At 51.0% G+C, this 42003-nt stretch carries 36 protein-coding genes and 1 pseudogene; 19 read left to right on the top strand and 18 right to left on the bottom strand.

Annotated elements, in window-relative coordinates; genetic code table 11:
• Positions 1–1639: 1639 nt before the first annotated feature.
• Both KCG43_RS20100 and KCG43_RS20095 read right to left on the bottom strand, forming a co-directional pair.
• Positions 1640–2089 (bottom strand): DUF3850 domain-containing protein, encoded by a 450-nt coding sequence (locus tag KCG43_RS20100; RefSeq protein WP_192014366.1) that lies wholly within the window; start codon positions 2087–2089, stop codon positions 1640–1642.
• Positions 2086–2304, bottom strand: a complete 219-nt coding sequence (locus tag KCG43_RS20095; RefSeq protein ID WP_218387185.1) for a hypothetical protein — start codon at positions 2302–2304, stop codon at positions 2086–2088. Before KCG43_RS20095 ends, KCG43_RS20100 begins: the two co-directional genes overlap by 4 nt.
• Before the next feature lie 167 nt (positions 2305–2471).
• Here KCG43_RS20095 and KCG43_RS20090 point away from each other — a divergent pair, with 167 nt between their 5' ends.
• The 4 genes from KCG43_RS20090 (at position 2472) to KCG43_RS20075 (ending at position 6502) form a co-directional block, all read left to right on the top strand.
• On the top strand, positions 2472–3161 hold the full coding sequence (locus KCG43_RS20090; RefSeq protein WP_218387184.1) for a helix-turn-helix domain-containing protein: 690 nt from the start codon (positions 2472–2474) through the stop codon (positions 3159–3161).
• A gap of 333 nt (positions 3162–3494) precedes the next feature.
• Positions 3495–4289: a nicotianamine synthase family protein gene (locus KCG43_RS20085; RefSeq protein ID WP_218387182.1), complete on the top strand. Its 795-nt coding sequence runs from the start codon at positions 3495–3497 to the stop codon at positions 4287–4289.
• Entirely contained in the window at positions 4279–5613 is a 1335-nt protein-coding gene (locus tag KCG43_RS20080; protein WP_218387180.1) for an opine metallophore biosynthesis dehydrogenase, read from the top strand. Before KCG43_RS20085 ends, KCG43_RS20080 begins: the two co-directional genes overlap by 11 nt.
• Positions 5606–6502 carry a DMT family transporter gene (locus tag KCG43_RS20075; RefSeq protein WP_218387177.1) on the top strand — a complete coding sequence of 299 codons (897 nt, stop codon included), beginning with the start codon at positions 5606–5608 and terminating at the stop codon, positions 6500–6502. The genes KCG43_RS20080 and KCG43_RS20075 overlap by 8 nt, the downstream gene beginning before the upstream one ends.
• 76 nt (positions 6503–6578) lie before the next feature.
• Here KCG43_RS20075 and KCG43_RS20070 read toward each other — a convergent pair whose 3' ends face one another.
• Both KCG43_RS20070 and KCG43_RS20065 read right to left on the bottom strand, forming a co-directional pair.
• Entirely contained in the window at positions 6579–7022 is a 444-nt protein-coding gene (locus KCG43_RS20070) for a GFA family protein (RefSeq protein ID WP_192014380.1), read from the bottom strand.
• 41 nt (positions 7023–7063) lie between these two features.
• Entirely contained in the window at positions 7064–8641 is a 1578-nt protein-coding gene (locus KCG43_RS20065) for an ATP-binding cassette domain-containing protein (protein ID WP_218387175.1), read from the bottom strand.
• A 196-nt stretch (positions 8642–8837) separates the two neighbouring features.
• On the opposite strand from KCG43_RS20065, the gene KCG43_RS20060 reads away from it, so the two are divergent.
• Positions 8838–9047, top strand: a complete 210-nt coding sequence (locus KCG43_RS20060) for a hypothetical protein (RefSeq protein ID WP_218387173.1) — start codon at positions 8838–8840, stop codon at positions 9045–9047.
• The gene (gene lhgO, locus KCG43_RS20055) at positions 9040–10281 is read left to right on the top strand and encodes an L-2-hydroxyglutarate oxidase (RefSeq protein WP_218387171.1); all 1242 of its coding nucleotides are present in this window, start codon (positions 9040–9042) and stop codon (positions 10279–10281) included. The genes KCG43_RS20060 and lhgO overlap by 8 nt, the downstream gene beginning before the upstream one ends.
• Positions 10282–10845: 564 nt before the next feature.
• On the opposite strand, the gene KCG43_RS20050 is transcribed toward lhgO, so the two are convergent.
• The 6 genes from KCG43_RS20050 to KCG43_RS20025 all read right to left on the bottom strand — a co-directional run bounded on the left by KCG43_RS20050 (position 10846) and on the right by KCG43_RS20025 (position 17998).
• The gene (locus KCG43_RS20050) at positions 10846–11091 is read right to left on the bottom strand and encodes a hypothetical protein (RefSeq protein ID WP_218387168.1); all 246 of its coding nucleotides are present in this window, start codon (positions 11089–11091) and stop codon (positions 10846–10848) included.
• A 791-nt stretch (positions 11092–11882) separates the two neighbouring features.
• Positions 11883–12761 carry a 6-carboxytetrahydropterin synthase gene (locus KCG43_RS20045; protein WP_192014388.1) on the bottom strand — a complete coding sequence of 293 codons (879 nt, stop codon included), beginning with the start codon at positions 12759–12761 and terminating at the stop codon, positions 11883–11885.
• 123 nt (positions 12762–12884) lie between these two features.
• Complete coding sequence (locus KCG43_RS20040) at positions 12885–13610, bottom strand: outer membrane beta-barrel protein (RefSeq protein WP_192014390.1); 726 nt, start codon at positions 13608–13610, stop codon at positions 12885–12887.
• Positions 13611–13743: 133 nt separating this feature from the next.
• Complete coding sequence (locus KCG43_RS20035) at positions 13744–14124, bottom strand: STAS/SEC14 domain-containing protein (protein ID WP_192014392.1); 381 nt, start codon at positions 14122–14124, stop codon at positions 13744–13746.
• Between the two features lie 154 nt (positions 14125–14278).
• Positions 14279–15832, bottom strand: coding sequence for a long-chain fatty acid--CoA ligase (locus KCG43_RS20030; protein ID WP_218387166.1), 1554 nt, complete (start codon positions 15830–15832; stop codon positions 14279–14281).
• Between the two features lie 147 nt (positions 15833–15979).
• Complete coding sequence (locus tag KCG43_RS20025) at positions 15980–17998, bottom strand: alkaline phosphatase D family protein (protein ID WP_218387164.1); 2019 nt, start codon at positions 17996–17998, stop codon at positions 15980–15982.
• A gap of 290 nt (positions 17999–18288) precedes the next feature.
• Between KCG43_RS20025 and KCG43_RS20020 the strand changes: the two genes are divergently transcribed.
• Together KCG43_RS20020 and KCG43_RS20015 are read left to right on the top strand one after the other, a co-directional pair.
• The gene (locus tag KCG43_RS20020) at positions 18289–19206 is read left to right on the top strand and encodes an AraC family transcriptional regulator (protein WP_218387162.1); all 918 of its coding nucleotides are present in this window, start codon (positions 18289–18291) and stop codon (positions 19204–19206) included.
• 116 nt (positions 19207–19322) lie between these two features.
• Positions 19323–21446 (top strand): TonB-dependent siderophore receptor, encoded by a 2124-nt coding sequence (locus KCG43_RS20015; protein WP_218387159.1) that lies wholly within the window; start codon positions 19323–19325, stop codon positions 21444–21446.
• A gap of 124 nt (positions 21447–21570) precedes the next feature.
• Here KCG43_RS20015 and KCG43_RS20010 read toward each other — a convergent pair whose 3' ends face one another.
• The 3 genes from KCG43_RS20010 to KCG43_RS20000 all read right to left on the bottom strand — a co-directional run bounded on the left by KCG43_RS20010 (position 21571) and on the right by KCG43_RS20000 (position 24662).
• A complete protein-coding gene (locus KCG43_RS20010) occupies positions 21571–23100 on the bottom strand; it encodes a tripartite tricarboxylate transporter permease (protein ID WP_192014403.1) in 1530 nt (509 codons plus the stop codon).
• A 2-nt stretch (positions 23101–23102) separates the two neighbouring features.
• On the bottom strand, positions 23103–23576 hold the full coding sequence (locus KCG43_RS20005) for a tripartite tricarboxylate transporter TctB family protein (RefSeq protein WP_218387157.1): 474 nt from the start codon (positions 23574–23576) through the stop codon (positions 23103–23105).
• Positions 23577–23681: 105 nt separating this feature from the next.
• On the bottom strand, positions 23682–24662 hold the full coding sequence (locus tag KCG43_RS20000; RefSeq protein WP_192014407.1) for a tripartite tricarboxylate transporter substrate binding protein: 981 nt from the start codon (positions 24660–24662) through the stop codon (positions 23682–23684).
• A 268-nt stretch (positions 24663–24930) separates the two neighbouring features.
• Here KCG43_RS20000 and KCG43_RS19995 point away from each other — a divergent pair, with 268 nt between their 5' ends.
• Positions 24931–26592 (top strand): sensor histidine kinase, encoded by a 1662-nt coding sequence (locus KCG43_RS19995; protein ID WP_225445006.1) that lies wholly within the window; start codon positions 24931–24933, stop codon positions 26590–26592.
• Complete coding sequence (locus KCG43_RS19990) at positions 26589–27299, top strand: response regulator (protein ID WP_218387155.1); 711 nt, start codon at positions 26589–26591, stop codon at positions 27297–27299. The genes KCG43_RS19995 and KCG43_RS19990 overlap by 4 nt, the downstream gene beginning before the upstream one ends.
• Positions 27300–27354: 55 nt before the next feature.
• Here the strand turns inward: KCG43_RS19990 and KCG43_RS19985 are convergent, their stop codons facing one another.
• Positions 27355–28107: an SDR family oxidoreductase gene (locus tag KCG43_RS19985; RefSeq protein ID WP_192014411.1), complete on the bottom strand. Its 753-nt coding sequence runs from the start codon at positions 28105–28107 to the stop codon at positions 27355–27357.
• 359 nt (positions 28108–28466) lie between these two features.
• Between KCG43_RS19985 and KCG43_RS19980 the strand changes: the two genes are divergently transcribed.
• From KCG43_RS19980 to arsJ, 9 genes are all read left to right on the top strand, one after another.
• Positions 28467–28865, top strand: a complete 399-nt coding sequence (locus KCG43_RS19980) for a hypothetical protein (RefSeq protein WP_218387153.1) — start codon at positions 28467–28469, stop codon at positions 28863–28865.
• 35 nt (positions 28866–28900) lie between these two features.
• Positions 28901–29392 (top strand): copper chaperone PCu(A)C, encoded by a 492-nt coding sequence (locus tag KCG43_RS19975; RefSeq protein WP_218387151.1) that lies wholly within the window; start codon positions 28901–28903, stop codon positions 29390–29392.
• 335 nt (positions 29393–29727) lie between these two features.
• Positions 29728–30768, top strand: coding sequence for an OmpA family protein (locus KCG43_RS19970; protein ID WP_218387150.1), 1041 nt, complete (start codon positions 29728–29730; stop codon positions 30766–30768).
• On the top strand, positions 30765–33098 hold the full coding sequence (locus tag KCG43_RS19965; RefSeq protein WP_218387149.1) for an Ig-like domain-containing protein: 2334 nt from the start codon (positions 30765–30767) through the stop codon (positions 33096–33098). Before KCG43_RS19970 ends, KCG43_RS19965 begins: the two co-directional genes overlap by 4 nt.
• Before the next feature lie 623 nt (positions 33099–33721).
• Positions 33722–36061, top strand: a complete 2340-nt coding sequence (locus tag KCG43_RS19960) for an Ig-like domain-containing protein (protein ID WP_218387148.1) — start codon at positions 33722–33724, stop codon at positions 36059–36061.
• A gap of 193 nt (positions 36062–36254) precedes the next feature.
• Positions 36255–36596 carry a helix-turn-helix transcriptional regulator gene (locus KCG43_RS19955; protein WP_192014425.1) on the top strand — a complete coding sequence of 114 codons (342 nt, stop codon included), beginning with the start codon at positions 36255–36257 and terminating at the stop codon, positions 36594–36596.
• Between the two features lie 17 nt (positions 36597–36613).
• Entirely contained in the window at positions 36614–37615 is a 1002-nt protein-coding gene (locus tag KCG43_RS19950; protein WP_218387147.1) for an ArsJ-associated glyceraldehyde-3-phosphate dehydrogenase, read from the top strand.
• Between the two features lie 13 nt (positions 37616–37628).
• Positions 37629–38126 carry a cyclin-dependent kinase inhibitor 3 family protein gene (locus KCG43_RS19945; RefSeq protein WP_218387146.1) on the top strand — a complete coding sequence of 166 codons (498 nt, stop codon included), beginning with the start codon at positions 37629–37631 and terminating at the stop codon, positions 38124–38126.
• A gap of 81 nt (positions 38127–38207) precedes the next feature.
• Entirely contained in the window at positions 38208–39443 is a 1236-nt protein-coding gene (arsJ, locus tag KCG43_RS19940; RefSeq protein ID WP_192014431.1) for an organoarsenical effux MFS transporter ArsJ, read from the top strand.
• Positions 39444–39472: 29 nt separating this feature from the next.
• Here the strand turns inward: arsJ and KCG43_RS19935 are convergent.
• The 4 genes and pseudogenes from KCG43_RS19935 to KCG43_RS19920 form a co-directional block, all read right to left on the bottom strand.
• Positions 39473–39568: pseudogene (locus KCG43_RS19935) on the bottom strand (sulfurtransferase); the annotation flags it as partial.
• Positions 39569–39622: 54 nt separating this feature from the next.
• Positions 39623–40270: a hypothetical protein gene (locus KCG43_RS19930; protein WP_255558113.1), complete on the bottom strand. Its 648-nt coding sequence runs from the start codon at positions 40268–40270 to the stop codon at positions 39623–39625.
• A gap of 44 nt (positions 40271–40314) precedes the next feature.
• Positions 40315–40953: a hypothetical protein gene (locus tag KCG43_RS19925; RefSeq protein ID WP_218387145.1), complete on the bottom strand. Its 639-nt coding sequence runs from the start codon at positions 40951–40953 to the stop codon at positions 40315–40317.
• Positions 40919–42003: DUF2235 domain-containing protein (locus KCG43_RS19920; RefSeq protein ID WP_218387143.1), on the bottom strand; the 1085-nt coding region annotated here is incomplete at its 5' end. The genes KCG43_RS19925 and KCG43_RS19920, both read right to left, overlap by 35 nt.

Below are 42003 nucleotides of genomic sequence, written 5' to 3'. Positions count from 1 at the left end.
AGCACTTGCTAGTTAATAACCGGATAACCGCCGCTTGTCAGACATCATAGAGCTGTGGTTTCAACTACATGAAAAGAAGCTCAGTTCTGGAGAAAATCAGTGCACGCATGCTGACAGTGTCAGCAACATTGCTGAAAATCCGTAAATCACCAAATAAGATCTCCAGCTCTTCTACGGCCATTACAACCGAACTCACGGAATAGATTACCGCCTGCGCGGTAATGACGGGCCGGATGGATTTTCTTAGCTAAAGTGATCGACAAACCCAGGGAAAAATTCAGGACGAATTTTCAGGTTGTCGGCGCCGGGAGCGCCTACAACCGACCCGGACCACACTAAAGAACAACAAAGAGTATCTGGCGCGCGAACTCAGATGCCAAATAAACCACCAGACTCAAGCGCGACATACAAGCTAAACTTCAGACATTGCGCTCGCTGCATGGATTCCCGCCTGCGCGGGAATGACGGTAATATATTGAATCATAAATAATTTAACTGGGTTTCTGGCTGTACTTTTAAAGCAGAAATGAGAAGTTTGATGCTTGCCTCTCCCCCAGGGGAAAAATTCAGGACGAATTTTTAGGTTGTCGGCGCCGGGAGCGCCTACAACTGACCCGGACCACACCAAAGAACTACAAGGGGCTTTCTGGGTACTCTTTGCCCCAACAAAGAGTACCTGGCGCGCGAACTCAGATGCCCAAGTGAACCACCAAACTCAAGCGCGACATCCTTCCAGATTCAGACAGAACAACGAACAACCGAACTCACGGAATGGATTACCGCCTGCGCGGTAATGACGGGCCGGATGTATTTTCTGAGCGAAAGTGATCGCCAAACCCAGGGAAAAATTCAGGACGAATTTTTAGGTTGTCGGCGCCGGGAGCGCCTACAACCGGCCCGGACCACGCCAAAGAACAACAAGGGGCTTTCTGGGTACTCTTTGCCCCAACAAAGAGTACCTGGCGCGCATCGCACAATGCCAAGTGAACCACCAAACTCAAGCGCGACATACAAGCTAAACCTCAAAAATTGCGCTCGCCACATGGATTCCCGCCTGCGCGGGAATGACGGTAATATATTGAATCATAAATAATTTAACTGGGTTTATGGCTATACTTTTAAAGCAGAAATGAGAAGTTTGATGCTTGCCACTCCCCCAGGGGAAAATTCAGGACGAATTTTCAAGTTGTCGGCGCCGGGAGCGCCTACAACCGGCCCGGACCACACCAAAGAACAACAAGGGGCTTTCTGGGTACTCTTTGCCCCAACAAAGAGTACCTGGCGCGCGAACTCAGATGCCCAAGTGAACCACCAGACTCAAGCGCGACATACTTTCAAACTCAGACAGAACAACCACACTCGCTGAATAGATTACCGCCTGCGCGGTAATGACAGGCCGGATGTATTTTCTGAGCGAAAGTGATCGCCAAACCCAGGGAAAAATTCAGGACGAATTTTTAGGTTGTCGGCGCCGGGAGCGCCTACAACCGGCCCGGACAACACCAAAGAACAAAAAAGGGGCTTTCTGGGTACTCTTTGCCCCAACAAAGAGTACCTGGCGCGCATTAGACAATGCCAAATGAACCACCAAACTCAAGCGCGACATACCCTCAAAATCTAAAATAACGCAAAAAGAGAATCACGACTCCACCGGAAACTTCTTCAAAAAATGATTCGCCTCATCAACCCAGCAGCGGCCTGCCTGCACAGTACGTTTCGCCTGGTTGTCTGTGCTGCCTGCTTTCTTGATGAGCTGGTAGGCCGCTTCTGTGTAATCGCAGTGCTCTTTTAAGCGATCACGCAGATAGCCAATCAGGCGAATACCCAGCAAAGGGGTGGTGTTTGCCAGCGATAATACACACCAGCCATCTTCAAGGCCGACCGTGTTGCCGTGCTCGACATGGGTAATGAGTGAGTTCATTTCCTGTCCTGTGTCCTCGCCGTTTTCGTCGAGTTCGCGCAGAATAAGCACATCGCCTACGGCATATCGCCGATGATTGAGGCACACCTGATGCGTTTTGCGTCCGGCCAGTATGTCGGTGAAATCAGCAGACTGAATGCTCAGTTCATGGAGAGTGATATTGCTCACGCCTGCCCCTCCATCTTGTTGCGGACTGTATTGACAGGATATTGCCATTTTCGCGTTACCTGAGTTGTCAGGCTCTGATGAGGGCGCTTGTGCTCGCAAGAAGACATGCTTTGGCCTTGCGGCACAAGCAGAGTACGGAAATGAAGGTCGGTCAGACGCCGAATCTCCACTTTTGCGATGCAGGGTACATCTAACGCTATTTGATTCCTTGCCATGAGTGGTATCCTTACGCGTTGGTTTTGCGCACTTTTTGCCAATTTTGCGCTGATTTGTTGAATACGCACAGTGTTGATCCTCAATCGAATGCAGTCAATAACTTCTGTCATTTTAAGTTAACTTTTGACGATCATTTTCGAGTTTGATCACACTGACTGGACAGTACATGAGTAAAAAAATCCTTATTTTTGACTATCTGAAAGGTCATGACTTTACTTCGAATTTGAGAGACTTAACCCATTGTGCTTCCTTTGGTGAGATGGCCACACTATTTGATGTGCCAAAAACCACCTTCAGCACCTGGAATACGCATAATCGTACCTCTCACGAGCTGGTTGTCCGCACGCATTTGCGTACCGGCATCCCTGTTCATCAGTTAATTCTGCCGTCTGATTATCCGCTGGAAACGCTGCATCACTCATTGACGGACAGCAAACATGCTGGCCATAGCGTTATTGCGGAAACGTCAAATGAGTACAGAACAGAACGACAAACGACTAGGATTGCCACGGCATCGGACGCTGTCGTCACTTTGTCCAGCTACAGCCTGAGCAATGGAAAGTCACTCAGCACGGGCACACTGCCCTACGCTAAGCGCATTTTTCAATCCTGGAACCTCAATGCCGCCTCCACCATTGAAGTGGAAACCCATGAAGGACGGTTCCTCGTTGATAAAAGCCAGAATGATGCCGTAAGCGGTGATTACCTGATTGACATGGACGGCCGCCTGTCGATTAACCCTATCCAGCGGTTACCGAACAAGCTGGCGGTGACGTTTGGTCTCACCCGTCTTGAAGTAGACGACAATGAGATCAAGGTGATCGGCCGCGTGGCTGTGAGTTTGAAAAAGCAGTGAACGCAAAACACACTGCCAGCATTCTGTGTCGCAACCTTCGGCCGACACAGAATGTTTGTTACCCAGTCAAACCTCCATCAACCCTTTGCCTGACGTTGAGTGAGGCTGATTAAGTAAGATAAGACGCGTTAAAAGATAAGACCCCACAGCCACACGCTCGGCAATCATAAGTGCTCCCTGCTTACTGACACCATTCTCTGATCGCATAGCCGATCTTTGCCTGCAAAATCACTTGAAATATGCCTCTTACTGGATTAGCGTAAGCCGCAATTGTTATGTTATAACAATTGCTTTAGCACCGAACGCAACCCTGTCACCAACACGGACGAGAGAATGACAACACTCAATGAAAAGTATGCACTGCTTTCATCTCTGATTGCCTGCGAAGCACAATTATCGGCCCTGACGGAGTACAGCCTGGAAAGCTGCGACTGCTACACACTGGTTCAGGAAAAACTGGACGGTGTGTGTGATCTCATCACTCACACTGACAATCAGCGAATATGGCAACATTTTGCGCACTGCCCTGAGGTGGATCGTCAGATCAAGAAAATCCGCGAAACATCGATCAAATCTTTGTGTGCTCTGGAAAAGCATCAGTCCAGATGTGCCGTCGATCACCCGTACCAGTTTACCCATTATTTGAATGCGCTGAATGACAGCGCCCGAAAAGAAACCCAATCGGTCAATATCCACCGCGACAGCAGAGTGCTCTTTATCGGTTCCGGCGCGTTTCCGTTGTCGGCGATGACCATTGCTACGCTGACAGATGCCACGGTGAAAGGCATTGATATCGACAAAGATGCTGTCGCTCAGTCGCGACGGCTGAATACCGCGCATTTGCGTATTTCTTTCGAAAGTACGGATCTCATTACCTGCTTAGAGCTGTTTCGCCCAACACACATAGTGATTGCCTCGCTGGTCGAGCATAAATGGGAGGTGTTGTCGGTGCTGCGTCCCTATCTCACCGCAACGCAGCAAGTGTTGGTTCGATACGGTAACGGGCTGAAATCGGCATTTAACTACCCGTTCAATCCCGACATCTCGCTAGGCTGGCGTGCTCAGCCTGTGGACTGCGGCTCTATGCTGTACGACGTCATGCTGATGGAAAAAAACAATGCAATCTGAAACTGAAAACGTCCTGCTGTTCGGCAGTGGTCCGGCTGCCATGCAACTTGCTGTATTACTCAAGCAAATGCCTAGCCTTTATCTGGGTATCGCAAACCGGCCGTCTGACAACTGGCAGCGCTGGCGAGAAAGCTACATCCGGTATGGCTGTATTCTGAGCAAAGCCGCCAAACCCTCGTTATCTGCACTGTCAGGCTATGCCCAGATTAACCGCAGTTACTCTTGCCCTGATGACATTGAGCCAGTCTGGCAGACTTTGGTACTGGCGGTTCCCTCTGATGCCTATCTCAGTGTGCTGCGTTCATTGCCTGAAAAGGTGCTGATAACACTCAGGCGTGTCATTTTGTTGTCCCCGTCTTTGGGATCCCAGCAAATCATCCGGCATTGGAGTGAGTCACAAGGTCTGTCACTCGATATTGTTGGTTTTTCTACTTATTTTGCCGCGACAAAATGCCAGACAGACCAAAACGGGGGCAGGATCCCGACGCATGTCATCACTAAAGCCACAAAGAAAAAGGTGTATCTGTCATCCAGCCAGAGTAACCCTCCTACTCAGAGCGCCTGGCATCGCCGCATTGAAACCATGCTTGCCAGCATAGGTGTTGACTATGCCTGGTTAAACGACAGTATCAGTACCGAAGCCCGGAATATTACTTCTTATGTACACCCTGCACTGTTTATCAATGACTTTTCTCTGGAGACGATCACTCATCCGCCAGCTATCCCCGTTTACCTGTACAAACTGTTTCCGGAAGGGCCAATTACTGGTGCAGTGATTCGGCGGCTGGTCGACTTATGGCGGGATATTTCTGTGATTGTCAGCGCGCTTGGTGGCGAAAGTATCAATCTGTTGCAGTTTCTCAATGACGATAACTACCCGGTCAGAGAGGAAAGTATCCCCAGAGAAAAAATCGACCTGTTTACTGATCTCAGTACAACAGAGCAGGAATACCTGATGTACATCCGCTACACCGCCATTCTGATCGATCCCTTCTCCACACCTGATGAAACCGGCCGCTATTTCGATTTTTCCGCGGTGCCGTTTCCTCGTGCACGTGTTGAATCCGGTCAGTGGTTTCTGCCGCGTATCCCCGCTGAAGATATTCGCCTGCTGTACCGCCTGAGAGAAATCGCCCGGCTGATTCATGTTGAGGCCCCTACCGTCAGCGAGCTGATTAATCACTTCGAAACATGGCTGCAAAACAAGCCATACATTGCTATTGAGCCCGCAGCCTTAACCCGAGAAGCCCGACAAGATCTGGCCTATCTGTTATGGCACAACCCTGAGACAAACTCTGCAAAGGAACCTGAATGCTATGAATAATGGCGTATTGTTAACCATTGGCTCTGCGTTCATTTTCAGCATTATGAACGCACTGGTGAAAGCCGCCAGCGACACCATCCCGACCGCTGAAATTGTGTTTTTCCGTAGTATTATCGGCACTGTACTGATACTGCTGCTGATGAAACACAGCCGCATCAGATTCTCCTCTAAAGGTATACCGCTACTGGTATTGCGCGGTGTTTTCGGGGCGCTGTATCTGCTGGCTTTTGTGTATACGCTGGCCAATATTCCGATGGCGGACGCTGTTATTCTGGCGTATCTGTCACCTTTCTTTGTGATTGTCTTTTCGCGACTGATACTGAAAGACAAGCTTCCGCCCCGCTCAGCCTTATTGTTACTTGCTGTTTTAACAGGCGCAGGGCTGATCATTAATCCGCTGGACTATGAATCTTATAATCTTTTTGCACTCGCCGGTGTGGCCAGTGCTGCCTTCGCTGCAGGCGCTTCAATTACCATCAAACAATTAAGCCAGCGCCACCATACTTACGAGATCGTTTTTTACTTCCTGTTCGTTGCCACGCTCATTTCAGCCATTCTCATGGCCGATAACTTTGTGATGCCTCAGGGTATTGCCTGGCTGTATTTAATTGCGATCGGAGTTGTGTCTCTGCTTGGTCAGATTTTCCTGACCCAAGCCTTTAGCCACGAGAATGCGGCCGTGGTTGCCGTTACCCGGTATATCGGCATTGTCTTTAACATTCTCTGGGGCCTGATGTTCTGGCAGGAAATTCCGGACAGTCTGACCATTGCCGGAGGCGTGATTATCGTGATCGCTTCTATTTTGCTCAGCAATCGCAAGCCAGTGGCGGAAAAAGGAGATATTGATGAAGATAAGGGATCGCAACAAGAAAAAGCCACCGTCAGATAAGCCGGTGCGCACAACGAACCACTTTGGTGGGTGATATCATCCCGAGCCGGTATAACCGGCCCGGGATGGTTGTCGCTTAAGGGGCGTATTTGGCGAAGACTTCTTCTTCGGTCAGATTTTCGGTGTTATTGCTGAAGGCATAGTAAGCCGGTTTTTTGTCGATGAAGATTTGTTGATCCATCTCCAGCTGACTTTCCTGATCAAGCAAACCTGCCGGTACCATGTACTGTCCTGTTGGCTTGAGGAAATAAAACAAATGGCTGCCACAGTGTTTGCAGAACCCTCTTTCCCCCCAGTCAGAGGAAGAAAAACGACTGATGTTTTCTTCACCGGTGAAACTCACTTCAGTGCCAGCAGCTACCGATAAATACGGCCCGCCGCTCCACTTTCTGCACATGCCGCAGTGACACGCCTCTGCATGCAAAGAGCCGCTGGTTGATTTCAGCCCGACTTTGCCGCACAAACAATGGCCGCTCAGGCTATGCGGCGATGAGGTTGGCGACGATGGCGTTTGTGACATAATGTTCTCCTTATCCATAAGCCTCAGATAGCATAGCCGAATTATCTGGAAAGATCCCAGTGCTGACTCACACCACACGCATCAACAAAGTCCTGATCATGGCTGACCAGAATGAAGCTGCCCTTATGCTCACTCAGTGCCTGTGCCATCATGGATTTTCCGTCTAAATCAAGATGATTGTCCGGCTCATCCAGCAGCAATACCCCTTCCTGTTGCTGATGACTCACCACCAGCATCGCCAGCCGCATTCGTTCACCGCCGCTCAGGGTCGACATTTGCTGCCCGGCTCTTTCACGGCGAAAACCCATGCACGCTGCCAGAGTACGTAACTCAGCAGCAGTATAGGCAGAGCACAGACGTGTCAGGTTATCAATCAGGCTGGCCTGCAAATCAAATAAAGAGAAATGCTGATCGAGATAACAAAGCGGCCCGTGCCTGTGAATCTCACCCGACTTGACTGGCATATCGCCCAGCAGCGTTTTCAGCAAAGTCGACTTACCTGTGCCATTACTGCCGCGCAGGTGAATTTTATCGCCATACCAGACGGTTCGGCTGATTGCAGGCAACTGTCCCCGGTGCAGGCCCAACTCAGTGATCGTCAGTAAACGCGCACTTCGCTTGTTCGCACTGTCGGTACTGAAGCTCAGCGGCTTGGCGGTATCCACTTTCTCCTGCAGCAACTTCAACTGTTGCCGCGCATGTTCAAGCTGCTGATGTTGCTGATGCTTTCTGGATGATGCCGCGCTTTCTGCGGCATTTTTCTGATAATCGAGCAGCAAGGTGGACTGACTGCCAGTGTGCCTGTCCTGCTTACCGGCCGCGGCTCGGCGCTGCGCTTTTTCTTCACTACGCTGATGCTGACGATTGATAGCGCTGATTTGCTGTTTTGCTTTCGACAGTCGTGTTGCCAGTAACTGGGATTCATGATGTTTCTGTTGCCGGTATTGCACAAAATCTGTGCCATAACAGGCTAACCCTGTGTGACTGAGTTCAACAATGCGATCCGCGTTTTTCAGCAAGGATTGATCATGGCTGACCAGCAATATGCCGCCCTGAAAACAGGTGATTTGCTGTGACAGCCATTCTCTTCCATGCCGATCCAAATGGTTTGACGGCTCATCAAGAATGAGCAGTTCAGCATCACTGCGAAAACAGAGCCACAATCGCAACCTCGTCAGCTCACCGCCGCTCAGGCTGGTGCAAGATTGTCCGGGATCGGACGGTAATCCCAGCTCTGCCAGCTGGCGGGACAGAGCAGCAGGCAGATCCCATTGGTCGCCTACCGCCTCGAAATCGGCCGGATCGCAACTGCCAGCGGCTATACGTTGCAACGCTTGCAGACAGCCGTCCACACCCAGTGCTTGTGCGACAGTGCCCAGAGCCGACAAGTCGTTCTGCACGGTCAGCTGAGGTAAGTATGCGATGTTTGAGTGCCTGATCACCCGGCCTTCATCTGGCTGACGGGCTCCGCTTAACAGTGCGGCCAGCACAGATTTGCCACTGCCGTTACGGCCTACCAGTGCCGTGGTTTCACGGTCTAAAGTGAGTGATACATCAGAAAACAGCGGCTCCCCGTGGGGAAGAAAAACAGTCAGAGACTGAGCTTGCAATAATGTCATAAAGACCTCCGGCGCAAGCGCAGGGAGAGACATTACCGTCAGAAGACATTGCTTTTTTGCAGACAGATCTGAGTAGCACAGCCGATCACAATACGGTGATTCACAGTCAGTGACTGCTCAGACAAAGACGGTTAACGCCCACTAACCCTGCGGATCCAAAAGAAAAAGTTCAAAGGATGTCAGGGGTTAGTAATCCATGCAGGCGTTAACTCCAAATGAGGTGATGGCGGCTATTAAACCACCAGAGCGGGCGTACCGCAAGCTGAGAGACCAAGAAAACTGGCCTTATAAATGCAATTTATCCTTTTGCTACTCTGCCTGCTTGATGTTTAAATATCTTATAAATCAGGATGATGTCGGCCTGATCTGGCCTAAGTTAGATTTGCAAAGGATCCGCGATGAATAAGAATTACGATTATCTGGTGATTGGCGGGGGCATAGTGGGCGTTGCCACGGCCAATGCTTTATTACGCCGGCATCCTGCCAGCAAGATTCTGCTGATTGAAAAAGAAAGCACGCTCGCGTGTCATCAGACCGGCCACAACAGCGGTGTGATCCATGCCGGTGTGTATTATGCGCCCGGCAGCCTGAAAGCACGGTTTTGCAAAGAAGGCGTGCAACGTACTGTGGATTTTTGCCGCCAGCATGCTATTCCGGTCGACAACTGCGGCAAATTGCTGGTCGCCACCAATGAAACGGAAGTGTGCCGGATGCAGGATCTGCTGGCACGTTGCCGTGAAAACGGTATTGAAGTCGAAGCGCTGAATCAGGCGCAACTGCAGGCAAGAGAGCCGAACATTTGCGGTCTGGGAGCGCTGTTTGTCCCGTCGACCAGCATAGTGGATTACCGTCTGGTTACTGAACACATGGCCAGTGATTTTACTGCCTCAGGCGGCGAAACGGCCCTTGATACCCAAGTGACGGACATTACAGAGCACAGCGATCACATCGAACTGACCTGCCGCCACAGCCACGCAGCGAGTGCCGGTTCTTTTGCTGTCAGAGGCCGTTTTCTGGTGTGCTGCGGCGGACTAATGGCCGACCGCCTGACCAGAATGATGGGGCTGGAGACAGATTTTCAGATCATCCCCTACCGCGGAGAATATTACCGCCTGGCAGCCAGACATCATCAGATCGTCCGTCATCTTATCTATCCGATCCCAGACCCTTCACTGCCCTTTTTAGGTGTTCACCTGACACGCATGATAGATGGCTCGGTGACGGTTGGCCCAAATGCGGTACAGGGATTTAAACGCGAGGGTTACGGGCGATTTAATTTCAGCCTGCGTGACAGTCTGGACATGCTGGCTTTCCCCGGTTTCTGGCATGTCACCGGTAAGCACCTGAAAACCGGATTGCGGGAATTCAAAGATGCCTGGTGGAAAGCCGGATATCTTGAGCGGGTACGTAAATACTGTCCGGCCCTGACGCTGAGCGATCTGGAACCCTACCCGGCAGGTATTCGTGCTCAGGCCGTACTGAAAGACGGCACGTTAGTTCATGACTTTCTGTTTGCAGACAGCCCGCGCAGCCTGCACGTTTGTAACGCGCCGTCACCGGCAGCAACCTCCGCGATGCCGATTGCCGACTACATTTGCGATAAAGTAACTGAAATTCAACGAAAAAGTGAAGCGGGCTGAGAATGTAATTAGTGCCACAAGCCCAGGGAAAAATTCAGGACGAATTTTCAGGTTGTCGGCGCCGGACCACACCAAAGAACAAAAAGGGCTTTCTGGGTACTCTTTGCCCCCACAAAGAGTACCTGGCGCGCATTAGACGATGCCAAATGAACCTCTAAACTCAAGCGCGACATACAAGCTAAACTTCAAATATTGCGCTCGCCACATGGATTCCCGCCTGCGCGGGAATGACGGTAAAATATTGAATCATAAATAATTTAACTGGGTTTTTGACTGTACTTTTAAAGCAAAAATGAGAAGTTTGATGCTTGCCTCTCCCCCAGGGAAAAATTCAGGACGAATTTTTAGGTTGTCGGCGCCGGGAGCGCCTACAACCGCCCCGGACCACACCAAAGAACAAAAAGGGGTTTCTGGGTACTCTTTGCCCCCACAAAGAGTACCTGGCGCGCATTAGACGATGCCAAATGAACCTCCAGATTCAAGCGCGACATACAAGCTAAACTTCAAAAATTGCGCTCGCCACATGGATTCCCGCCTGCGCGGGAATGACGGTAACACATTGAATCATAAATAATTTAACTGGGTTTCTGACTGTACTTTTAAAGCAGAAATGAGAAGTTTGATGCTTGCCTCTCCCCCAGGGAAAAATTCAGGACGAATTTTTAGGTTGTCGGCGCCGGGAGCGCCTACAACCGCCCCGGACCACACCAAAGAACAAAAAGGGGTTTTCTGGGTACTCTTTGCACCAACAAAGAGTACCTGACGCGCATTAGACGATGCCAAATGAACCACCAGACTCAAGCGCGACATACAAGCTAAACCTCAAAAATTGCGCTCGCCACATGGATTCCCGCCTGCGCGGGAATGACGGTAATATATTGAATCATAAATAATTTAACTGGGTTTCTGGCTATACTTTTAAAGCAGAAATAAGAAATTTGATGCTTGCCACTCCCCCAGGGAAAAATTCAGGACGAATTTTCAGGTTGTCGGCGCCGGGAGCGCCTACAACCGCCCCGGACCACACCAAAGAACAAAAAGGGGTTTTCTGGGTACGCTTTGCCCCCACAAAGAGTACCTGGCGCGCATTAGACGATGCCAAATGAACCTCCAAACTCAAGCGCGACATACAAGCTAAACTTCAAAAATTGCGCTCGCCACATGGATTCCCGCCTACGCGGGAATGACGGTAATATATTGAATCATAAATAATTTAACTGGTTTTCTGGCTATACTTTTAAAGCAGAAATGAGAAGTTTGATGCTTGCCTCTCCCCCAGGGAAAAAATTCAGGACGAATTTTTTAGGTTGTCGGCGCCGGGAGCGCCTACAACCGCCCCGGACCACACCAAAGAACAAAAAGGGGTTTTCTGGGTACTCTTTGCCCCTACAAAGAGTACCTGGCGCGCATTAGACGATGCCAAATGAACCTCCAAACTCAAGCGCGACATACAAGCTAAACTTCAAAAATTGCGCTCGCTGCATGGATTCCCGCCTGCGCGGGAATGACGGTATGATTCTGATTTAAAGGATTTCCCAGCAGCGCGGGTGCACTGCTGTTTAAGGCATGCTTTGAGGAAAATAACCGGTTATCCGGTACGATTACAGGCTCGCCATTGCGCCTTTACCAACGCCTTCATAAGCGACGACGTCCAGCGTCTGATGCTCACCAATGGCAGGTTTCACAGCAGCAGCGATATAGTGTGCCAGCAGCTCTATGGTGGTATCTGTGCCAATCATTTCCGTCTCACTTTTGGCGATCGCAAGCTCAAACAGCCCCTGCGGCGCGGTATAACGGAAAGCGTAATGAGTGTCATCACCAGCACCAGCGGCATGCTCGCTCAGATTCAGCTCAGAAATGCTCACCTGATCTTCTTCTGTGCCCAGATAGATATCCGTCCAGCGCTTTGCCCAGTCGGCTTCCAGCTTAGGATCACGCTGGCCATCGACATACAGCTCAATCGGTGAACGATGGCCATGTGCTATGCGCTGACAGTTGCCGTCATGCTTTTTCAGGCCGTGGCTGTAATGATAAAACGCGCCATCAATCTTCTCTGGGCGTAATACCAGCTCAAGACCCTGGACATTGTCCGGCAGCTTACCAGACAACACCTGATGCAAATGCCGGGTGACTGTCTCTATGGTGATGACGTCAGCATCCACCAGGCAATAAGCCTCTTCCGGACAATGCAAATGGATACTTTTATCGCCACGAAGCAAATCCAGGGTCGCATAGCCCGGCTGAGTCGCGGCCATCCTGACTGAAGCATGTGCTGTCGGCACCAGCAGGCGGTGATCGACATACTGATCCACCAGTTGTTTAATCTGCTTTTTAACGCGGCTGAAATCCAGCACCATGCTCATTTCATTCAGCTCGCCAGACATCACCACATCCAGAATCCAGCTTTCTCCCACCATACCTCTGGCCGGGCACAGATAGGAGGCATCAATAACGGTGAGATCTCTGACAAATAGCTTCACGCTGACGTCCTTACAGAAATGATTGTCGTTTTCGGAGCTGGGCATTATACGCGCACAGCCAAAGGTGTAAACCCAAAGCCGCCGGCATCATCATGCAGATGGCCAGCTGTGTACAAACAACTTTCAGTAGCGGTAGTTCGCCGCCAGAAACAAAGAGCTGACACCGCTCTGCTGAGATTCAAAGTTCACTGTATTGCCCTGATCGTCCTGCCCTTGCCAGTTTTTCAGCTTGCTTGGCAACACTGTGTGTCTGAAACCGGCTTCGACTGTCATGTCAGTTGAGACGCGCCATGCCAGGCCGGTTTGCATACCAATCACAAAACCACTGGTTTTATAGTCGCCATGATAACTGGAATCGGAGCTGACACTGGCATAACCGAAGTGCAGGCCGACATACGGTGAAAAGTCTTTGTTATACAAGAAAAAATAATCTGTGCCGAGCAAGTTCAGATTGGCAATGTTGTCATATTTCAGCCCTGATGACGGAAACTGACTTTCCGCTACATGTCGTTCAAAACTGTAGTAAAGCCGGCTGCGACCTTCGGGTGTGTAGTAGCCAATATCCACGCCCCAGAAGCCATTGGCATCAGCGTCATCAGAGGATGACGACACGCCGGCTATCGTTGCTGTATCTGTTAACCCCATCAGGCTGACACCGCCTCGTAAGCCGAAGAAATAACGGCTGGCTTCTTTGTCTGCTTCCTGATCGGCCTCTTGGCCCGATGGCAGATCCGCTACGGCCTTGGCGGCAGTCGGTTGCGGAGTTGCCGCTATGGAGCCGGCACTGGTAAGACACCCAAATAACAAAACAGAAGAAAAAGGTAAAAAGGAAAAGGTTCGAAACTGCAAAGCTGCCTCCCTGTTTAAACAGCCATAATGGGGACTTCCCCCGAGCATGAATACTGCTGCATCATAGCAACTCCCTGCTTTGCAGACGAGCGAAATCCCAGCAAAAACAGCAACAAACACTAATCGTTTATTTTCACTCTTCCCTTAACCAGGCTAATGCGTCAAACGGTGTATCGAAACATTTCACTTCACCCGAGATAAACCAAGTGCCAATTTTGGCCACTATGTCCATCCAGCGCTGGTTGCCATAAATGGCGATCCGGTGAAACTTTTTACCGTGTTTCAGGCCAAGTTTGAGATCATCCCATGCCGCCTGCAATTCCCAGCCTTCAAACTCTGAACCATCAAAATAGACATTAACCTTAGGATTCGCGACACCTTCAAGGGCATCGTCGATCAGTGGGGTGATCCTTTCATAATCCTGATGAGTGAGCTTACCGACAGCTTTCAGTTCCATAAAAAAGTTATCGCCATCTCTGTCCACCTCAAACAATAATCCGTGAGTCGTATTCATAGGGCCTCCGTTTGTCGTTAATGAATAAACAACTGGCTTAGGGTTAAGGATATTCTGGATAAGTGTAGCTGTAACAAGGGAAAACAGGAGATTATGACCAACAGGGAAAATGCAAACACCGGGCTGATTACCCGGTGCTTGATATTGATGAGGATTAAGCAGTTTTTGCGGCCTGCCGCACTTCGGCCCTCAGATCTTTCTTGAGGATTTTCCCGGTCGCATTCATTGGCAGTGCCTGACGAACCTCGACCATGCGCGGGTATTTATAAGCGGCAAGCTGTTCTTTACCCCAGGCTTTCAACGCTTCTTCGGTGACCTGCGCGCCTTCTTTCAGTACCACAAAGGCTTTCACTTCTTCGCCATACTGATCACAGGGCACACCGACGACGGCTACCATAGCCACGTCAGAGTGCGTCATGAACACTTCTTCAATTTCACGCGGATACACGTTAAAGCCACCCCGGATAATCAGATCCTTGACCCGGTCGACAATGAACAAATTGCCCTTTTCATCAAAACGCCCGACATCGCCCGTGTAGAACCAGCCATTGCGCAGGGCTTTCTCATTCTCTTCCGCCCGGTTGAGATAGCCTTTCATGATGTTATGACCACGTATGATGATTTCGCCCGGTTCACCCTGCGGCAGTGGCTGGCCATTGTCATCAACCACACGCACCTCAACGCCCTGAATCGGTTGTCCGACTGAACCCGGAATCCGGGGCATGTCCAGATGGTTGAAACTGGCGATAGGGCTGGTTTCCGACAGACCGTAACCTTCAAGAATCGGGACGTTGAATTTCTCTTCAAAGTTACGCAGCACTTCTACCGGCAACGACGCACCGCCACTCACACCGATACGCAGCGAAGACACATCGTTGTCTGCTTTGCACAGGTTCATTCCGATATACATAGTCGGTACGCCGGCAAATAGGGTGACTTTGTGTTTTTCAATCAGCTCTTTCACCAGCGCTGGGTCAAAACGGGGCACCATCACCATGGTACAACCCAGGCTGACGGGGGCATTCATATTGACTGTCTGGCCGAAAGTATGGAATAGCGGCAGAGTCAGCAAGTGTACGTCGTCGCCGCGCATTTCCATCAGATTCTGCGCCACCAGAGCGTTAATGTACTGATTGCTGTGCGTCAGCTCCGCCCCTTTGGGTTTACCCGTGGTACCTGAGGTATAAAGAACCACCGCCGTATCATCCGCTTCACGGGGCGTATAATCACACACAGGTGACTGATCTTTCATGAAGGATGTCAGAGTCGGCAGCCCCTGGTAATCCATTGCAGACTGATCGGCCGTCATCACTACCATGTGCTCGCAGCTATCGACCTGATTAAAGGCTGCCACACCGGCCTGCGCCATTGGCAGTCCTTCCACGCCTTCAAAACAGAAGTAGAACTTCGCCGCTGAATCTTCCAGATGGAATGTAATTTCGCGCTCACGTAACAGTACGTTGAGCGGCACAGTGACTGCGCCTGCTTTTTGAATGCCGTAATACACCAGCGGGAAGAACGGCAGATTGGGACAGCTCAGTGCAACCCGATCACCAGGCTGTATGCCCTTGGCCTTCAAGCCATTGGCGATCTGGCTGGCAATGGCATTGAACTGAGCATAAGTGATCTGAGTGTCACCAAAAATAATAGCGACTTTGTCAGGCTTGGACACAGCATTACGCTGTAAGGCAGCGGCAAGGTTCAACATGGTGTTTTCCTTGTGTTGAGTTCTACACAACGTTTTATAAAGACAAGCTCCCTGCCTGTCTTCTCATTTGAACCATAGAATTAAACGGACGTTTGACCTGAGTCAACAACGCGGCGTCTCTGTGTTAAAAATATGTGAAGCACCCGACTATGACTCATTATTGTCAGGTCTTGCTGTTGCTTTTTCACCCGCGCCTGAATGCCGTTTCTGTTCCTGCCGGGTCGGAGGAAACCCGATGGACTGCCCTTCAGCGGTCAGAATCGCGATGCGCTCAGGCTGGCCGTCATCCTTCAGCCACAACTCGCCAATACAGCTGCTGTTGACTAAGCGACCATGTCCCGGGGTGTCCGGATCCCGCTTGTAAATCTTCATGCGTTTACGTTTGGTAAACCAGTTGAGCGGGGAATGCGGACTGTACAACAGCCTGTCCATTCGTTCACAAAACCGTAACAACTTTTCCGGGAAGGTATTTTTAATCCCGCTGGCGGTGATCTGATAAATGTTCGGACTGTTGCGGCGAAAACGCAGCTGAATATCGTAGGCAAACGAGTAATGTACATCGCCGGAAATGATCACGAAATGGGTCGGTGTTTTGGTATGGGTAAATATGCTCAGCAAAGTATTGGCGGCCCCTGGATGGGCCATCCAGTTCTCTGCATCCACCACCAGAGGTTTACCGAGTAATGTCATGATGCGCTGCAAGGTTTCTATGAACTTCACGCCGAAGATGGGCGCGGGTGACACTATGATCACCGCTGGTTCATGAATCAGCGCCTGTTGCATCTCTGTCAGGGCTTCCCAGTCCATCAGACCGGACGGTTTATTCATTTTCGATTCTGAATGCCAGCGCCGGGTTCGGGTATCCAGCACCAGCATCTTGGGTTTTGTCTCTACCTGATAGTGCCAGTGCTCGAAATCATACAGGTGATCTATCATGGCATCATGAGAGGCAGTATCCGGCGCTGAGAAATAGGTGCGGGCCATCGCCATAAAAGTGTCGTCAAACTGTTCAGGGTCATTGCCCCAGCCCTGGCAGAGCCAGTATCCGAACAGGCTGTTGCCGATAATGCGCTTTGAAAAGGCATGCTGGTATGCCGCCTGTTCCCAGCCGACAGTCAGGTTCCAGTCGTCAGTAACATCGTGATCGTCAAAAATCATATAAGTGGGAATATGTGCGACCAGGCGCTGCACCTTAACCAGCCCGCTGATGAATTCCTCAATTTCCGTTTTTTCCTGTTGCCACAACTGCTGCCATTTGTCCGCCAGCACTTGTTCACCACACTGAAACCCCTGTTTCTCAAGGCGGTCAGTCTCCACCAGCTGCCAGACATTCGGCGACCAGACCAGCAGGTACATCGCCAGAAATTCACTCAGGCCAATCAGGTGGTTTTCACACTCATTGGCCGTGAAGACCGGGCGTTGTTTGGCCGGCAGCCAGCGCAGCATACGGGTGTCTGACAGCCAGTTGCCAGTCGGCTCGTACACAGGCAGAACCTGATCCCGGCCATAGAGCTGGTGATGACTGGCGCGTAACGCCGATAACGAAGCATAAGGGGCATCGGTGAAGGTTTCATCGGGTAATCCGAGCAGGTCGATCACCTGACTGATCGCATCTAACGTCGGCCCGGCAACATGATCGGCATAGATCTGATCGCCACTCATCATCAGTAATGCCGGACGTTCACCCAGCGGCAGTGTTGCCACTTTCTCATCTGCCGCTACCAGGCTGTCTTTACCGGGAAAATGCGGATTACGACAAGAGCCATGCTGAATATAGTCAGCACGGGATTTAATAGTCAGCGTCAGCCGCTCCTCGCCCGGATAAAGCAGCTCAGGCAACAGAGCAGTCAACGCTCCCTTTTGGGTGTCTATGTCGTAGGCCAGCTCGGTATCCAGCGGAAAATCGCCCGAGAATTGTGCCATTACCACCCAGGCCGACTGCCCTATCCGGATCTGCTGTTCGCGGGTAAAGTCTGCCTGAAAGAAAGGCGATGCTTCTTTGCCCTGAAAAAGCAGAAACTCGCCTTCCAGCGGGGCGGATGTCACCATCCACAGCGTAATGACCCTGGCATTACAGCGGCGCAAAACCGGCCCTGTCAGAAATAAAGGCAGCTCATGTGAGCGAGTAGCGTTGTGCGTGTTATTGTCGGGGCTGTTAGCTGTCATTTATCCGTGTCACCTGTTACCTGCAATGTCACTCTGTCTATCCAAAGTCACCTGATACAAGCTCAGGCGGAACGGATATATTGATGAATTCATTCTACTTCGTACACCTTCGGCTGTTGCCAATAGAATGTCAAAGGTCAATTCTCATCGGCACTGATACCCTGACGGTCAGCACTGTGATGCTGCGCCCTATTCGGGCAGTAAAGACGATCTGCTCAACTACCGGGCATAGTGCTTCAGTGTTACTATCTGTGACCATTATGGAATGACAAAGACACTGAACCGTCGTAATGAACACACCAGCCAGCCCAAGTCATACACCCAAGCCGCATCATTTCACGCGTATTCAACGGGTACTGGATTACATCCACACCCATTTGGATCAGCCGTTGAGTGTGGTGGAACTGGCGGAGCAAAGTTGCTGGTCGCGCTGGCAGCTTCAGCGGGTGTTTAACAGCGAAACCGGGCTGACACTGGCGCAGTATGTGCGCGAGCTGAAACTCAGCCGGGCTGCGGAACAACTGTTATCGGGCAATGACAGAATTCTCGACATCGCGCTCTCCTGTGGCTTTAACTCCGAAATCAGTTTTATCCGCGCTTTCCGGCAAATGTTCGGCTGCGCGCCCGGCAGCTATAAAAAACGCGGGCTGCTGACAGGCCTCAGAACCCCTTTGCAATCGACCAGGCCGGTAACTTTAGCCCCTGAGATCTCACAGCGTCTGTTACAAATCCGTCTTGAGCGCCGCCCAGCCTTTCAGCTCTGCGGCGTGAGCGGCAAAATTCATGGCCTGTTCGCCGATAACCCCGATTACCCGAAGACAGTGCCCGCCATCTGGCACCAGTTTCATCAGCAATTTACCGGGACAGGCACCATCAGCCAGATAGGTGTGATTGATACCCAGAGCCAGTCGGGTGACGCATTGATTTACTGGGCTGGCATACTATCGGAACAGGCGTCTGGTGCGGGGCTACATACCGCGGCTGAGACTCAATGCCTGAATGTCCCCGAGCAGCTTTACGCCGTGATTCCCTACTCCGGGCCTATCCATCAGCTGGATAAAGTGCTCCATTGGTTTATCGCCGCCTGGTTGCCTGAGTCCAGTTTCAAAGGCATAGATGGCTATGAGCTGGAGATTTATCCGCCGCAATTTGATGTCGCCAACCCAGCTCACCGCATGGAGTACTGGATGCCGGTTGAGCCTGCCTGAAAAATCACGACCACAAATCTCAAGATGCACCAAATTGTTAATTTTCCTGCCGCAATTTCCTTAGAATGCAATTGATAACAATTAGCATTCACATATTGCAGCAGAGGTTTATTTTGATGTATCGCACTTTCGCTCCTTCCTGGCTGGCTATTTCCATTGCCTCATCCTTCAGCGTATCGGCTGTCGCCCAGACAGACACCCAGACAACCCACGTAGATGACACCATCACGGTGTTAGGTGAGACCTATCGCAACACCGCCACCAAAACCGCACTGACCGCCGAAGAAACCCCGCAGGCTATCTCGGTTATCGACCGCGAGACGCTCGATCTGCGCGGTGCCAGCTCGGTGAGCGAAGCCTTACGCTATGTGTCTGGGGTCAATACCGAACTGCGCGGCGGGGCGGTCACCCGACTGGATCTGTTCAATATCCGGGGCTTCATCAACTATCAGAATTTCTACGACGGTCTGCAACTGCCCTACCTCAGTGGCTGGAACCTGCAAGGCCAGGTGGATGCCTTTGCCGTGGAGCAAGTGGAAGTATTTAAAGGCCCGACCTCTGTGCTGTACGGCAATATCCCGCCGGGTGGCATGGTTAACCTGATCGCAAAAACACCGCAGAAAACCCGGCAAACGGATATCGAAATCAGCACAGGTACCAACAACCTGATGCAAGCCAATATTGATACCACGGGCCAGTTGGAGAACAGCGATGTCAGCTATCGCCTCATCGCTCTGGCGCGGCAAAGGGACAGTCAGGCAAATACTGCCGAAGATGAGCGCTATATGATAGCCCCTTCCATTGACTGGCAGGCTTCTGATGACACCCTGATCAACCTCAACCTGTATTATCAGAACGACCCGAGCGCAGGCATTTACACCACAGTGCCGGCAAAGGGTTCTGTGCTGCCTAACCCGGAAGGCAAGTTATCTCCTGACACTTTCACGGGCGATAAAAACTGGAATGATTTCGAACGTGAAGTACTGATGCTCGGCTACAAAGTGCTGCATGATTTTAATGACGACTGGACGTTACTGCATAACCTGAGATACAGCGACGCCAGCCTGCATCAGACAAACACCTACAATGGTGCCTTAGCCGCAGATAACCGGACACTCAGCCGTAATGCCTATCAGACCGATGAGGAGTTAGGATTCATGACCATGGACAACCAGCTCACAGGTAAACTCCATTGGGGGGCTGCCGAGCATAATGTCCTGATTGGCCTGGACTACCAGTACATGGACTCTTCTGTGGTGTATCAGGACACCCTGGATTTCAGCGTACCGAGCATTGATATGTTCAACCCGGACAACGATCAGATTGACCCCAACAATCCTGGCTTTAACTACAGAGCCAAGCACAATATCAATACCTCTCAGCTGGGTGTGTATCTGCAGGATCAGATCCGCTGGAATAAGCTTATTTTACTGGCAGGCGGGCGGTATGATCATTACGAACTTGACCAGAAAACCGACGGTGTAATATCCGGCGATATTGAGCAAGACAGCTTCTCCGGCCGAATCGGCGCGCTCTATAATCTGGCCTACGGTTTTGCCCCCTATATCAGCTATTCGGAAAGCTTTGAGCCAGTAGCCGGACAGGACAGATTCGGCAAAGTGTTCGACCCATCTGAAGGCCAGCAATGGGAAGCCGGGGTAAAATACCAGTCTGCCGATAGAACCCAGTCCGCCAGTCTGGCGGCCTACCAGCTGACCAAACAAAATGTAGTGACCCGTGACCCCAATGGCAGTGCCTATGACAAGATCCAAACGGGCGAAGTCCGCACCCGTGGGCTGGAGTTTGAAAGCTTCTGGCTGCTGACTGACAATCTGGATATTACGCTGAACTACACCTATACCGATGCGGAAGTAACACAGGACAATACCGGCATCGAAGGAAAAACCCCGGTGTGGATCCCCGAGCAAATGGCATCACTGTGGGCTAACTATTACATCTACAACGGCCTGTTAAGCGGTACTGTACTGGGTGCTGGTGTGCGTTATGTCGGCGAGTCTGAAATCGATGCGCAAAACACCGCCAAAGTCCCTGACTACACCTTGTTTGATCTGTCTGCCCGCTATGATTTTGGCGAGTTAAGCGCCAGCCTGAACAACGTGAGCGCCACCGTCAGTGCCTCAAACCTGTTCGACAAGGAATACTACACCTGTTTCGATCAGAACAACTGCTGGTTGGGCACCGAGCGCTCGGTTGAAGCCAAAGTCGCATTCAGTTTCTGATCGTCACTCTTTGCTGCTGGCCTGAATTCTGACTCCAGAGACCAGAAAAAGCAAAGCCGCACGGTTCCAAGAACGTGCGGCTTTTTCTTCACTCTATTTATCCGGTCATCTGTCCGGCTTCAGCTTACACCTGCTGCGTCTGCCCTTTTGCAACGGCTTTGCGCTTATCACGCCAGGTGCTGAACAGTGGCATCAACAACGCCAGCACTGCCAGCACCATAATGGTTAATGTCATTGGACGTTCTACCAGGAAAGCGAAAGAACCATCAGACAGCGTCAGCGAGCGGCTGAGGTTTTTCTCCAGTATGTCGCCCAGGATGAAGCCCAGCAGCATAGGTGCCATGGGGAAGTTGAGCAATTTCAGGAAGGTCGCAATCACTGTGATCAATACCATCATCTGGATATCAAAGGCATTGAAGCTCACCAGATATACCCCTGTGATGGAGAAGAACAGAATCAACGGAATCAGGATCGGACGCGGGATCACCAGCAGCCTGGAGATGTACGGGATCAGCGGCAGGTTCAGAATCAGCAGCACCAGGTTACCGAAGTACATTGAGATGATCACCGACCAGAAGACATCCGGATTATCAATGAACAGGCGCGGACCTGGCTGAATACCATACGCAATCAGTGCACCCAGCATAATAGCGGTTGTGCCCGAACCGGGAATACCCAGTGTCAGCAAAGGGACGAAAGAGCCGGTAGATGCTGCGTTGTTCGCTGACTCAGGAGCAGCCAGACCCCGTAACGCGCCTTTGCCGAATTTTTCTTTCTCTTCTTTCGGCGCCAGATTACGCTCCATGCCGTAGCTCAGGAAAGAGGCAATGGTGGCCCCGGCGCCTGGCAATACACCAACCAGGAAACCAAAGACTGAAGAACGCGCTACCGTTGGTGCCACATGCTTCACTTCTTCCTTGCTGAGTTTCATGCTGCCCAGATTGTTCATGTCCATCTGCGCATCTTCATGCCGGTGCTCACCCCGCAGAACCGTCATCACCACTTCGGTCAGCGCGAAAGTCGCCATAGCCAGCAGCAGGAAGCTGATACCGTCAATCAAATCGACATTATCGAAGGTAAATCGCGGCACGCCTGTCATGACATCGTTGCCGACGGTCGAGATCATCAGGCCGAAGACTGTCATCATCAGGGCTTTGAGCACCTGGCCTTTGCCGGAGAAAGCGGCCACCGCCGTCAGGCCCAGAATCATCAGCGCAAAATAGTCGCTGGACTGGAAACTCAGTGAGACTTTGGCCAGAGCAGGCGCTGCAAAGAGCAAAATGATGGCACCAATTGTTCCGCCAGTGAAAGAGGAATACGCGGCCAGTGCCAGGGCTTTACCCGCCTGATTTTTCTGCGCCAGCGGGAAACCGTCAAAGGCTGTAACCACTGTGCTTGAACAGCCCGGCGCATTAATCAGTATTGATGAGGTTGAACCACCAAAGACAGCACCGTAGTACACACCGGCCATCAGGATAATGCCTGAAGAAGGATCAAGACCATAAGTAATAGGGATCATCAGTGCGATGGCAGAAATCGGGCCAAGACCCGGTAACATACCAATGAATGTCCCGGCAAAGCAGCCAACCACCACCATCATCAGATTGAAGGGCATAATTGCCGTCGACAATCCAGTCATCATTCCATCGAACATAATTAACCCCCGAGAATACTCGTTATCAGTCGGCCAGGGGCCAGATAGATGTCAAGCAACTGCGTCAGCAAGAACCAGAAGCACACGGCAAATGGCACAGACGCCACCAGCAGAACCTTAGGACGACGCTCACCCAGCAACCAGTAGCCTCCCATCAGAAAGATCACTGTCGACAACATGAAACCAATCCATTCAAGGGAAGCGGCAAAAATCAGCATCAGCAACAGCAGTTTGGTGATCAGAACAAAATCCAGTCCCCGTAAATCCAGTTTGTCATCCTGACTGCGGCTAGCCGTTACCAGTTGGCATAACGCCAGCACAATGCCAAGCCCTGCCAGAGTCAGTGGCAAAGATTTCGCATTGAAAGGCTGATATTCATCGCCGGGGAACATATCAATTCCGCTGCCGTAGTAACCGTAAACGATGGAAAAGCACAGAAACACCAGTCCACCGATATGATCTTTCGTTATAGTCATGGTCATCCTCACCACTATCGGTTTGACCCGGCCCCAGACTCAGGCCGGTTTGTTACTACGCGCACCACCCAGTCAGGCGGTGCGCAACATGTCATGCAGACAGGATTACTTCAGGAAGCCCAGTTCACGCATCAGATCGCCGATTTCTTTTTCCTGCTGTGACAGGAAGGCAACGAACTCTTTACGAGGCTTGTAGATTTCAGTCCAGCCGTAACGGTCACGCACGGTTTTCCACTGCTCTGTGTTGTACATCTCGCCCAGTACCTCAGCAAACTCATCCGCTTTTTCATCGCTGAGACCCGGTGCGGCAAAGAATCCACGCCAGTTCACGAAGGTTGCGTTATAGCCAAGCTCCTGCAGAGTCGGTACTTCCGGCGCTGAAGGAGAACGTTGATCACCTGTCATCGCCAGGATGCGGATTTCACCGGCATCTGCCAGCGTCAGGGCTTCACTCAGGCCCGTTGAAAGCAGTGTGGTTTCGCCAGACAGCAAACCGGCCATGGCTTTACCACCAGCATCATACGCGAGGTACTTCAGACGGCGCGGCTCACCACCACCGGCTTTGAACGCCAGTGCGGCAACGAGGTGATCCATGCTGCCGCGTGCAGAGCCGCCCGCCACTGTGATACTGCTGGGATCTTTTTTGTAATCGTTCACTATGTCAGTGAAGCTGGTGTATTTAGATTTAGCCGGCACCACAAATGCAGCGTAGTCACCCACAGTGGCGGCTACCGGGGTCAGATCACGGAATGACTGAGGGAAAACTTTAGACAGTGAGCGAATCACAATAGGGGTAGAGTTAACCATCAGAGTGTCTGTGGATTGCTCGGCGGTTTTAATCAGGTACGCAATGGCTTTACCGCCGCCGCCACCAGACATGTTCTCGTAAGAAATGGTGTCAACCAGATCAGATTTTTTCAATACTTCACCGGTACCGCGTGCTGTGCTGTCCCAACCGCCACCAGCACCGCCAGGTACCAGAAAGTGAATGGAATCAACTTTAGCCTGAGCACTGACACTCAATGCAGAAGCCATGATTGCAGCAAGTACGGAGACACGTTTGCGGGTAATTAACTGAGTAAGCATACCTTTTCCTCGTTATTAGATTGGGGTCCATCGCCCGACCTGATTTACCGCTATGGCTCAAACTTATTGTCTGCCTGCGGCTTCAGGTTCTGTTATTGCTTAACTACTAAGTCAAGGTATGCCACGTTCAGAAACATGAAAAGATTGTAAAAATAATGTGAATATCGGGCGTAAAATGCATTAAGTTCATATTGTTCACAGCATTTCGGTGCCACTGACGGTACACTGTTTCACAGATGTTACAAAGGTAGATGGAACACCTTCTCACATGACTAAGTTGTTGTCTTTGCGTCATTTTCGACTCAAAACCCGGATGGTCTTAATCCTGGGTTTTATCGCGATCCTGCAAGCGGGAGCGCTCGGCCACTTTACTATTCGCTATCTCGACAGTGTGTTACATGAACAAATTGGCCAGCAGGCGATACGGGTAGCGAAAACCATTGCAGCCTCACCCGATGTGATTCGCGCCGTATCAGACAGAGACACCGCATTTTTGCAGCCACTGAGCCTGAAAATGGCCCAGGCCGCCCAGGCAAGGTTTGTTGTTATTGGCGACAGCCAGGGCATTCGGCTTGCCCACCTCAACCCGCAGCGTATCGGCAAATCTATGTCGGATGACGACAGTGACGATAACAGCCAGGCGCTGATTAACGGCCAGGCGTATGTCGCACTGGATCAAGGCAGTATCGGCTGGTCAATGCGTGGCAAAGCCCCTATTTTCAGCACAGATGGTGCTCAGATCATCGGCATAGTTTCAGTTGGCTATTTGCTGACCGAAGTCGATGCCATTGTCAGCCGTCATCAGCTTTCCATGATTGTTGCCAGTACGCTGGCCTTTCTGTTCAGCGTGATCATGGCACTCTGGTTTGCCAATCATTTCCGCAAAGCCATTTTTGATTTGGAGCCTGAGCAGATTGGCCGGCTGTTTCATGAACGCAATGCCACGCTTGAAACCGTGCGTGAAGGCATAGTGGCCATTAATCAGCACGGTATCATCACCACCTTTAACCATGCCGCCATCAAAACATTGCAATTGCCGGCTGACGAAAAATACATTGGCCGTCATATTCATGATGTGTTACCCGACAACGGAATGCTGGATGTACTGGAAAGCGGCGAGCACCATTTTGACCAGGAAATCTGGCTGCATGACCGCAACCTGATCGCCAACCGTTTTCCCATGGTGCAGGACGGTGAAGTCACAGGGGTGGTATCCAGCTTCCGGCTGAAAAATGAAGTCGATCTGGTCAGCCGTAAACTGACCCGTATTCAGCAATATGCCGATAGCCTGCGCAGCCAGTCCCATGAGTACAATAATAAGCTGCACACCATAGCCGGTCTGATTCAGATTGGTGCGGTTGAACAGGCGCTGAAGGTAATCGGGCAGGAAACATCCAGTCATCAGAGTTTTATTCAGACCATAATGAAAGCAACCTCAGACAGCATTCTGGCCGGGTGCCTGCTCGGTAAATACAACAGGGCCAGAGAACTGAACCTGGAACTGGCCATTGACGACGACAGCCAGATGTCGGACATACCGGCCTCTCTGCCCCGCGAGCAATTAGTCAGCATACTGGGTAACTTAATAGACAATGCGCTGGAAGCAACGCTCAGGCACCATGGCTCGGGCGGTATGGTACTGCTCAGCATGAGTGACTTAGGTAAAGAGCTGATTTTCGAGGTCAATGATCAGGGGCCTGGCATTGCCGAAGGGGAACAAGATAAAATTTTTACCCGTGGTTACACCACCAAGGACGTTGAAGGACACGGCATCGGACTGCATTTAGTCAAACAACTGACAGAACATCTCGGCGGCATCATTACCGTCGAACCCGCTGAACCTTCCGGCAGTCGTTTTACTGTGTACATTCCCAAATCACTGCGTCGTTCAGACAATGCAACAAAACATGGACAAGAGGAACAACAATGACAGCACCCATTACTGTCGTCATTGCAGAAGATGATCCGCAAAATGCGGAAATACAGCGCCGGTTCGTCGAAAAAACACCGGGCTTTCAGGTTGTAGGCATAGCCCATGGCCTGGATGAAGCCAGGGATTTGATTGACGTGTTCCAGCCTCAGTTACTGTTATTGGATAATCAGTTCCCGACCGGAACCGGGCTGGAACTGCTCAGGGAACTGCGTGCTGAAAGCTGCCATACCGACGTGATTCTGGTGACGGCGGCCACTGAAGTCGATACCCTGCGCACCGCGATGCGCAGCGGGATATTTGATTACATTTTAAAACCTGTGGTGTTTGAAAGACTGCAGTCGGCGTTATTCAATTTCAGCGCTCACCTGGACAAGTTGTCTGACATGCACTCGCTGGTGCAAAGCGATGTCGATGGTTTGCTGCAGCCCACCTCTGCCACTGATCAGCCCGCGCCGCAAACGCCGCCAGCCACGGCCTCACGGTTGCCGAAAGGTATTGATGGCCTGACGCTGGATAAAATCCGCAGCGTATTCACCGATCCGAACATTAATCTCAACGCCGAGCAGGTGGGTCAGGAAATTGGGGCCAGCAGAACCACTGCCCGTCGATACCTTGAGTATCTGGTCAGTACCGATGAGCTGAGTGCCGAAGTCTCTTACGGCAGCGTCGGCCGGCCGGAGCGAAAGTACCGCAGTCAGGCATAGCTGCTGGCTGCGGCCAGCCCTGCCGATGACGGATATAAGCCGATCTTGACTGTGTTTAACGGCCACCCGCCAGATCGATAAAAGATCCGGTCGAATAAGACGCCTGATCCGACAATAACCAGCAGATCGCTTCTGATACTTCTTCGGCAGTGCCGCCGCGCTGCATAGGTATCGCTGATTTCAGCCGTTCAATCCGATTCGGTTCACCACCTGAGGCGTGCATGTCGGTATAAATGAAGCCGGGACGAACGCCGTTGACACGAATGCCTTCACTGGCCACTTCCAGTGACAGGCCGCGGGTCATGGTATCCATCGCCCCTTTCGAGGCTGCATAATCGACATATTCAAAGGGCGCGCCGGTGCGGGAAGCCGCCGAAGAGACATTGACAATCGAGCCGCCCTGGCCGCCTTGCGAATAAGCCATGCGCCGGATCGCTTCCCGGCAGCATAAAAAGCAACTGGTGACATTGGTGTGCATCACGGCATTGATTCGCTCTGCTGTCATGTGTAACACCGGCATCTGTTGCATCAAAATACCGGCGTTATTCACCAGTCCGGTTATCGGCCCCAGTTCATTATCCAGTGTGGCAAACAGCCGCAGCACCTCCTGTTCCTGAGACACATCCGCCTGTATAGCAATGGCGTTCACGCCATATTTACGCGCCCGATGCACAATCTGCTCTGCCGCTTCGTGCTCAGAACGATAATTCACGCAGACACTCACTCCCTGAGAGGCCAGCTGAATCGCTGTAGCCGCGCCAATTCCCCGGCTGGATCCGGTAATCAATACTACCCGCTCTTTTGGCATCTCCGATTCCTTTTCATTCCATAGTTATTGATGAGGTTCAGTGCTCAAGACCGCGGCATTCGCAAGACCGGCGGGGAGGACAACATCCTGATAATCGTCCAGAATAGCAACCTTCATTCCTTTGCCTCCGGTGGGTAAGTGCCGATATTCAAGCACTCTTCTCATGAAAAAACAACCTGATACTCAAGACGCTGGTGGCCGGATGAACACACAGAAAACCTGTGTTCAGTCTGATTTTTTCAAGCACTTACCGGTAATCTGTTACCGAATGTTATTCTCATCTGCTATGATTTCAGCTTCTCAGAATCAGACAAAACACCATGACCACAACTTTTACTTCAACCCGCAATCGCGCTGGAATGATAACTATCGTTCTGGCGTCATTGCTATGGCTGAATGTGTTGTCGGCTGTCGTGGTGATCAATCCGGCTTTTCACCAGGGTACTCCGAGCGGCTTGACCGGGGATAAAATCCTGATCTGTACAGTGCATGGCCTGCAATGGGTATCAGTCGCCGATCTGGTTAATCAGCATGACGGGTCGTCGCATGCACAATGGCAAAATCACTGCCCGCTGCTCACGCCATTACAGCCCATCCATTACGACACCAGTCATATTCAACCGCTTATTCTGGCATTCGTTGCGATTTTTTCCGGCCTGCGCCGTATGTTCTGGCTCAGTGCTAACAACAAACTGTATGAACTGTTTGGGCCAAAACACTCTCCTCCACCGATAAGCACATCATCACATCCCGTTTAACATTTTTGATTGCTTAATACCCATTGGAGAACACAATGAAACCATTACACGCTTTGCTGCTGGCCGCTTCCGTCTTCACCTCCGGCCTGGCAACGGCCCACGAATTTGAGTCTGGCGAGCTGCACATTGATCATCCCTGGTCTAAAGAAGTCCCGCCTATGTCTTCGGTTGCCGCCGCTTTTTTCTCAATTGATAACCACGGTGATCAGGCGGATGTCCTGTTGCGGGCGGAATCGCCCATTGCTGATAAAGTCGAACTTCATGAACATGCGCACGAAAACGGCATGATGAAGATGCGCAAAGTAGACGACATTCAGATCCCTGCCCATGACACTCAAATGCTAAAGCCCGGTGGCTACCACATTATGATGTTTAACCTGACATCAGTACCTAAGCTGGGGGATAGTTTCCCGCTGACACTTTATTTTCAGAACGCCGGTAAAGTGGAAGTGAAAGTGAAGGTAGAAAAAGCCGACTACATGATGAACACCGGACAAAACATGGATCACGGCAACATGGACCACTAAAGTTTGAACCACGACAGCATGCATTGATCTGTCATCAAACAACAAGACCGTCTACACCTCGCTGGTTTATCTGGCGGGGTGTTTTTGTTTCTGCGCCCGGACACGTTTCGGCACACACGCATAAATCATTCCAGAAGCCCGATTTGTCTCCTCTCCCAGCCAAAGTGAACAACTAAGACTAAAAAACCATCTCATCAAATAGAGTTAACTGTGCAACTTATTTCGCAAACCTGTGATCTTTGTACTAATTTGACTTTAAGCATACCTGGATGACAAGAAGTTCCTAAGCTGGGTAGCTCTTTATAGCGTTTTCAAGGATTGAGGATGGATCGGTAATGAATCAAAGCACAACGTTTTCCCTTTCATGTCTTGTACTAAGCACTTTATGTATCTCTCTCGCCAATGCCTCTGAGCACCGCGTCGGACTCCGCGCCAATTACACTTTTGCTGATGATGCCTGCGAAAGCCATAACATCAGCTGTGATGACGACGCGCCAGGCGCGGGAATTTTCTATAACTACGCCTGGACTCCACGCTGGGAGCTGGAAGTTGCCTACGACTATTACGGCCAGTTTGATGCCACTTATCCGGCTCTGGATGACCCTTCCGTTGGCGCCGATTATGAAGGTGATGTGTTAGGGCTGTCAGCCTCTCTGGGCTATCGTTATCCGGTATCGGATGTGGTGTCTGTGGTGGGTAAAGCCGGCGTGATGGCCTGGCATGTTTCCAGCGATGGTAAAGAAATTGCCGGTACTGTATCTAACGACGAAGATGGATTCTCCCCCATTGTCGGTGTCGGCGTTGACTGGGACTTTACACCGCGCTGGCGAACCGGACTCAGCTATCAGTTTGCCAATAATGTCGGCGACGATGGTACGGCTGGTGCCGATCTCCATACCCTGATGCTGGGTATCAGCTACCGGTTTTCAGGTAATGACCCGCAACCTGTCGCAGTTGTTGAACCTGAGCCAGAACCCGCTCCGCCGCCTGCCACTCAGGAAGCCTTTACACTCCAGGTGGATGGTGCTCAGTCCAATGCGATCTTCGAATTCAATTCTGCCAAGCTTCGTCCTGATATGACTTCCGCGTTCCAACCGATGCTGAATCACCTGAATCAGTATCCGGAAGCCATGTTGCGCGTTGAAACCCATACCGACGATGTTGGCTCGGAAGACTACAACATGAAGTTGTCTGAACGCAGGGCGCAAAGTGTTGTGCAGTATTTTGAACAACAGGGTATTACCCCTGACCGTATCAGCTACGAAGCGTTTGGCGAAACCAAGCCGCTGGTCAGTAATGACACCCCGGCTAACCGTGCTATGAACCGACGCGTAGTGCTGACTTCTCCTCAGTTTACAAGGAAGGCAACCCAATGAAGAACAACATTAGCCGGTACTTAACACTATGGCTGGGTATTTTTCTCATGACGCTGACTCTGGCAGGTTGCGGCGGAGAAAGTAGCGGTCTGCCCAGCCAGAAAGACAACGACGGCAGCGCCGTAGATAAGGGCGGTAAAACCGTTCGTAATCTCGAAATCATCCCCAGCGCGAACACAGCAGAAGCTGGCAGCTCCCTTAGCTTTACCGTGAATGCCATTTACGCGAACAAAGATAAAAAAGATGTCACTCAGGACGCGCAATGTACCAGCAGTGATGAATCAGTTGCCACCGTCAGTGACAAAGGCGTGATCCAGGCCATTGCGGCAGGCGAAGCCACCATTTCCTGCAGCTATGCCGGTGTGAGTGGCGGCGGAGTTGTGATTACGGTAACAGGCGGCCATACGGTCAGCCAGTTGCAAATCACTCCCGGACAGGTGTCAGCAGCCGCAGGAACACAGGTGCAGTTTACCGCGCTGGCATACTATCACGATGGCAGCCGTGAAGATGTCACCAGCCAGACAATCTGGAATACGACAGATGCCAGTACCGTTGAGCTAAGCACCGACGGTATAGCCTCCGCCAAGGCATCAGGAACCGCCACTGTTACCGGGCAATTTGAAGGCGTCAGCAGTAATCAGGCGACGATGACGGTAACAGCAGCGACACTGAGTTCCGTGCATCTCTCACCCGCCACGGCGTCTTTGGTCACTGGCACACAACAGCAGTTTACTGCCACTGGCCTGTTCTCCGATGGTTCGACACAAGACTTAACCCCTCAGGTCACCTGGGACAGCGACAATACCGCGGCGGCGACCATCTCAGCATCAGGGCTGGCGGAAGCCATTGCTGCAGGAACGGCCAACATTACCGCCAGTTTCAATGGCACAACCAGCGCTCCTGTAAATCTCACCGTTACGGATACGACAGTTAATTCAGTGCAAGTCACACCTGCTAACCTGAGTCTGGCCAAGGGCACCAGCCATGCCTATGCGGCCATAGCGCATTTTAATAACGGCACCTCGCAGGATGTCAGTGCGCAAGCGACATGGAACAGTACCGATACCGCTGTGGCGACCGTTTCCACTACGGGTGTGGTCAGTGCTCTCGCGACGGGGTCTGCCGCTATCTCTGCCAACTTTGGCGGAACAGGCAGCAATAACGCGAGTCTGGAAGTGACGGCAGCAACCGTGTCGTCTATCTCAGTTGAACCAGAGACGGCCAGTATTGCTAACGGCACCACCCAGCAATTTACCGCCACCGCCAAGTTCTCCGACGGCAGCACCCTGGATGTGACCGATCAGGTAAACTGGAAAAGCGGCGATACCAGTGTTGCGACCCTGTCTGCAACGGGTTTAGCCCACGGTCTGGGTGAAGGCAATACAGTCGTTACCGCCCATTATCAGGGGGTCAACAGTGCCGACATTCCACTCTCAGTCACGCCAGCGACCGTCAGCGCCATTGCTGTGACTCCCAACGCTCCAAGCATAGCCAATGGTACAACGCAGCAGTTCACTGCCACGGCAACCTTTTCCGATACCAGCACGCAGGATGTTACCCATCTGGTCAGTTGGGTCAGCTCGGACACGGGTGTCGCCAGCATCAATACCTCAGGTCTGGCGCAATCGCTGGCAATGGGGACGACAGAAATTACTGCCAGATATCAGGAGCAAACCAGTCCGGGCGTGACCCTGAATGTCACCGCAGCAACGGTAACTTCACTCGCAATCACCCCGCTCAATGCGACTATCGCCAACGGCCTGACCCAGGAATTTACTGCTATTGCGAGCTTTACTAGTGGTCCAGATCAGGATGTCACTGATCTGGTGAGCTGGCACAGCAGTCATACCAGTGTCGCGACTATCACAACAGACGGTCTGGCACAGGGCGTATCCGTTGGGTCGGCAACCATTACTGCAAATTATGGGGGCAGTTCAGCGGACACAACCCTGACGATTGGTCCTGCAGTACTGTCGCGGGTTCGGATAGAGTCGGATCACTCAGGCAGTCTGGCCGTTGAGTTGCTTGGTTCAGACATTTTCACTGTCTCAACCCACGCCTACTATTCTGACGGCTCCAAGGTACTGGTTGATAATAGCAGCGTGACCTATCACGTCTCCGCAGCGTCATTGCTGGCGGTCAGCACAGAGGGTGCCGTCAAATTACTGGCAGGCGTATTGTCTGATGTACTGATTACTTCCACCGCCGATATATCAGGCACCGATGTTGATAGTGAAAATGCCATCAATATCAGTTGCCTGGCAACCGTACCCGGAGTGCTGTCTGTTTGCACCATCAACTCTGTCGAGAAAAGCGATTTAGAAATGTAACACCACTGCAACCATTAGCCCGCTGGCCACAGCGGGCTTTTTCATCAACTGCACCTTCTCATCTGAATCATCAGGAGCAGCAATAGCTGCCCCACTTTTGACACTCAGGGTTTCCTGCTAATTCGTCACTTCCCGCGAAAAGCAGCCAGACCAATGTAAATTACCACCGATAGAATTCCCCATGAGAATACATGCCCCCTAAAGAAGCAAAAAATATATGCAATTAATTTAGTAAGATTACCATCCTTGTACTAGTTTGGCTTTAAACAGCTTTGAATAAAAAAATCACCCATAAAAGTAATTATCTCAAGGATTGATGAAGTTGATTGTTCACTGATTGTCGTGAGCAGCCAGGCAAAAACAATGCTGCCAGAATCCGGAATTCTTGCTCTGCGGTGACAGTTGTATCGCGATGTCGGAGCGGATACATGCAACAGACAGCTCTCATGACATAGAGCCAAAAGTGTTGTGCAGTACATTGAAAGCACAGGGAAACCCCCTGAAAAAGTCAGCTACAAAGCGATTGGGGAAGCGATGTCTCTGGCCGGAAATCGTCCAGGGCACGTGCTATGAACCCTCGTGTAGTAACTGACACTACCCACAATTACAAGGAAGGCAATCTAATGCGAAACGACATTTGCCAATACGTCAAAAAATGGCTGGGATATTTACTCATGGCACTGGTACTCGCCTTAGCCGGCTGTGGCGGTGATGAAAGCGCTACATCCGGTCAGGAAAGCAGAACGGCCAAACACAGTGTTGAAAACGGAAAAAATGATTTCAGCACATTAGCTATTATCCCCAGCGCTGATTCAGTAGAAGTAGGCCACTCACTGAGTTTTATGGTCAAAGCGACTAACAGTTCTGGTGTGGCACACGATGTCACGACTCAGGCAACCTGCGTCAGTAGCCAAACTGCAGTAGCGACAATTAGCACCAGCGGTGTTATCCAGGCAGTTGCAACGGGAGAAACATCGATATCCTGTGATGTCGGCGAGTTAAGTGCAGGAGGCATCGTAATTCGTGTGTCCGGTAAACACTCTGTCAGCCAGCTCCAAATTACACCAGGGGTGACATCGGTAGCGAAAGGGACTCACGTTCAATACACCGCATTAGCTTTCTATCATGACGGGACCCGAAAGGATGTCACTGATCAGGTCGTCTGGAGCAGCAGTGCATCAGGTACCGCCAGTGTTGACAGCAACGGACTGGTTATCGCGCAAGCTGCAGGGAATACGGTAATTACCGGTGTATTTGATGGTATCACCAGCAACAGCGCTGATCTGACAGTCACCGATGCATCTTTGGTCTCCCTCGACATCACAACTTCTGGCCTTTCTCTGGCAATCGGTACAGAGCAGCAACTGACCGTTATTGGTCACTACACGGACGGAACAACGCAAAACCTGACGGCTCAGGTGGCTTGGAATAGTGATGACCTGCTTCTGGCGACAGTCTCAGATACCGGTCTGCTCATTACCTTGTTAAACGGTACAGTGACGATTTCAGCGAGCCTGGGTGACGTAACCAGTGACGGCATACTGGTTACCATTAAACCTGCAGTTATGAACGGTTTGCAAATCACCCCGGGAAACATCAACCTGCCGGAAGGCACATCACATCCTCTGACTGCCATTGCTTCTTTCTCTGATGGTACAACACAGAATGTGACGAATCTGGTGAACTGGGCCAGCAGTGATACCGCCGTCGCCAATGTTATGCTTACTGGCTCAGTCCATGCTTTGGCAGAAGGTACTGCCGTTATTTCTGCCAACCTGCAAGGTATAGAGAGTAACCACGCCAGCGTTACTGTTTCTGCGGCAAGCGTATTATCGATCTCGGTTGATCCGCTGCTGACCACGATTGCAAACGGCACCACTCAACAGTTAAAAGCCACAGCGTTATTCTCAGATGGCAGTCTGGTCGACATCACCGCGCAGGCCAACTGGCTCAGTGGTGACACGAGCATAGCAACTGTTTCTACCGACGGTCTTGTTCAGGGGATCGCTGAAGGAAGTACTGTGATTTCAGCACACCTGCAAGGTACAGTAAGCAACGAGCACTCATTAACTGTCACTTCAGCACTCCTTACTGAGCTGAGCATTACACCAGTGACAACGAGCATTGCCAAAGGTACAGCTCAGTTATTCAATGCCATTGCGACCTTCTCTGACGGTACAACACAAGATGTCACGAACCTGGTCAGCTGGGCCAGTAGCAATACTCAGGTCGCTATCATTGATGCCAAAGGCCGTGCTCAAGCACTGTCTCAAGGGGCAACCAACATAGTGGCTCAATACCTGGCAACCCAAAGCCTCTCGGTTACTCTGACAGTAACAGCAGAAACCATGACTTCCCTGAACATCACGCCTGCGATACTCAATCTGGCAAACGGTTTGGATCAACAGTTACAAGCTGTCGCTACCTTTACTGATGGATCCACCCAGGATGTGACTGATTTGGTCAGTTGGCTCAGTAGCAACACTGCTGTTGCAACTGTCAATTCAGGCATGGTGCAAGGTATTTCTGAAGGTGCTGCGACAGTTTCAGGACGATATGAAGGCTTCGAAGGCACCGCAGATCTCAATGTAACCGCGGCTGCACTGGATCGCGTTCGGGTAGAATCTGATCACATGGGTGAGCTGGCCATTCAATTACTCGGTTCGAGTATCTTTAATGTGACTACCAACGCTTACTATACCGACGGTACCCGTATAGTTATTGATAACAGCCTGGTGACTTATCACTCAACTGAAACATCATTGCTTACGGTTAACACTGAAGGTCTAGTGACATTGAAAGCTGGTGTGCTTACCAATGAGCGCATTTCCTCAGTGGTGAATTTCTCCGGTACAATGGTCAACAGTGAAAATACTATCAATGTGAACTGTCTGGCAGCCTTGCCACCTCTGGCATCGATTTGTACGATTGGCTCAATCGAGCAGCCTGCTTCAGGTCACTAAGCCTGCATGCGGCCCATTGATACTGGGCCGCATTCTTTCCCTTCATCTCCTGCCTTCAGGGCATTGCAAACTCAATTCAGAACGGCAACTGCGTTTTCTTCCAATATGAAAATTTTATGACAATGACGTCACAGGGATTGACCAAACACTTCAGCAGACTAATATATACGGAAATTCGAATATGGTTATAAGCATGCTACCACATCAATTTTTTAAACTGCTGGCAGATGAAACCCGTGTGCGTTGCTTACGGTTAATCGTGAAAGAGCAATGTCTGTGTGTGGCCGAGCTGACCGAAGCACTGCAGGTCAGCCAGCCGAAAATGTCTCGCCATCTGGCTGTGATGCGCGCCAGCGGGCTATTGGTTGATGTCCGGCAGGGGCAATGGGTGTTCTACCGGTTAACCGAAGAACTGCCCGGCTGGATGCGTAAGCAAATTTACGGACTGGTGGATTCGAACTGCTTAGAGCAGGAATACCAACAGGACAGTGAACGACTCATGGTAATGAAACAACGACCCGTTTGTTGCCAATAATGTAGGAAAAGTTAACTATGACAATCAAAGTAGGTATCAATGGTTTTGGCCGCATTGGCCGTCTGGCACTGCGCGCAGCGTTTGACTGGCCAGAACTGGAGTTTGTGCAGATTAACGATGTTGCCGGTGATGCTGCAACGCTGGCCCACCTGCTGGAATTCGATTCCGTGCAGGGACGCTGGCACCATGAAGTGAAAGCGGAAGGCAGCCACATTGTCATCAATGGCAAAGCCATTGTTGCCACACAAGAAAAAGACATTAATGCCGTTGACTGGTCAGGTTGTGACGTGGTGATTGAAGCCACAGGCAAACATCGCAAAACCGAGTTCCTGAATCAGTATCTGGCGCAGGGTGTGCAGCGTGTTGTCGTGTCAGCACCGGTGAAAGAAGAAGGCATCGCCAATATCGTGGTGGGCGTTAACGATTATATCTTTAATCCTGAGCAGCACCGTATTGTCACGGCAGCGTCCTGCACCACCAACTGTATTGCGCCTGTGGTCAAAGTGATCCATGAAAAACTGGGTATTGAGCAGTCTTCATTTACCACCATTCATGATTTAACCAATACGCAAACCATTCTGGATGCACCGCATAAAGATCTTCGCCGCGCCCGTGCCTGCGGTATGAGCCTTATCCCTACCACCACAGGTTCAGCCTCGGCTATCGTGGAGATCTTCCCGGAACTGAAAGGCAAAATTAACGGCCATGCTGTGCGTGTCCCGCTGGCAAACGCGTCTTTAACTGACATCATTTTCGACGTCAAACGTGACACCACAGCCGAAGAAGTCAACCAACTGCTGAAAGAGGCTTCACAGGGTGAACTGCAAGGCATTTTGGGTTACGAAGATCGCCCGCTGGTTTCTATCGACTATAAAGGTGATCAGCGCTCAACCATAGTGGATGCTTTATCAACCATGGTAGTGGGTAAGCGCATGGTGAAAATCTATGCCTGGTATGACAACGAAATGGGTTATGCCACCCGCACTGCGGAACTGGTGCGTAAAGTGGGGCTGGCTTAAGGGAGTAATGACAATGACACATCCAACCTGGACTTTACCCGTAACCGATACCAGCGCACTGGTACTGACTCCCTGCCCCGGCACCAAAGGCGTTGCTCTGTCAGACAGCCTGGCCCAGCTGAAAGCACAAGGGGTACGCGCTGTCGTCACCGCCATCAATAAACAGGAAATGGCTGACAAAGAGGTCGCTGACTTGGGCCAGTTAGTTGAACAAGCTGGCATGCTGTGGGCATATACCCCGATCGAAGACGATGCCGCGCCTGATAGCGAATTTGCGGCACAATGGCAGGCAGTCAGCCCGCAATTGCATAAAATTATTGCAGAAGGCGGCAACATTGCTTTGCACTGTATGGGTGGCTCAGGCCGCACCGGTTTACTCGCCGCGCACCTGCTGCTGGAAATGGGCTGGCCGTTGTCACGCATTATTGAAGACGTCCAGGCGTTACGCCCGGGAGCCTTTACCAAATCGGTACAGGTCGATTACATCCGTCAGGTAGCGTCACAACCATAAACAGTGTTTCGCCGTTTCGCGCCTGTCTGTTTTGCATCGCAGCCAGCAGCCGAAACGGCGAACAATACGAGTGTCGTGTCTATGTTTGCTAAATATTTCTCACAATTCAGCCAGCCGGTTCGCCAGTATATGCTGGTGACCTTTAACTACTGGAATTTCACTGTCACTGACGGCGCGTTGCGCATGTTAGTCGTACTCTACTTTTACGAGCTGGGTTACTCCACCCTCGCCATCGCCTCCCTCTTTCTGTTCTATGAATTTTTCGGCGTAGTCACCAACCTGGTCGGGGGCTGGCTGGGTGCCAGACTGGGTCTGAACCGAACCATGAACATTGGCCTTGGCATGCAAATTGTTGCCCTGCTGATGCTGGCTGTACCCAATCCCATGCTGACGATTCCCTGGGTAATGGCCGCACAGGCAATGTCCGGGATCGCCAAAGATCTCAACAAAATGAGTGCCAAGAGCGCGATCAAAACCCTGGTGCCTGACAACAAACAAAGTGCTCTGTACCAGTGGGTTGCGCTGATGACGGGGTCAAAAAACACCCTGAAGGGCGCTGGCTTCTTCCTCGGCGGTCTGCTACTCAGCGTAATAGGGTTCCAGAATGCGGTGCTGACAATGGCGGGTGTGCTGACGCTGGTATTCGTCAGCAGTATCCTGACGCTGAAAGCCGACATGGGCAAAGCGAAAAATAAGCCCAAATTTGCCGAGATGTTCTCCAAATCCGAAAGCGTCAATATCCTTTCTGCTGCGCGTATGTTCCTGTTCGGGGCGCGAGACGTCTGGTTTGTGGTTGCGCTGCCTGTGTATCTCGGTTCCGTCTTTGGCTGGAATCACAGTGCTGTCGGTGGCTTCATGGCGGCCTGGGTAATGGCTTATGGCTTTGTGCAGGGCTTTGCACCAAAACTGACAGGAAAAGCACAAGGTAAAGTGCCAGACGGGCAAGCCGCCACACGCTGGGCACTGCTGCTGGCCATCATTACCGCAGGTATCGCTTACGGGGTGCAGATTCAATGGCAGCCGGAACTGGTGATCGTCGGTGGACTGATGCTCTTTGGCGCCATCTTTGCAATTAACTCGTCGCTGCACTCGTATCTGATTGTCAGCTATGCCAAAGACGATGGCGTATCACTGGATGTCGGCTTCTACTACATGGCCAATGCTATGGGTAGACTGATAGGCACAGTGCTGTCAGGCTGGATCTTCCAGATTGCAGGGCTGTCCGCCTGCCTGTGGGTCTCTTTCATCTTTTTGGTCCTCACCACCCTGATCTCCCTGAAACTGCCTAAGATTCAGGCTTACCAGATAGTGCCATAACCACCATAATCAGCAGCGAGCCGGCGACTTCAAACTACGGGTAAGTCGGCTCGCTGTCCCCACTCCGCCCAGGAACCATCATAAACCGACAGGTTTCTGTACCCGCACTGATAAGCTGCCAGCATCGGGCTGCTGAAATCCAACCGAATCTCAGTCTGAATGATTAGATCCTGATTGCATCACTTTTCCTCATACGGCGAACCGGGGAACGGGGTGTCGGATGATTCACCCTTGCCGTCAAACAACAGAACCACATCCGTGGAGTCCGCCAGCGAGCGAATGACCCAGCCATTCGGATCAGCATTTTCTCTAGGAGTGCAGTCTTTATATGTTTCAAAGCATTTCAGTGTATAAAACACTCTGACGCGCTCGCTATCAACAACCACCTGCATGACGCCTTGTCTGCGGGTATAGTTTGCATAATAGCGATTGAGTGTCTTAATTTTTTGTTCTGCCAATTGCGCGTCGATTGGCGTTGAAATTTTAAAAAATTTATCCCTGGTGTTTTCATCACGATCATACTTTACCCAGTAGCCTTCCAGATGCTGAGGTATACCCATACCGCCGATATCAGCACTGGCACCCGGATAACCGCTCACAGCACCATAGGCAAAACCGGCTCCGCCACCACTGGTGTCGCGAATGGTCATCAACCTGATACTGTGATAACCGGTTGTGCTGCCTGCATTGCCTATATTGGCAATACTTATCCTCTGGGGTGACTGGGGGGAACACCCTGACATCAGAAAAATCAGCGTCAGCAACAAAACGATGGTTTGACATTTCGTCATGATTAATGTTTTCAATTCAACTTTTGGAAAATGCATGATCAGATCCCCTATGCCTTAACGCATAGGGGGAACACATCAGATTATTTTTTATAATACGGCGAACCTGGAAACGGCGTATCTGAAGATTCACCCTTACCGTCAAATAACAAAACCACATCCGTTGAATCATGAGGGGCACGAACAACCCAGCCGTCGGAATTGGCATTATCTTTAGGTGTGCAGTTATCGTACGGTTCATGACATTTCAGCGTATAGAAAACTCTGACACGCTCGCTATCGACAACCACCTGCATGACCCCTTTCCTGCGGGTATAGTTTGCATAATAGTGATTGAGTGCTTGAATTTTTTTCTCTGCCAATTGCGCGTCAATTGGTGCAGAAATTTTATAATGGGCCTCAAAAGCATCACCACTGGCGGCTATTTTTGCCCAATAACCTTCGATGTGCTTAGGAATACCTATCCCCCCAATGTCAGCACTGGCCCCCGGATAGCCACTGACAGCGCCATAGGCAAACCCGGCACCGCCGCCACTGGTATCGCGAATGGTCATCAGTCCGATACCATGATAACCCGTTGTACTGCCTGCATTACCTATATTGGCAATACTTATCCTCTGGGGTGACTGGGGGGAGCATCCACTCACCAAAATTGTAAATACCGCCAATAAAATTACTAATGTTGTCCTAGCCATTACTAAAAACATTCCTTTCCAGTTCATCGTTCCGGTTACGTGTAGGATTATTGACAAGATATTCGTAGGCTGTACCGCAACCCGGATTAATCATGGCATCATGCGGGCGATGAATCCATTGATAACCATGTTGGTTCACCTCAGCAATCCAATGGGCTGGTGTGATTGCGCCTAATGGAAGATCCTTCAGACGATCCCAAAGCTTCAGGATATTGGGATCAGCATCGAAGTCTTCAGGTTTACGGTAGATCACTTCATTCCATTCAATGCCAGCCAACTCGGCCTGTTGTTTCATTCGTTCCTGCGTCAGGCCGGCAACTGCATTATTTACTGCTTGCAGCCGGTAGAAATATAACCTTGGCCCATCCGCTTTAACGATCCCGTATTGCCCATACTTTGAGAGGCAATGTTGACTCCAGGCCGACTCTTTTTCCCGGCAGAGATCTTCCATAAAAGATTCCGGTGTGCCAAGCGAGCTGTAACCAAATTTATTCCACTCAATCTCAGCCTGATAATACTCAGCGTCATAGGACTCGGTTTTAACCAGTTCACGGTTGAAGGTGGAATCCACTGGCATGCCATAACGTGAGGGTAAGCCTTGTTTATCATACTGCTGTTCAGATGAATATCCCCCGCCCACATCCGAATGTGCGCCAGGGAAGATCTCTTCAAAAAAATTGTCGGGTAACAGGCCGTGTGTTTTCAGCGTGGTCAGCGGGAAATTCTTCCGGTATTCGTGGTGTGCGCACAGTTGTACCACTTTTTGTGCACAGTCTGGTTTGAGTGACAGGATAAAGTTTCCTTCGTCATCATTTCCGGGTAAATAGAAAGAGCCGACGGTATCAAATAAACCAACAAAACGAAGACTCACCTGTCTTGTCTGATCGATTTCGTACCCCTGGGATGCATTGAAATATTCACCCGTTTCTGTTCCGAGCAGGTTGGGAACGATGCCACAGGGATTGCTATCAACACGACGCCGGGTGTAGTCCGGCAAGCCGGCAAGCGCGGCATTAACAAAATGTCTCGCCAGAGCAGCACCACGACTGAAGCCGAAAACATCGAACTCAATATGGG

Origin of the sequence: Photobacterium sp. WH24 (assembly GCF_019204055.1) — a bacterium.
Classification (GTDB): Bacteria; Pseudomonadota; Gammaproteobacteria; order Enterobacterales; family Vibrionaceae; genus Photobacterium; species Photobacterium arenosum.
This window is presented reverse-complemented; position numbering and strand designations above follow the sequence as displayed.

Excerpts from the sequence above, each read along its gene's own strand:
- KCG43_RS20095 (WP_218387185.1), bottom strand. The coding sequence starts at position 2,304 with ATGGCAAGGAATCAAATAGCGTTAGATGTACCCTGCATCGCAAAAGTG.
- KCG43_RS20090 (WP_218387184.1), top strand. The coding sequence starts at position 2,472 with ATGAGTAAAAAAATCCTTATTTTTGACTATCTGAAAGGTCATGACTTT.
- KCG43_RS20085 (WP_218387182.1), top strand. The coding sequence starts at position 3,495 with ATGACAACACTCAATGAAAAGTATGCACTGCTTTCATCTCTGATTGCC.
- KCG43_RS20080 (WP_218387180.1), top strand. The coding sequence starts at position 4,279 with ATGCAATCTGAAACTGAAAACGTCCTGCTGTTCGGCAGTGGTCCGGCT.
- KCG43_RS20075 (WP_218387177.1), top strand. The coding sequence starts at position 5,606 with ATGAATAATGGCGTATTGTTAACCATTGGCTCTGCGTTCATTTTCAGC.
- KCG43_RS20070 (WP_192014380.1), bottom strand. The coding sequence starts at position 7,022 with ATGTCACAAACGCCATCGTCGCCAACCTCATCGCCGCATAGCCTGAGC.
- KCG43_RS20065 (WP_218387175.1), bottom strand. The coding sequence starts at position 8,641 with ATGACATTATTGCAAGCTCAGTCTCTGACTGTTTTTCTTCCCCACGGG.
- KCG43_RS20060 (WP_218387173.1), top strand. The coding sequence starts at position 8,838 with ATGCAGGCGTTAACTCCAAATGAGGTGATGGCGGCTATTAAACCACCA.
- lhgO (WP_218387171.1), top strand. The coding sequence starts at position 9,040 with ATGAATAAGAATTACGATTATCTGGTGATTGGCGGGGGCATAGTGGGC.
- KCG43_RS20050 (WP_218387168.1), bottom strand. The coding sequence starts at position 11,091 with ATGTCGCGCTTGAGTCTGGTGGTTCATTTGGCATCGTCTAATGCGCGT.
- KCG43_RS20035 (WP_192014392.1), bottom strand. The coding sequence starts at position 14,124 with ATGAATACGACTCACGGATTATTGTTTGAGGTGGACAGAGATGGCGAT.
- KCG43_RS20030 (WP_218387166.1), bottom strand. The coding sequence starts at position 15,832 with ATGTTGAACCTTGCCGCTGCCTTACAGCGTAATGCTGTGTCCAAGCCT.
- KCG43_RS20025 (WP_218387164.1), bottom strand. The coding sequence starts at position 17,998 with ATGACAGCTAACAGCCCCGACAATAACACGCACAACGCTACTCGCTCA.
- KCG43_RS20020 (WP_218387162.1), top strand. The coding sequence starts at position 18,289 with ATGAACACACCAGCCAGCCCAAGTCATACACCCAAGCCGCATCATTTC.
- KCG43_RS20015 (WP_218387159.1), top strand. The coding sequence starts at position 19,323 with ATGTATCGCACTTTCGCTCCTTCCTGGCTGGCTATTTCCATTGCCTCA.
- KCG43_RS20010 (WP_192014403.1), bottom strand. The coding sequence starts at position 23,100 with ATGTTCGATGGAATGATGACTGGATTGTCGACGGCAATTATGCCCTTC.
- KCG43_RS20005 (WP_218387157.1), bottom strand. The coding sequence starts at position 23,576 with ATGACTATAACGAAAGATCATATCGGTGGACTGGTGTTTCTGTGCTTT.
- KCG43_RS20000 (WP_192014407.1), bottom strand. The coding sequence starts at position 24,662 with ATGCTTACTCAGTTAATTACCCGCAAACGTGTCTCCGTACTTGCTGCA.
- KCG43_RS19995 (WP_225445006.1), top strand. The coding sequence starts at position 24,931 with ATGACTAAGTTGTTGTCTTTGCGTCATTTTCGACTCAAAACCCGGATG.
- KCG43_RS19990 (WP_218387155.1), top strand. The coding sequence starts at position 26,589 with ATGACAGCACCCATTACTGTCGTCATTGCAGAAGATGATCCGCAAAAT.
- KCG43_RS19985 (WP_192014411.1), bottom strand. The coding sequence starts at position 28,107 with ATGCCAAAAGAGCGGGTAGTATTGATTACCGGATCCAGCCGGGGAATT.
- KCG43_RS19980 (WP_218387153.1), top strand. The coding sequence starts at position 28,467 with ATGATAACTATCGTTCTGGCGTCATTGCTATGGCTGAATGTGTTGTCG.
- KCG43_RS19975 (WP_218387151.1), top strand. The coding sequence starts at position 28,901 with ATGAAACCATTACACGCTTTGCTGCTGGCCGCTTCCGTCTTCACCTCC.
- KCG43_RS19970 (WP_218387150.1), top strand. The coding sequence starts at position 29,728 with ATGAATCAAAGCACAACGTTTTCCCTTTCATGTCTTGTACTAAGCACT.
- KCG43_RS19965 (WP_218387149.1), top strand. The coding sequence starts at position 30,765 with ATGAAGAACAACATTAGCCGGTACTTAACACTATGGCTGGGTATTTTT.
- KCG43_RS19960 (WP_218387148.1), top strand. The coding sequence starts at position 33,722 with ATGCGAAACGACATTTGCCAATACGTCAAAAAATGGCTGGGATATTTA.
- KCG43_RS19955 (WP_192014425.1), top strand. The coding sequence starts at position 36,255 with ATGCTACCACATCAATTTTTTAAACTGCTGGCAGATGAAACCCGTGTG.
- KCG43_RS19950 (WP_218387147.1), top strand. The coding sequence starts at position 36,614 with ATGACAATCAAAGTAGGTATCAATGGTTTTGGCCGCATTGGCCGTCTG.
- KCG43_RS19945 (WP_218387146.1), top strand. The coding sequence starts at position 37,629 with ATGACACATCCAACCTGGACTTTACCCGTAACCGATACCAGCGCACTG.
- arsJ (WP_192014431.1), top strand. The coding sequence starts at position 38,208 with ATGTTTGCTAAATATTTCTCACAATTCAGCCAGCCGGTTCGCCAGTAT.
- KCG43_RS19930 (WP_255558113.1), bottom strand. The coding sequence starts at position 40,270 with ATGCATTTTCCAAAAGTTGAATTGAAAACATTAATCATGACGAAATGT.
- KCG43_RS19925 (WP_218387145.1), bottom strand. The coding sequence starts at position 40,953 with ATGAACTGGAAAGGAATGTTTTTAGTAATGGCTAGGACAACATTAGTA.